General features: G+C 68.7%; 49 protein-coding genes and 3 pseudogenes (2 of these 52 only partly in view). 26 read left to right on the plus strand and 26 right to left on the minus strand.

Translation table 11 applies throughout. The features are described 5' to 3' along the window. Positions 1–929, plus strand: the 3' portion of a protein-coding gene (locus DPV79_RS02485; protein WP_021158321.1) for a LysR family transcriptional regulator. 4 nt of this gene lie to the left of the window's left edge; the window shows 929 of its 933 coding nt (coding positions 5–933); its start codon lies beyond the left edge, outside the window; it ends in the stop codon at positions 927–929. Between the two features lie 184 nt (positions 930–1113). Here DPV79_RS02485 and DPV79_RS02490 read toward each other — a convergent pair. The 3 genes and pseudogenes from DPV79_RS02490 to DPV79_RS42480 all read right to left on the minus strand — a co-directional run. Beyond that, positions 1114–1255, minus strand: a pseudogene (locus tag DPV79_RS02490) (IS6 family transposase); the annotation flags it as partial. Positions 1256–1309: 54 nt separating this feature from the next. Further along, positions 1310–2230, minus strand: a pseudogene (locus DPV79_RS02495) (carboxylesterase family protein); the annotation flags it as partial. Between the two features lie 178 nt (positions 2231–2408). Continuing rightward, entirely contained in the window at positions 2409–2564 is a 156-nt protein-coding gene (locus DPV79_RS42480) for a hypothetical protein (RefSeq protein ID WP_165843465.1), read from the minus strand. Between DPV79_RS42480 and DPV79_RS02500 the strand changes: the two are divergent. Beyond that, positions 2530–2676 (plus strand): annotated as a pseudogene (locus tag DPV79_RS02500) (universal stress protein); the annotation flags it as partial. The gene DPV79_RS42480 and the pseudogene DPV79_RS02500 overlap by 35 nt on opposite strands. Before the next feature lie 12 nt (positions 2677–2688). Here the strand turns inward: DPV79_RS02500 and DPV79_RS02505 are convergent. Further along, positions 2689–4980, minus strand: coding sequence for a heavy metal translocating P-type ATPase (locus DPV79_RS02505; RefSeq protein WP_113044670.1), 2292 nt, complete (start codon positions 4978–4980; stop codon positions 2689–2691). Between the two features lie 228 nt (positions 4981–5208). On the opposite strand from DPV79_RS02505, the gene DPV79_RS02515 reads away from it, so the two are divergent. Beyond that, positions 5209–5826: a hypothetical protein gene (locus tag DPV79_RS02515; RefSeq protein WP_113044672.1), complete on the plus strand. Its 618-nt coding sequence runs from the start codon at positions 5209–5211 to the stop codon at positions 5824–5826. Between the two features lie 250 nt (positions 5827–6076). On the opposite strand, the gene hutC is transcribed toward DPV79_RS02515, so the two are convergent. The 10 genes from hutC to DPV79_RS02570 form a co-directional block, all read right to left on the minus strand. After that, positions 6077–6832: a histidine utilization repressor gene (gene hutC / locus DPV79_RS02525; RefSeq protein WP_059587559.1), complete on the minus strand. Its 756-nt coding sequence runs from the start codon at positions 6830–6832 to the stop codon at positions 6077–6079. 64 nt (positions 6833–6896) lie between these two features. After that, complete coding sequence (locus DPV79_RS02530; RefSeq protein WP_059485757.1) at positions 6897–8390, minus strand: HAL/PAL/TAL family ammonia-lyase; 1494 nt, start codon at positions 8388–8390, stop codon at positions 6897–6899. 7 nt (positions 8391–8397) lie between these two features. After that, entirely contained in the window at positions 8398–9189 is a 792-nt protein-coding gene (locus tag DPV79_RS02535; RefSeq protein ID WP_021158296.1) for an ABC transporter ATP-binding protein, read from the minus strand. Positions 9190–9216: 27 nt separating this feature from the next. After that, positions 9217–9963, minus strand: coding sequence for an ABC transporter permease (locus DPV79_RS02540; RefSeq protein ID WP_113044673.1), 747 nt, complete (start codon positions 9961–9963; stop codon positions 9217–9219). A 12-nt stretch (positions 9964–9975) separates the two neighbouring features. Beyond that, on the minus strand, positions 9976–10698 hold the full coding sequence (locus DPV79_RS02545) for an ABC transporter permease (protein WP_021158294.1): 723 nt from the start codon (positions 10696–10698) through the stop codon (positions 9976–9978). 92 nt (positions 10699–10790) lie between these two features. After that, a complete protein-coding gene (locus DPV79_RS02550) occupies positions 10791–11681 on the minus strand; it encodes a transporter substrate-binding domain-containing protein (RefSeq protein WP_205713620.1) in 891 nt (296 codons plus the stop codon). A gap of 863 nt (positions 11682–12544) precedes the next feature. Continuing rightward, positions 12545–12991, minus strand: a complete 447-nt coding sequence (locus DPV79_RS02555; RefSeq protein WP_113044674.1) for a DoxX family protein — start codon at positions 12989–12991, stop codon at positions 12545–12547. Position 12992: 1 nt separating this feature from the next. Beyond that, positions 12993–14885, minus strand: coding sequence for an amidohydrolase (locus tag DPV79_RS02560; RefSeq protein WP_048027062.1), 1893 nt, complete (start codon positions 14883–14885; stop codon positions 12993–12995). A gap of 19 nt (positions 14886–14904) precedes the next feature. Further along, positions 14905–15072: a DUF1427 family protein gene (locus tag DPV79_RS02565; RefSeq protein WP_009692709.1), complete on the minus strand. Its 168-nt coding sequence runs from the start codon at positions 15070–15072 to the stop codon at positions 14905–14907. Between the two features lie 169 nt (positions 15073–15241). Further along, complete coding sequence (locus tag DPV79_RS02570) at positions 15242–15928, minus strand: hydrolase (protein WP_021158289.1); 687 nt, start codon at positions 15926–15928, stop codon at positions 15242–15244. 310 nt (positions 15929–16238) lie between these two features. Here DPV79_RS02570 and DPV79_RS02575 point away from each other — a divergent pair, with 310 nt between their 5' ends. Together DPV79_RS02575 and DPV79_RS02580 are read left to right on the plus strand one after the other, a co-directional pair. Further along, the gene (locus tag DPV79_RS02575) at positions 16239–16520 is read left to right on the plus strand and encodes a XapX domain-containing protein (RefSeq protein ID WP_021158288.1); all 282 of its coding nucleotides are present in this window, start codon (positions 16239–16241) and stop codon (positions 16518–16520) included. Between the two features lie 115 nt (positions 16521–16635). After that, entirely contained in the window at positions 16636–17544 is a 909-nt protein-coding gene (locus DPV79_RS02580) for a LysR family transcriptional regulator (RefSeq protein WP_048027060.1), read from the plus strand. Positions 17545–17596: 52 nt separating this feature from the next. Here DPV79_RS02580 and DPV79_RS02585 read toward each other — a convergent pair whose 3' ends face one another. Together DPV79_RS02585 and DPV79_RS02590 are read right to left on the minus strand one after the other, a co-directional pair. After that, entirely contained in the window at positions 17597–19060 is a 1464-nt protein-coding gene (locus DPV79_RS02585; RefSeq protein WP_113044726.1) for a mechanosensitive ion channel family protein, read from the minus strand. A 360-nt stretch (positions 19061–19420) separates the two neighbouring features. Continuing rightward, a complete protein-coding gene (locus DPV79_RS02590) occupies positions 19421–21214 on the minus strand; it encodes an ATP-binding protein (RefSeq protein WP_113044675.1) in 1794 nt (597 codons plus the stop codon). 513 nt (positions 21215–21727) lie between these two features. Here DPV79_RS02590 and DPV79_RS02595 point away from each other — a divergent pair. Further along, positions 21728–22369, plus strand: a complete 642-nt coding sequence (locus DPV79_RS02595) for an HD domain-containing protein (protein ID WP_113044676.1) — start codon at positions 21728–21730, stop codon at positions 22367–22369. A gap of 52 nt (positions 22370–22421) precedes the next feature. Here DPV79_RS02595 and DPV79_RS02600 read toward each other — a convergent pair whose 3' ends face one another. After that, positions 22422–23243, minus strand: a complete 822-nt coding sequence (locus DPV79_RS02600; RefSeq protein ID WP_021158282.1) for an alpha/beta fold hydrolase — start codon at positions 23241–23243, stop codon at positions 22422–22424. Positions 23244–23313: 70 nt separating this feature from the next. Further along, positions 23314–23739, minus strand: coding sequence for a DUF3331 domain-containing protein (locus tag DPV79_RS02605; RefSeq protein ID WP_021158281.1), 426 nt, complete (start codon positions 23737–23739; stop codon positions 23314–23316). A gap of 558 nt (positions 23740–24297) precedes the next feature. On the opposite strand from DPV79_RS02605, the gene DPV79_RS02610 reads away from it, so the two are divergent. Continuing rightward, on the plus strand, positions 24298–25119 hold the full coding sequence (locus DPV79_RS02610) for an alpha/beta fold hydrolase (protein WP_042973930.1): 822 nt from the start codon (positions 24298–24300) through the stop codon (positions 25117–25119). Between the two features lie 144 nt (positions 25120–25263). Here DPV79_RS02610 and DPV79_RS02615 read toward each other — a convergent pair whose 3' ends face one another. Further along, positions 25264–26841: an MFS transporter gene (locus DPV79_RS02615; protein WP_021158278.1), complete on the minus strand. Its 1578-nt coding sequence runs from the start codon at positions 26839–26841 to the stop codon at positions 25264–25266. Positions 26842–26924: 83 nt separating this feature from the next. Here DPV79_RS02615 and DPV79_RS02620 point away from each other — a divergent pair, with 83 nt between their 5' ends. Both DPV79_RS02620 and DPV79_RS02625 read left to right on the plus strand, forming a co-directional pair. Continuing rightward, positions 26925–27971 carry an HlyD family secretion protein gene (locus tag DPV79_RS02620; RefSeq protein WP_021158277.1) on the plus strand — a complete coding sequence of 349 codons (1047 nt, stop codon included), beginning with the start codon at positions 26925–26927 and terminating at the stop codon, positions 27969–27971. Beyond that, entirely contained in the window at positions 27968–29392 is a 1425-nt protein-coding gene (locus tag DPV79_RS02625) for an efflux transporter outer membrane subunit (protein ID WP_113044677.1), read from the plus strand. Before DPV79_RS02620 ends, DPV79_RS02625 begins: the two co-directional genes overlap by 4 nt. Before the next feature lie 175 nt (positions 29393–29567). Here the strand turns inward: DPV79_RS02625 and DPV79_RS02630 are convergent, their stop codons facing one another. Beyond that, positions 29568–30839: an NAD(P)/FAD-dependent oxidoreductase gene (locus tag DPV79_RS02630; RefSeq protein ID WP_113044678.1), complete on the minus strand. Its 1272-nt coding sequence runs from the start codon at positions 30837–30839 to the stop codon at positions 29568–29570. Between the two features lie 214 nt (positions 30840–31053). On the opposite strand from DPV79_RS02630, the gene DPV79_RS02635 reads away from it, so the two are divergent. The 15 genes from DPV79_RS02635 (at position 31054) to DPV79_RS02700 (ending at position 46372) form a co-directional block, all read left to right on the plus strand. Further along, complete coding sequence (locus tag DPV79_RS02635) at positions 31054–31326, plus strand: ubiquitin carboxyl-terminal hydrolase 14 (protein WP_027792630.1); 273 nt, start codon at positions 31054–31056, stop codon at positions 31324–31326. A 134-nt stretch (positions 31327–31460) separates the two neighbouring features. Beyond that, positions 31461–31946, plus strand: coding sequence for a VOC family protein (locus DPV79_RS02640; RefSeq protein ID WP_113044679.1), 486 nt, complete (start codon positions 31461–31463; stop codon positions 31944–31946). A 1-nt stretch (position 31947) separates the two neighbouring features. Beyond that, a complete protein-coding gene (locus tag DPV79_RS02645; protein ID WP_113044680.1) occupies positions 31948–33174 on the plus strand; it encodes an FAD binding domain-containing protein in 1227 nt (408 codons plus the stop codon). Positions 33175–33260: 86 nt separating this feature from the next. Beyond that, positions 33261–33620 (plus strand): DUF485 domain-containing protein, encoded by a 360-nt coding sequence (locus DPV79_RS02650; protein WP_113044681.1) that lies wholly within the window; start codon positions 33261–33263, stop codon positions 33618–33620. After that, positions 33617–35275, plus strand: a complete 1659-nt coding sequence (gene actP / locus DPV79_RS02655) for a cation/acetate symporter ActP (RefSeq protein WP_113044682.1) — start codon at positions 33617–33619, stop codon at positions 35273–35275. The genes DPV79_RS02650 and actP overlap by 4 nt, the downstream gene beginning before the upstream one ends. 40 nt (positions 35276–35315) lie before the next feature. Continuing rightward, positions 35316–36440 carry an amidohydrolase family protein gene (locus tag DPV79_RS02660; protein WP_048027037.1) on the plus strand — a complete coding sequence of 375 codons (1125 nt, stop codon included), beginning with the start codon at positions 35316–35318 and terminating at the stop codon, positions 36438–36440. A gap of 168 nt (positions 36441–36608) precedes the next feature. Continuing rightward, entirely contained in the window at positions 36609–37733 is a 1125-nt protein-coding gene (locus DPV79_RS02665; RefSeq protein ID WP_113044683.1) for an FAD binding domain-containing protein, read from the plus strand. Between the two features lie 169 nt (positions 37734–37902). Next, entirely contained in the window at positions 37903–38148 is a 246-nt protein-coding gene (locus tag DPV79_RS41920) for a hypothetical protein (protein WP_021158266.1), read from the plus strand. Next, positions 38145–39425 (plus strand): c-type cytochrome, encoded by a 1281-nt coding sequence (locus DPV79_RS02670; RefSeq protein WP_113044684.1) that lies wholly within the window; start codon positions 38145–38147, stop codon positions 39423–39425. The genes DPV79_RS41920 and DPV79_RS02670 overlap by 4 nt, the downstream gene beginning before the upstream one ends. Beyond that, on the plus strand, positions 39422–39922 hold the full coding sequence (locus DPV79_RS02675; RefSeq protein ID WP_021158264.1) for a (2Fe-2S)-binding protein: 501 nt from the start codon (positions 39422–39424) through the stop codon (positions 39920–39922). The genes DPV79_RS02670 and DPV79_RS02675 overlap by 4 nt, the downstream gene beginning before the upstream one ends. Then, complete coding sequence (locus DPV79_RS02680) at positions 39922–42183, plus strand: xanthine dehydrogenase family protein molybdopterin-binding subunit (RefSeq protein WP_060088742.1); 2262 nt, start codon at positions 39922–39924, stop codon at positions 42181–42183. Before DPV79_RS02675 ends, DPV79_RS02680 begins: the two co-directional genes overlap by 1 nt. A 75-nt stretch (positions 42184–42258) precedes the next feature. Then, positions 42259–43176, plus strand: coding sequence for a LysR family transcriptional regulator (locus DPV79_RS02685; protein ID WP_021158262.1), 918 nt, complete (start codon positions 42259–42261; stop codon positions 43174–43176). A gap of 175 nt (positions 43177–43351) precedes the next feature. After that, a complete protein-coding gene (locus tag DPV79_RS02690) occupies positions 43352–43747 on the plus strand; it encodes a hypothetical protein (RefSeq protein ID WP_113044685.1) in 396 nt (131 codons plus the stop codon). Positions 43748–43869: 122 nt separating this feature from the next. Next, entirely contained in the window at positions 43870–45087 is a 1218-nt protein-coding gene (locus tag DPV79_RS02695) for an MFS transporter (protein WP_113044686.1), read from the plus strand. A 172-nt stretch (positions 45088–45259) separates the two neighbouring features. After that, positions 45260–46372, plus strand: a complete 1113-nt coding sequence (locus DPV79_RS02700) for an alkene reductase (protein ID WP_113044687.1) — start codon at positions 45260–45262, stop codon at positions 46370–46372. Between the two features lie 79 nt (positions 46373–46451). Here the strand turns inward: DPV79_RS02700 and DPV79_RS02705 are convergent, their stop codons facing one another. The 3 genes from DPV79_RS02705 to DPV79_RS02715 form a co-directional block, all read right to left on the minus strand. After that, positions 46452–47123 carry an HD domain-containing protein gene (locus DPV79_RS02705; RefSeq protein WP_021158258.1) on the minus strand — a complete coding sequence of 224 codons (672 nt, stop codon included), beginning with the start codon at positions 47121–47123 and terminating at the stop codon, positions 46452–46454. 106 nt (positions 47124–47229) lie between these two features. Then, complete coding sequence (locus tag DPV79_RS02710; RefSeq protein WP_113044727.1) at positions 47230–49113, minus strand: amidohydrolase; 1884 nt, start codon at positions 49111–49113, stop codon at positions 47230–47232. Positions 49114–49277: 164 nt separating this feature from the next. Continuing rightward, complete coding sequence (locus tag DPV79_RS02715) at positions 49278–52184, minus strand: ATP-binding protein (protein WP_113044728.1); 2907 nt, start codon at positions 52182–52184, stop codon at positions 49278–49280. Positions 52185–52595: 411 nt separating this feature from the next. Here DPV79_RS02715 and DPV79_RS02720 point away from each other — a divergent pair, with 411 nt between their 5' ends. After that, the gene (locus tag DPV79_RS02720; RefSeq protein WP_060062823.1) at positions 52596–53510 is read left to right on the plus strand and encodes a helix-turn-helix domain-containing protein; all 915 of its coding nucleotides are present in this window, start codon (positions 52596–52598) and stop codon (positions 53508–53510) included. Positions 53511–53591: 81 nt separating this feature from the next. Here the strand turns inward: DPV79_RS02720 and DPV79_RS02725 are convergent, their stop codons facing one another. Then, positions 53592–54563 (minus strand): MBL fold metallo-hydrolase, encoded by a 972-nt coding sequence (locus DPV79_RS02725; protein ID WP_425127400.1) that lies wholly within the window; start codon positions 54561–54563, stop codon positions 53592–53594. A 151-nt stretch (positions 54564–54714) separates the two neighbouring features. Further along, positions 54715–55365, minus strand: a complete 651-nt coding sequence (locus DPV79_RS02730) for a DsbA family oxidoreductase (RefSeq protein ID WP_113044730.1) — start codon at positions 55363–55365, stop codon at positions 54715–54717. Between the two features lie 120 nt (positions 55366–55485). On the opposite strand from DPV79_RS02730, the gene DPV79_RS02735 reads away from it, so the two are divergent. Beyond that, on the plus strand, positions 55486–56391 hold the full coding sequence (locus tag DPV79_RS02735) for a LysR family transcriptional regulator (RefSeq protein ID WP_048027025.1): 906 nt from the start codon (positions 55486–55488) through the stop codon (positions 56389–56391). 38 nt (positions 56392–56429) lie between these two features. On the opposite strand, the gene DPV79_RS02740 is transcribed toward DPV79_RS02735, so the two are convergent. Beyond that, positions 56430–57051: the 3' end of an alginate export family protein gene (locus tag DPV79_RS02740; RefSeq protein ID WP_113044731.1), read on the minus strand. 830 nt of this gene lie beyond the right edge of the window; only the last 622 of its 1452 coding nucleotides appear in the window; its start codon lies beyond the right edge, outside the window; its stop codon occupies positions 56430–56432.

Raw genomic sequence — 57051 nt, forward strand, 5'->3', positions numbered from 1 at the left:
GGTTCAACAAGCTCGACCTCAATTTGCTCGTTGCGCTCGACGCGCTCCTGAGCGAACAGAACATCAGCCGGGCGGCCGAGAAGATCCATCTGAGCCAGTCGGCGATGAGCAACGCGCTTTCGCGGTTGCGCGACTACTTCAACGACGAACTGCTGGTGCAGGTCGGCCGCAAGATGGAACCGACGCCCCGCGCCGAGGCGCTCAAAGACGCCGTGCGCGACATTCTCGTGCGCGTCGACGCGACGGTGGCTGCCCATCCCGAATTCGTGCCAGCGCAAGCGAATCGGTTGTTCCGCCTGTTCGTCTCGGACTACACGATGACGACGCTCATGCCGCACCTGTTCGCGCTCGCTTACAAGGAAGCACCCGGCATCCGATTCGAGCTACGTCCGCAAGTCGCTTATCCCCACCGCGTGCTTGAACGCGGCGAAGCGGATCTGCTGATCATCCCCAAGGAGTATTGCTCGACCGAGCATCCGGCCGAGGTGCTGCTGGAGGAAACCTACTGCTGTGTGGTGTGGAACCACAGCCCCCTCTCGCAGGGCGAGATGACGAACGAGCGCTACATGGCGGCCGGGCACGTCATCGTGCAGGTCGGCGACGCACAGACGACGCTCGAAGACTGGTTCATGCAGCGGCTCGGCGTCGTGAGGCGCGTCGAGGCGAGCACGTACAGCTTCGTGTCGCCGGCCCATCTGCTGGTCGGCACGAACCGGATCGCCACCATGCACCGACGGCTCGCCGAAGAAGCCGCACGCAGCCTGCCCATCGTGCTGCGCGAGGCGCCGGTGCCGGTTCCGACGCTGGAGCAGGCGATGCAATGGCACAAGCATCGGACCTCGGACCCCGGACTCACCTGGTTGCGCGGGCTGCTGAAAGAGGCGGTCGCGAAGATGGACGAAGGGCGCCATGATGCTCGCAAGACATAATGCTTCAAGAGGTACTTTCTCGGCACCACTACGCGCGCATGGCGCTATGAGGCCGATGCCCGTTCCGTGAAGTCGCCCACTCGCTGCGACTTCGTTCCAATGGGTCAAAACCAGGGATGTCCACACAAAGACGACTTGCGTATTGCCGAGCGAGTCAACCATTTTCTCCGTGGGTACGATACGGGTAGCTGACCACGACGCCGCGCTCGAACAGCAGTTCTTCGATGTCGCGCAGGCGAAGCGGGAAGCAAAAATGCCAGCGGCACGGCCAGGCTGATGATGGCCGCCGGAAATCGATGTCCACGATAGAGCGATGTCGTCTTCATTCCGTCATACCTTGCTAACGTGACAGTGCCTGTGCCCCTCGTGAACCTACTCCGCTAACGTGACAGCGTCTCCGGTGCTGAGAACCCCGGACGTTCCGTATAGCACGATACCCATTCGGCAAAGTGCATCGCATCGATACGATCGGGTCCGCAACGGGTCAATGCGGGCAGATCGTCACCATTCGGGTCTCCCGTCTCGATGAAATTCATCAGATAGGACCGCATCATGCCGGAGAGATCGTTCGCGAAAGCACGGCTTGTCCCGGCCAGCATGGGTGCGTCGGTCCAGTCGTCGAAATTGCCGAAAGCGAAGGGCAACTCGAAACAATGGCCAGCGCCCACATGCGGCTGGCGAGACGCGATGTCGAATTGGTAGCCGTAGACATCGCTGCCGGCTTTCGCCAGCGAACCTGCTGCCTCGATTGCGGGTCGCTTGAAGATTGCATACGACGTCAGTTCGATCAATGCCGCGTAGGGCGTGCTTCCCGGACGCTGCTGCATGACACGCTCGTAATGGCGCGTCCCAGCCTCGCCCAGTTCAGCGTGGAATACGCGCTCGACCATGCTTCGCGTCGCATCCACGGCTGCCGGGTTGCTCGCGAAGAAGCTGCCGGTTTCGTGGCGCGTCCAACCGATCATCACGGGCTTTGGCGCAAACCGCAACGACTGCTTCACGGGATCCGCCGCGACGCGATTGACCGCGACGGGCATGAAGCCCACCGGTACTGTGCCGAAGCCCGCGCGCGACGCGAGCAGCCTCGCTTGCAAATCCAGCAGCACCTGTACCGGCGCATTTCGCAGATCGACAGCGGGGTCGTGAAATTCGGCGAGTGCGCAAAAGTCCGATGCGATCCGATGCGCCTCCTCGGGCAGGAGAGGCGGGAGGCCGGGCAAGCTGAGTACAGCAGCGGAGCGCGCGAGACCGGCCGTTTCCTTCATCCCCATGAGCATCCTCGTGTACCACGCACCGGCCGATTGGCCCGCAAGTCAAGACCCGTGAGCGTCGCTAGAACAGAACAGCTAGGCCACACTGGTAGTTACCCGAAGAATCACGATCCGGCGCAGACATTTCCCGGCGACGAAATGGCCGCAGACCGAGGCCGTGCTGAGTCGGCGCGTGCGGCTGCTGCCGTCCGGCCGTCCCCCGTCTGACTCATGTCGACGCGGCAGCGGCCATGCGCGCGAGCGGCATGCGAGCGATCGTCTCCGGTTGGTCGACGAACTGGAACTGGCATATCGCGATCGAGCCGCCTTCTTGCCCGGCACCCGGCATCGACGCGCTCGAATGGAATGCGGACAGGGTCGTCATGGGCACTCACGGGCGGCGAGGCGTGACGGGCTGGCTCGTCGGCAGCGTGGCCGGGCGCGTGGCGCGCATCACGAAGACGCCGGTCCTGCTCGTCCATGCGTCGCGTGCGTGACGCGCTTCGTCGTCACGCATCCGCACCCACGGCGTGGAACAGCTCCTCCTCCTGGGCGCAATGCAGGCGCACGATCGCTTCGAGCCCGTACAGCAAGCGCTGTATCGCCTGCACCTGCATGGCGTTCGTTCCGTCGCGCGGCAGGTCGGCGACCGTTTGCCGGAGCGATCGGATCATCCTGAAGATCTCCCGGTGTGCGCCGCTCATGGCCGCCAGTGGATCCTCGCCGCCGAGCAGCGGTGCAAGACGCGCGTAGACCTCCAGATCGTCGGCGCGTTCGTGCGGCAGCAGCCGTTGGTCGAGCGCATCGATGATGCCAGCCAGTTCGCCAGCGATGGCGCCCCCGGACAGTGTCGGCAAGCGATCCGCGAAATCCCTGATCTGGTCCAGCAACGGCAACAATGCCGTGTGCTCGCGCCCGAGTTGCTCGACGTCGATATCGGCCAGCCCAGCTCCCGTAGGCCTCGTGCGCACCAGCAACACGCGTAGCGCATTGACGATGACGACGACGTCGACGACTTCCTGAATCACCGCACCGGCAATCGGCGGCAGGAATCCCGCCGCCGCGATCGTCATCGCGACGACCGACAACGACATGCCGATCACCACGCTCTCGAGCGCGATCCGGCGCGATCGACGTGCGATACGCATCGCATCCACGAGTCGATCCAGCCGATCGACCAGCAAGACCACGTCGGCTGCTTCGGATGACGCGGCCGCTCCCCGCGCACCCATCGCGATGCCGACGTCGGCCGCGGCCAGCGCCGGTGCGTCGTTCACACCGTCGCCGACCATAATCGTCACGCCCTCCTGCCGGGCAGCCTGGATGGCGGCAAGCTTGTCCGCCGGCGTCTGCTCCGCGCGCACATCGGTGACGCCCAGCAGTTCGCCGACGGCCTCGGCAATGTCGTGCCGGTCGCCGGTCAGCATGACGAGACGCTCGACGCCTTCACGTTTGAGCAACCGCAATGCCCGTGGTGTTTCCAGCCGCACCTGGTCGGCCATTTGAATCGCGCCGATCATGACGCCATCCACGCCGACGAATACGGCAGCCCCGCCCTCGCTGACGACTCGCGCCAGGAATGCGTCGCTCCACGGCGCATTCGTCGCGCACGCAGACACGTATTCGAACTTGCCGATTGCAACGGTCCGTTCGTCGACCCGACCCGTCACGCCTTCGCCGGCTGTTTCGATGACGGCCGACGGCAGCGACAGATCGATGCGACGTTCACGCGCCGCGACCGTCAGCGCGTCCGAGATGATATGGCCCGATGCTTGGGCCAATGACGCTGCAAAACGCAGCACATCGCCCGCTGCGACGTCCGCGCCGCATTCGATCGCAACGATGCGCGCCCGTCCTCCCGTCAGCGTCCCGGTCTTGTCGAAAAACAGAATTGTCGCTTGCGCAAGACGCTCCAGTGCACCTCCGCCCTTGACCAGAATGCCGCGTTTCGAACAACGCGACATGCCGGATACGATGGCGACCGGCACGGCGAGGATCAACGGACACGGCGAGGCCACGACGAGCACGGCAAGCGCACGTGCGACGTCGCCGGTCAACAGCCACGCGATACCCGCGACGAGCAGCGATGCGAGCACGAAGAACGCTGCGTAGCGATCCGCGAGACGCACGGACGGACTGCGCTCGCGTTGCGCACGCTCGACCATGCGAACGATGCCGGCAAACGTGCTGTCGCCCGCCGTCGCGCGGGCAACCATTTCGAACGGCGCGCCGGCGTTGACCACGCCGCTGCATGCGTTTTCCCCGGAACAGCGTCGCAGGGTGGACGATTCGCCCGTCAGCATGGACTCGTCCAGTTCCGCGTCGCCGGTCAATGTGCCGTCGACGGGCACGAACTCGCCGCTCCGCACCAGCAGCCTGTCACCGGGGACAAGGGTGGCCGGCGCAACCGAGCGCCATTCCCCGTTCTCGAAACGGGTCGCCTGCCGGGGAGCGCGGCCGAGCAGTGCGCTCATCTCGCGTTGCGCGCGGTCCTGCGCATACCGCTCCAGCGTCCGCCCGCTCGCCAGCATCAACGCAATCACGGCCGCCGCAAGCGTTTCGTCGAGCACGACCGCCAGCGCGATCGCGAGCCACGCGAGCACGTCGATGCCGGCCTGCCGCCTCATCACGGCCTTGACCAGCGAGACCGTCAATGCGAGCAGGACCGGCAACGTCCCCAGCAGCCAGGCGAATCGCGCGAGCGACGGCTGGCCGAACGCCACGCATACGCCGCCGCCGGCGAGCGTGGCGGCCGCCAGAATCAGCAACACGAGATCGATCGACCAGGGGACTCGGGACATGACCATTGCTCCGATCGTCGTGCATGGTGGTGTTCGCCGCATCCGGCTCCGGTTGCGGACGGCGTGGCATCAGTCTAGGAAGCGCCGTGCTTCGAACATTGACATGGGTCAGGACGGCGTGCGTCCCGTGAACGACCGGCACGCCGCGTTGCTTGACGTGAGTCAAGCCATCGGCCCCTTTCCTCAGCAAAATCGAGCCGTGACACCGGATGGCCTGGAGTCGATATCGTGCTGACGCTGGCTGTACTCTTCGTACTGATTCTTCTGCTGAATCTCATGCCGGCGTTCGCCCCGCCCACGTGGATGGCGATGTCATGGGTCGGGTTCAACCTGCCCGACGGCAATCCGTTCGTCTTTGCCGTCGTGGCGGCCGGCGCGGCGACGACGGGCCGTGTCATCCTGGCGACCTTCGCGAGATCGCTCGTCCGCTCCCGCTGGGTGCGGGAATCCGACCGCGAGAATATCGACGTCGCCACGCGCTGGCTGCGACAGCACCGGACGCTCACCGCCGGCGCGTTCTTCTTTTACGCCTTGAGCCCGCTGCCGTCGAACTACCTCTTCATCGCATACGGGCTTTCCGGGTTGCCGCTCAGAATCATCGCGACGGCGTTTTTCATCGGCCGCGCAACGACCTATGCGATCTGGGCGCATCTCGGCCGCTTTGCGTCGACCCGGCTGGACGTGGAATCGGAACTCGAAGGCACGTATCTCGGCGGCTACTTCGTCGTCACGCAACTGGTCCTGCTCGGCCTCGTGTTCGCGCTGATGAAGCTCGATTGGCGTGCGCTCGTCAACGAACGCCGGCTGACGTTCAGACGCGGCCATCGTCCGCGCGGCTCCGATTGACACACGGCGCACGCGATCTTTCGATCGGGGGCATCGGCCAGCCGCTCCAAGAGCGCTACCCAGAGCGCCGTGACGTGGACGCGCGCGATCGCTGCCGGATGGCGGACCACAGCATCCCGCCTCTCACCAGCAGCAGGATCGCCGCGAGTGCAGTGCGAGCGGCGCCAGTTTCCAAGCGCTGATCACCCTCTTTGGTACCGGCTGTGCCCGACACGCTGAAGGCGGACAGGCGCTCTGGCTGCGACTGCCCCTACACCCTCCCCGCCAAATGAAACCGCGAAGCCGGATGCCACAACCGCACCGACGTCGCGACCTGGTCACCGACCCAGGTCCGCCGCCGGAGCAACAAGCACGGCTCGCCGATTTCCATCACCAGATGCCGGCGCACCTGCGCATCGGGCTTCTGCGCATAGATCCGGAACTCCGCGCGCTGGATCGGCGCGAGCCGCACCATATAGTGATTCGGCGTCTCGACAGTGAAGTCCTGTTCCAGATACGCGGGAAACAGCGCCGGGTTCACGTAGCGATCCTCGAACTGGATCGGCTCGTCGTCCTCGTAATGCACGATACGCGAATGAAACACCGGCCCCGAGCGCAGCCCGAGCGCTTCGATCGCCTCCGTATCGTCGCTGCTTTCGAGCAGCAGCACGCGCCCGCTGTGCCGATGGCCGCGCTCCGCGATCTCGTCCGCGATGTTGCGGATTTCCAGCACCGTCGATTCGTAATGCCGCCGTTCGACGAACGTGCCCGCGCCCTGGATACGGGTCAGCACGCGCTCGGCGGTCAGCTCGCGCAGCGCGCGCGACACCGTCATCCGCGCGACGCCGAACTCCTTGACCAGTTCGGCTTCGGTCGGAATCGCCCCGCCGGGTTTCCAGTCGCCTTTCGCGATCCGCTCGACGACGTAACGCTTGATCTGCTGGTAGGCCGGCAGCGCGCGCGCCGGCACGTCGTCGCCCGACGCGACCGCCAGCCCGGCGGAAAGGTGTCGTTCCGTATGGTTCATGCGCCCTCGCCCGAGTGATTGTTAGATATCCAGACAACCTGCCACCGCCCGCCGTCACCCGACGTCACAGCACCGGCGGCGGCATCCCTGCGACGATGCCGGTCGCGATCGCGATGTCGTCCGCGAGCGGCCGGTCGTCCTGGTACGCGGGAACGCGTTCGCGCACGTGCCGCCATAACGTATCGGTGGGCGCGGCCCGCGCCGCGCCGTTCGCCTGCAGATCGTATGCCTGCGCGGCCGCCAGCATCTCGATAGCGAGCACGCGCGTCGTGTTCTCGATGATGTCGAGCGCCTTCAGCGCCGCCGGCGTCGCATGGCACAGGTGATCTTCCTGCAGCCCCGACGTGATGCCGCCGTCGAGGCTCGCGGGCGCCGCGAGCCGCTGGTTCTGCGCGACGAGGGCGACCGCCGTGTACTGCGCGATCATGAAGCCGGAGCACGTGCCGCCCGGCGTCGCGAGAAACGCCGGCAGCCCGCTGACGAGCGGATTGACGAGACGGTCGAGACGCCGTTCGGCGATCGCCGCGACCTGGGCCATCGCGGCCGCGAGGCTGTCCATCGCGAGCGCAATGCCGGCGCCGACCGCATGCGCCTGCGAATGGACGGCCGGTTCGTCGCGCGTGCCGGCGACGATCGGGTTGTCGGTGACGGACGCCAGTTCGCGATCCACCACTTCCGCCGTCACGGCGAACACGTCGCGTGCCGCGCCGTGCACATGCGGAATCGTGCGCAGGCTGAGCGGGTCCTGCGTATGCCGGCCGCTCGCCGCGCCGAGCATCCCGCTGTCGGCGAGCAGCGCGCGCAGCCGTGCGCCGACCTGCCCGATGCCGGGCGAAACGCGTAGCGCGAGCGACGCCGGATCGAAGGAGGCCAGCTGTCCGCCGAGGTTCTCGAAGCTCATCGCCGCGACCCAGTCGGCCCAGTCGAGCAGCCGCTCCGCGCGGGCGAGCGCGAGCGCGGCCAGCCCCGTCACGCACGGCGTGCCGTTGACGAGGCTCAGCCCCTCCTTCGCACCGAGCACCAGCGGCTCGCGGCCGATGCGGCGCAACGCTTCGTCGCCGCGCATCCGCTCGCCGCGATGGCGCGCATGGCCGTGACCGATGCAGACGAGCGCGACGTGCGCCATATGCGTCAGATACCCGACCGACCCGTGCGCCGGCACCTCCGGCAGGCAATCGTGTTCGAGCAGCGCGACGAGCTGGTCGACGACATCGGCGCGCACGCCGGAATGCCCGTGCGCGTAATTGTTGATCGCCGCCGCGATGATCGCGCGCGTTTCCGCGGCGCCGAGCGGTGCGCCGACGCCGACCGCGTGGCTCATCAGGATGTTGCGCGACAGCGTGCTCTGCTGCGCCGGCGACACGATCACGTTGCACAGCGCGCCGACGCCGGTGTTGACACCGTACGCGCGGATGCCGCGCGCGACGATTTCATCGACGAGCTCGCGTGCCGCGGCGACGCGCACGCGCGCTTCGTCCGTGAGCGCCAGCGGTTCGCCGGCGGCCACCTCCGCGATCTGCCGCCAGTCGAGCGGCCTTGCCGAACGGAATACGGTCATGACGGCCTCAGTTCGCGGCGCGGTCGTGATGGCTCGACACGAACTGCCGGAAGCGCTCCGAGCACTGGCCGCCGAACAGGTCGCCGGGCGTGCCGTCCGAGTCGACCTCGCCCTGGTGCAGGAACATCACGCGATTCGACACGTGGCGTGCGAAACCCATTTCATGCGTGACGACCAGCATCGTGCGCCCTTCCTCGGCGAGCGAACGCATCACGCGCAGCACCTCGCCGACCAGTTCCGGATCGAGCGCCGACGTCGGTTCGTCGAACAGCATCACCTTCGGATGCATCGCGAGCGCACGGGCGATCGCGACGCGCTGCTGCTGGCCGCCCGACAGGTGTGCCGGATAGTAGCCGCGCTTGTCCGCGAGGCCGACGCGCGCGAGGAGCGCCTCGGCTTCCTCGACCGCTTCGGCGCGACTGCGCTTCTGCACGCGCAGCGGGCCTTCGACGAGGTTGTCGAGCACCGTCATGTGCGACCACAGGTTGAAGTTCTGGAACACCATCCCGAGCTGCGAGCGGATCCGGTCGACCTGGCGCCGGTCGCCCGGCTGCAGCTTGCCGTCGCGCGCGCGCTTCATCTTCAGTTCCTCGCCGGCGAGCGCGACAGTGCCGTCGTCGGGCGTTTCGAGCAGGTTCAGGCAGCGCAGGAACGTGCTCTTGCCCGAGCCGCTCGCGCCGAGGATCGAGATCACGTCGCCTTCGTGCGCGTCGAGCGAAATGCCCTTCAGCACATGGTGATCGCCGAACGACTTGTGGATGTTCCTGACCGACAGGGCAACGGGAGCAGCGGTGTTCATCGGATTCTCCTGGAAGGATGGATGCGCTCAGGACGCGACGCGCCGGGCGTCGCGCGCGGCCGTGGCCGGTGCGCCGGTCTGCTTCGGCGCGCGCAGGTGGCCCGACAGCCGCCATTCGAGCGCGCCGAGCACGCGCACGACAATGAAGTTCAGGCCCAGGTAGATGAGGGCCGCGCACACGAACACCTCGGTCGTCCGGTAGGTCTGTTGAATGATCTGCTGCGCGACGCCCGTCACTTCCCACACGGTGACGAGGCTCGCCAGCGCGGTCGACTTGACGAGCAGCACGGCTTCGGTCGAATACGCGGGCAGGCACTGGCGCAGCGCGATCGGGCCGATCACGCGACGCAGCAGCGCGAAGCCCGACAGGCCGATCGAATAACCGGCCTCGATCTGCCCGACCGGCACGGCCATCAGGCCGCCGCGCAGGATTTCGGCCGTATAGCCGGCCGTGCACAGCGCGAGGGACAGCACCGCGCACACATACGGTTCGCGCAGCAGCGGCCATATGAAGCTCTCGCGGATCACGCCGAACTGGCCGAGCCCGTAGTACACGAGGAACATCTGGATCAGCAGCGGCGAGCCGCGAAATACGAGGATGTATGCACGCGCGAAGCGGTTCGGCAGCCAGTGCGGCGACACGCGCATCGTGACGATCACGAGCGACAGCAGGCCGCCGAGCACGAGCGATGCGAAGAACAGGCCTAGCGTGGTCGGCACGGCCGCGAGCAGCTGGCGCAGCGTGTCGAGGAGAAAGGCGAAATCGATGGACATGCGATCGCTCCGTCAGTTGCGTGCGAAATTGCGGCGGAACGAGCGGCCGACAATCGCTTCCGCGCGGTTGAACACGCGGTTCGACAGGCCCGTCATCACGAGATAGAGCGCTCCGCCCGCGACGAAGAACACGAAATACTGGTGCGTCGAGTTCGCGGCGATCTGGCTGGTGCGCAGCAGCTCGGCGAGCCCGGTGACCGAGATCAGCGCGGAGTCCTTGAGGCTCAGTTGCCACACGTTCCCGATGCCGGGCAGCGCGAAACGCAGCACCTGCGGAATCAGGATGCGGCGCAGCACCATGCTTCGCGGCATGCCGATCGAGCGCGCCGCTTCGAGCTCGCCCTTCGACACGGCCAGCACGGCCGCGCGATACACCTCGGCCTGGTACGCGCCCGAGATCATCCCGACCGCCAGCGCGCCGATCACGAACGGCGGCACGCCGATGAAGCCCTCCGCGCCGAACCACTGGCCGACGGTCGTGACGAGCGTCGAGCCGCCGAAATAGAACAGGTAGATCACGAGCAGTTCGGGCACGCCGCGAAACACGGTCGTGTAGAGGTCGCCGAGCACGCGCGCGCTCCGGTGGCGTGACAGTTTCGCGGCTGCGATGCCGGCGCCGATCACGGCACCGACCGCGAGCGCCGCGAGCGTCAGCGCGATCGTCATCAGCGCCGCGAGCAGCAGGACGCCGCCCCAGCCTTCGGTTCCGAAGCCCAGCATTTCAAGGATGGCCATGCGTGCCTCCCGGCAAGCGTTGAGTGGATCGGCGGGATGCGCGCCGCTGCGCGACCGTCGGGTCGCTCATGCAGCGGCGGCCGCGCTTGTGCTTACGGCGTGACGTCGGTCTTGAACCACTTGTCGGCGAGTTTCTTCACGGTGCCGTCCGCGAGTGCCGCGCCGATCGCCGCGTCGAACTTCGTCTTCAGGTCGGCATCCTGCTTGCGGAACGCGAGGCCCTCGCCCGGCCCCCAGATCGGGCCGCCGAGCTTCGGGCCCGCGAGCACGATCGACGCGTTCTCCTTCTTCCCGGTGTTCGCCGCGTAATACGTGACGTCGTCGAACGATGCGTCGATACGGCCGGCGACGAGGTCGAGATCGCGCTCGGGCGACGTCTTGTATACGCGGATCGACGCGATGTCCTTGAAGCCGTCATTGATGAACTTCGTGTAGACGGTGCCCGACTGGATGCCGATCGTCTTGCCCTTCAACTGCTTGCGCAGCGCATCGACGGTTGCCTTGTCCGCATTCGCGTCGCCGGTCAGCTTGACGATCGGCGCGCCGGGCGCGGCCTTCGGCAGGATCTTCGTATCGGTGACGGCGAACGTCGCGGGCGTGGCCGCGTACGGGCGCGAGAACAGCAGGATCTTCTCGCGCTCCGGCGTGATCGAAATCGCATCCATCAGGATGTCGAACTTACCGGCCTGCAGGCCCGGAATCATCCCGTCCCAGTCCTGCGCGACCATGTTGCACTGGACCTTGATCCGCTCGCACACGTTGGCGAGCAGCTCCGGTTCGAAGCCGCCGAGCTTGCCGCCCGGCAGCGTGAGGTTCCACGGCGCGTAGCCGCCTTCGAGCGCCACCGTCACCGTCTTCCATTCCTTTGCCTGCACAGGCGCGGAGAGAGTTGCCGCAGCCGCCGCGATCGCGCCGATCGTCCTGATTGCCCACTTGATGCGCTTGCCGTTCACGAGATTTCTCCTTGCGTTGAAGTTCGTCATCCCTTCGGTCTGCAAGACGCCTCAGGAATTTGTCTATACAAGCATGCAAGAAGAAAAACGGCCGGACAAGCGTTGATCAAAAAAAAACCGCGTAAACGCGGGAAATCCCCTAAATACGGGGCTCTGGCGCGCCTCTTCGCGGGGAATTCAGGCACGGATTTGGTGCAGGATGGATGGACAAATCGCAAGGATGACTAGACAAATTTTGAATTCGATCACTCGACGCGTGCCGCGCGACATGCGGCGGCGGGCAACTCGACCTCGCGCAAATCGGGGCGCTGACCGGAGCGCCGGTTCATGCTCGATCGATTGTTTCGGGCGCGGGTTTGGCCGGGATCGATGGGCCGTGGCGCCGCTTGCGCTGCCGGTCATCAGGAAGGCAGGCCTGGATCGTGGCCGCGTGCGCAGCCTGCAACGGGATCGGTGCGGCCGATGGGCCGGTGTTTGGATGGGGGGCGTGCCCGGTTGCTGACGTCAGTGCCGGATGCACGACGTTTCCCACATATTGGCAAGGACCGAAATCGCGCGGCACGGCGTGAAGACGAGCCGGGAAATAGTCTGACCATACGTCGGGCGTCACCGGGAACACGCCCCTGCTTCGACTTGCTGCCACGGTACGCGGCGACGAAGCTGTCGGTGAAACGGTCGAATTCCCCGGGCGGGTGGGCGACGCGTACACATGCGCCGCGTCGTCGTGCGGCCCGACCGCTAGCGGCGGCGCCGGCATGGCGACGGGTTTCGGCCATGCCGCGAACGCCGTGCGTGCGGCGCAGAGGCCCGCCACCATCCGCGCCGGGCATGTCGCGCGAACGTGCTTCGTGACCGCCGCTCCTTCCCGTTGCAATCGTCTGGAGAACAGACGATCAGCCTCGACCGCCCCCTTCCCCGCTTCGCACGTCGCCGAGCATCGTGACGAGGACGAGCGCGGCGATCAGCCCGAGATGCTCGAAGAAGCTGTTGAGCGCCATGAAATGCGCGGCGCCCGTCTGGTTCCAGAAGTCGTTCGCCACCGCCATCGCGACGAGCGTCAGCATGCCGAGGCCGCCGGCGCCGAGCCACGTGAAGCGGCGAAACACGATGCACTGCGAACCGCCGATCTCGACGACGACCGCCAGTGCAGCCCACAACGCGGGCGGGTGCAAACCGAAATGCGCCTGCTCCGCGATTGCTGCGTCGAAGTGCATCGCCTTGTTGATCCCGCCGATCAGAAAGGCGGACACGAGTGCAAGTCGAACCAGCGCGCCGATCCACGGCTGCGCGAGCAGCGCACGGATCCACGCGGGGCTGTACCGGCCGGTTGTCGTCGACATGTCAGACCGCCCAGCAGGAACAGCCGAACGCGCCCCAGAAGCCCTTCGCGTCCGACGTCGGCAATGCGCTGCCCCACGCGCTCGCGTGCGCATGCTGGTGCACGTTGCACGCATTCGCGCAGCCGCACATCGCGGCGGCCGCCGCCGCGCGTTGCAGCGGTGCGCCGCTGCGCTGCGTCGCGCCCCAGCCGCCGTAACCGCCGTACTCGCGCACCGGCGACCAGTCCGGCATCGCGGGCGGAATCGGCGCGTCATGCGACGCGAACGGGCCCGCGCCCCACACGATCCGGCCGCCGACCACCGTCAGCAATGCGGTCGTGCCCGCGATGTCGTCCTCCGCGCACGCGAAGAAGTCGCGATCCGGCACGACCACGTCGGCCAGCTGCCCGACCGCGATCCGCCCTTTCTTGCCGACCTCGTTCGAGAACCACGTCACGTATTCGGTCCACATGCGCAGCGCGGTCTCGCGATCGAGCAGGTTGCGCTGCGGATACATGCGCAGCCCGCCGATCGTCTTGCCCGTCACGAGCCACGACAGCGACACCCACGGGTTGTACGACGCCACGCGCGTCGCGTCGGTGCCGGCCGACACCTTGAGGCCCTTCGACAGCATCTTCGCGACCGGCGGCGTCGCTTCGGCCGCCTGCGCGCCGTAACGCTCGACGAAGTATTCGCCCTGGTACGCCATCCGGTGCTGCACCGCGATGCCGCCGCCGAGCGCCGCGATACGATCCATCGATTTTTCGGTGATGGTTTCCGCGTGATCGAAGAACCAGTTCAGCCCTTCGAGCGGGATGTCCTTGTTCACCTTCTCGAACACGTCGAGCGCACGGCTGATCGTTTCGTCGTACGTCGCATGCATGCGCCACGGCCAGCGGTTCTGCGCGAGCACGCGCACGACGCCCTCGAGATCGTCTTCCATCTGCGCCGGCAGGTCCGGACGCGCGACGCGGAAGTCCTCGAAGTCGGCCGCCGAAAATACCAGCATTTCGCCCGCGCCGTTATTGCGGAAGTAGTCGGTGCCGTCGTGATACTTCGTGCTCTTGGTCCAGTTCACGAAGTCTTCCTTCTCGGCGTTCGGCTTCTGCGTGAACAGGTTGTACGCGATCCGGATCGTCATCTCGCCCGCGTCGTGCAGCTTGCGGATCACCTCGTAGTCGTCCGGATAGTTCTGCGATCCGCCGCCCGCGTCGATCACGCCGGTCACGCCGAGACGGTTCAGTTCGCGCATGAAGTGGCGCGTCGAGTTGTACTGGTATTCGAACGGCAGCTTCGGCCCCTTCGCGAGCGTCGCGTACAGGATCGTCGCGTTCGGGTTCGCGAGCAGCAGCCCGGTCGGGTTGCCCGCGGCATCGCGCAGGATCGTGCCGCCCGGCGGCTCCGGCGTGTCCTTCGTGTAGCCGACCACGCGCAGCGCGGCCGCGTTCAGCAGCGCGCGATCGTACAGGTGCAGGATGAACACCGGCGTATCGGGCGCGGCCGCGTTGAGTTCGTCGATCGTCGGCAGGCGCTTCTCGGCGAACTGGTGCTCGGTGAAGCCGCCGACCACGCGCACCCATTGCGGCGCGGGCGTGATCGCCACCTGCCGCTTGAGCATGTCCATTGCAAGCGCGAGCGACGGCACGCCGTCCCAGCGCAGTTCCATGTTGTAGTTCAGGCCGCCGCGAATCACGTGGCAGTGGTTGTCGATCAGGCCCGGCAGCGCGGCGCGGCCCCCGAGATCGACGACCTTCGTCGCGCGGCCCGCGAGCGGCATCACGTCCGCGTCGTGGCCGACCGCGGCGAAGCGGCCGTCCTTGATTGCGACGGCGGTCGCGACGGGGTTCGCGCGGTCGAGGGTCGTGAACCTTCCGTTGTGAAGGATCAGATCCGGTTGGGACTCGGTTGCGGTCATGTGCGTCACCTCGTATCGATCAGAAGCCAAAAAGCTGTTTGACGGCGGGAATGGCCTGCACGCCGATCACCATGCCGAGCAACCCGACAAGGGCAATCAGCGGCGGCGCCGGAGAACGGACCTTGATCGCGCTGTAGATCACGCCGATCAGCAAACCCGCGCCAAGGGAAACCAGATAAGGTTCCATACGATCAATGTCCCGGTCAGGTTGAAATGCAGGCTCTACGTCCTGGAAAACAGGCGCGGGCGACGTCCGTGAAGCAGTCACGGCAGCCGCCCGCGTTTTTCATGGAGCCGATGGCGCGCATTCGTGCAGGACACGCGGCATCGGCACGGGCAGTCGCAACTGCCCGCGATTACTTCGCCGGAACCGGCGGAATCGACTCGTGCGGCGTCGCCGTGCGCGGTGCGGCCTTGTGGACCATCGTGTACGCGTAGTCGACACCCATCCCGTACGCGCCCGAGTGTTCCTTCGCGATCGCCATCACCGCGTCATAGGTCTCGCGGTGCGCCCAGTCGCGCTGCCATTCGAGCAGCACCTGCTGCCAGGTCACCGGCACGACGCCGGCCTGCACCATCCGCTGCATCGCGAAGTCGTGCGCGTCCTTCGACGTGCCGCCCGACGCATCGGCGACCATGTAGATCTCGTAGTCGCCTTCGAGCATCGCGCAGAGCGCGAACGTCGTATTGCAGACTTCCGTCCACAGGCCCGACACGACCACCTTCTTGCGGCCGTTCGCGGCCAGCGCGTCGCGCACCTTCTGGTCGTCCCACGAGTTCATCGACGTACGTTCGAGCGTTTTCTGGTTCGGGAACACGTCGAGCAGTTCGGGATAGGTATGGCCCGAGAAGCTGTCGCTCTCGACCGTCGTGATCGTGGTCGGGATGTTGAACACCTTCGCGGCCTTCGCGAGCCCGACGACGTTGTTCTTCAGTACCTGGCGATCGATCGATTGCACGCCGAACGCCATCTGCGGCTGCTGGTCGATGAAGATGATCTGGCTGTTGTGGGGAGTGAGTACTTCAAGCTTCGGATTGCTCATGGCGGTCATATCCTTTGACGCGGGAAAAGAGAGAGCCAGCCTCACCGGCCAACCGGGAGGCGCCCACTGCGCTGTGACGGGAGGTTCGCGTACCAGCCGGTGTCATTCAACACGCGAATTCATCGTAGCGCCAATTAATCGACCTGATTAATAAAAACCCTAAATTCAGGCCTTAAAAGATCTTAAAAGCCCCGAATTAAATACGCGCCTCCGGAGCAGACCTGCTACGCTCCGAATTGATTTTCCGATCATCGACCGGTCGGTATTTATCCGTATTTTTCACACGGTTGTCATTTCCCTTATCCGAATCATGACGTCCTATATCGCATCGTTATTGGCCGGCATTCTCGCGGGTGCCGTCTACGCGTTGATCGGTGTTGCATCGCCGGCGCCGCCCACCGTCGCATTGGCCGGCCTGCTGGGCATCCTCGCCGGCGAACAGATCCTTCCGGTCGCCCGCCGCATGCTGTCCGGGATCCAGCTGAAAACCGCGTGGAGCGACGCGAAGTGCGGCCAGCACATGTTCGGCACGCTGCCCGGTGCGCAGGCCACCCGGGCCGCCGCGAAGAAAGGGCCGTCGACACCGGCCTGACGCGCGCCGATCGAGGGCGCCTGGATCGCGTACGCGGCGGAATTGTCGTGAACCGTGTTGGAGCCGGGCGTGCTTGGCGATAACATGACAGCCCGATGCCCCCGTGGAATTCATCATGAAGCTGTCATTCGAAGCGCTCGAGGCACTGGACGCGATCGACCGCACCGGCACGTTCGCCGAAGCCGCCGAGCTGCTGCACCGCGTACCGTCCGCGCTGACCTATCTCGTGCAGAAGCTCGAAAGCGATCTCGGCGTCGCGCTGTTCGACCGCAGCGGACGCCGCGCAAAGCTCACGCACGCAGGACGTGTGGTCGTCGAGGAAGGCCGCCGGCTCCTGCATGCGGCCGAGCAGCTCGAACTGAAAGCGCAGCGCGCGCAACAAGGCTGGGAAACCGAGGTGCGCATCTGCATCGACGAGATCCTGCCCTTCGAGGCATTGTGGCCGTACGTGCATGCGTTCTACGGGCTCGAGATGGACACGCGGCTGCGCCTGTCCACCGAAGTCCTCGGCGGCACGTGGGATGCGCTGATTTCGCGGCGCGCGGATCTCGTCGTCGGCGCAGCGGGCGAGCCGCCTGAACTGCCGGACATCGTCGCGCGACCGATCGGCTCGCTCCGGCACGTGTTCGCCATCGCACCCACCCATCCGCTCGCGGCATTGCCCGAACCGCTGTCGATGGCGTCTGTCGTCGAGTATCGCGGCGCCGTGATCAGCGATACGTCGCGCGAGCTGCAGCCGCGCTCGGTCGCGATCGATGCCGGGCAACCGTATCTCGCGGTCCCCACCCTCGCCGCGAAACTGGCCGCGCAGTGCGAAGGGCTCGCGGTGGGCACGCTCCCGGATTGCATCGCGGCACGCGCGATCGCGCAGGGCAAGCTCGTCGCGCGCGAGGTGACCGGCATGCGCGACACGACGCAGTGCTATATCGCATGGCGCGGCGACGAAGCCGGACGCGCGCTGCACTGGTGGGTCGACCAGCTCGCTCAACCCGATCTCGTCGACCGGTTTACCGCGCTCGTGTAATTCCGCCGCCCGCGGCTTGCGTTGGCCCCCGGCCGCAGGCAACCGCCCCGCATCAGCCGAACGAATCGTGCAGGCGCTTCATCTCCTTCTCGAGCCACTCGATCAGGTTGAACGACGCGTGCGCACTCGCGGCCGGCGGGATCATCATCTTCTCCTCGGTCGCGATGTGTTCGGACAGCGATTCGCACATCAGCCGCCCGAGTTCGGGCTTGCGCGCAATCAGCGGCGACAGGTCGCCGCTGCTCAGTTGAAACGCCGTCACCGTCGTCATCGCATGGACGCTCGCGTGCAGTTGCGTGCCGGCCAGCACGACGGACTGGCCGATCGCGTCGCCCGGCGCCATCCGCCTGACCTCGATGTCCCCCGCCGCGCCCGGCACGAACACCGACGCGACACCGGCCCCGACGATCGTCAGCAGGCGCGTATCGGCATTCGATGCATAGATCACGTCCCCTTTGTGGAACACGCGTGACGCGAGCGCATCGGCGAGCACCGCCAGATCGTCGTCGCCGAGCTGCCGGAAGAGTTCGACCGCGCGCAGCAGCCGTTGCCCGCGCGACACCGGCCGGTGCGCAGCGGCCGTCCCGCCCAGCGGGCGCAACGCGATGTCCGCGGCGGCCAGATGCCGGTGGGCCAGGTCGTAGAGCTGGTTGCGCACGGCGATCTTCTTCTGCAGCGCATCGACGTAGCAGACGAGTTCGTATTCGACGGAATTGGTACGGAACGCCTTGACCACCGCAACCGGTGCGGGACGGGGCAGCACGTCCAGCGAGCTGGCGGCGGCGCGGTCGAGCGCATCGACGACGATGGCCGGCCGCACTTCCGGATCGATCTCGATCGTCAACGTCACGCCGTGCACGTTCTCGGGCTCGCTCAGGTTGACGATCGTCGTCTTCGCCGCCGTGCTGTTCGGCACGACGACCAGGTTGCCGAGGCCGTCGATCAGCTTGGTCGCGCGCCAGTTGCTTTCGACGATCCGCCCTTCCAGCTCGCCGATGGCCACCGTGTCGCCGAGCCGGAACGGCTGGGTGGTATTCAGCACGAGGCCGGAGAACACGTCGTTCAGCGTGTTCTGGACGGCCAGCCCGAGGATCACGGCCACCGCGCCCGACGTCGCGACCAGCCCGCTCAGCGGCAGGCCCAGCACGTAGCCGAGCGCGGCCACCGCGGCCGCGCCGAACACGGCGCCGGCGGCGATGTCGTGAAACAGCCGCTGGGTGCGCCACGCGCGCGGCAGCAGCAGGTGGTCGAGCATCAGGCTGAACACGAGCGCGCACTGCAGCCACCACGCGACCCCGATCACCTGGATCGCCAGCCGGTCGAGCCGGTCGGGCGACGGCGGCACCGCGAGCGGGCTCACGCCGGTCGCGAACAGCACATAGGTCAGCGCGGCGAACGACACGCAGCGCCCTATCGCCTTCGCCGTCGAACGGCCGGGCCCGAGCAACCGCCATGCGACGAGATCGACAATGACGATCGGTGCGCCGTAAGCGACCGTGGCGGAAAGGTTCAGCATGATGGAGCGGGCGGCAAGCGTGACACACGACGCGCGCGGAAGCCGCGCACGCACATCGCCCACGGCCCGATCCGGGGTGTAGCCGCGGGCGGCGAATCGTGGCGCGAAAGGTCGGGCTGGACAGGTTTCATGCGGTAGTCGTTCGATGACGCGCGAAGCCGCCGCGGCGGCACGTGTGGCGGCCGCCGCGCCACACCGGCATGCAGCGGCGCCGTGACCGCGCGACGCTGCAGCGCGAGCCGGCGGCCCGCCCGCCTGCCCGCGCATCGTCGACGGTCCGTGCGTCCAATGTAGACGCACCGGCCGGCCCGGTCATGTGTTCAACCTGAAACGTTCTGAAGCCGCGACGGCCGCGCGCCGCTACGATTCGCGCGGCGGCAGCTCGGTCTCGCCCGTGTCGAGCCCGAGCGCGTGCACGACCGACCACGCGTCGTCCGCGACCTGCGTCGACCCGGCGGTATGGGCAAGCGCGGCCGCATACGCGGCCAGCAGACGCACGCGCGCGTCGTCGCGCGTGCGCGTCTCGTCCATGTCGCGCATCGAATCGAGCGCCGCGCGCGCGCGTTCGCGACATTCGTCGACCAGCGACAGGTCGAACAGGCACGGCACCGCCACGGCCGCCAGCGCGATGCCGATCTCCGCATCGCCGTTCGGCGAAAACGCCCAGTCGAGCGCCGCGCGCAGGTTGCCGAGCTCGCGCCGGATCACGTCGAGCCGCGATTCGCCGAGCGTCCCGCCGTCGTCTACCGGCGCGAGCCGGAACAGCGCATGGAAGTAGTTCGCGTGGGCGCGGGCGGCAGCCGCGCACTCGCCGTTGTTCTCGAGCTGCTGCAGCGCGTACGCACGCGTCGTCGTCAGCAGACGGTAACGCGGTGCGCCGTGCGCGCTTTCGAGACTCAGCAGCGACTTCGACACGAGGCCGGCGATCGTGTCGAGCAGGTCCGCATCGGCCAGCCGCGTGGCGCCGACGATCTCCCGCACCGCGTCGATCGAGAAGGTGCCGCGGAATACGCCGAGCCATCGCAACAGCAAGCGCTCGGCATCGCCGAGCAGACGGTAGCTCCAGTCGTACATCGCCTGCAGCGTCTGATGACGCGGCAACGCCGTGCGAAACCCGCCGGTCAGCAACCGGAAATGGTCGTCGAGATGCGCGGCCAGCACGTCGATGCCGAGCACGGCCGCGCGGGCCGCGGCCAGTTCGATCGCGAGCGGCAGGCCGTCGAGGCGCCGGCACACCGATGCCATCAGCGACACGCTGCGTTCGTCGAGCGGGAAACGCGGATCGGCGGCCTGCACACGCGCCGAGAACAGCTGCACCGCGCTCGCACCCAGCGTTTCCGCATCGTCGGCACCTTCGCGCGGCACCTCGAGCGGCGGGATCGGACACAGCCGCTCGCCCTGGATACGCAACGCCTCGCGGCTGGTCGCGAGGACGCGCAAGCCGGCGTCGGATTCGGTCAGCGCGCTCGCGATCCGCGCGGCCGCGTCGAGCAGATGCTCGCAATTGTCCAGCACCAGCAACATCCGGCGGTTCGCGACACTGGCCAGCACCGCCTCGAGCGTCAGCGATCCGGCGGGCTGCGCGATGCCGAACGCCGCCGCCAGCGCGTCGGGCACGAATTGCGGAGCGGCGACCGTGGCCAGCGACACGAACGCGGCGCCGTCCGGAAAACGGGCTTCGGCGCGCATGGCCGCCTCGAGCGCAAGCCGCGTCTTGCCGATGCCGCCCGCCCCGACCAGCGTCACGACGCGCGCGGTGTCGAGCGCCGCCAGCACCTCGGCGACGGTCTGCTCGCGGCCGACGAGCGCGGTCGGCGCGGCCGTCAACCGCGACGGCACGGCGCGCACGGGGGGCGCGACGTCGGTCCGGCCGCCGACCAGCCGATAACCGCGCCCCGGCACCGTCACGATCAGGTTGCGATCGTCGGCGAGCGCCTTGCGCAACGCGGCAATGTGCACCTGCAGGTTGTTTTCCTCCACGACGGTGTGCGGCCACACGCGCTGCATGATCTCGTCTTTCGAGACCAGGGCGCCGTTCGCCCGAATCAGGAGTTCGAGAATTTCGAATGCGCGACTGCCGATACGCAGCAGTTTGCCGTTCGAGCGAATTTCACGCCTGTCAAGAAATACGTGTAGCGTTCCAATTCGGATCATGAGAATTTTCAATCGATAGCGTGCATCGATGCCCTGTCAAAAATGACATCGACTGGATGCTCATGCTACGGCATTTGCCCCTTGCAATGATTCAAATTATCAGAAGCTACTGAGCAAATTTTTTGAATCGATGAAAGCCGCGATTTTCCCGGCGCCTCCGCGTGGGGCGACGCTGCCCCTGTGCGGTGCGGCATTTCGCGCCCACTGCATGCGAAACAGTGATTCACCCATGAACCTGTTTCGTAGGATAAAAGCTGCGATTTGCCGGAGTTAATTTCTTCGACTCATCAATTAAAAATAGCCGCGCGCCGGATTGGCGGATCGGACCGGGTAAAAAAGACATGCTGGATGTGGCGTAACCGTGGTGTAACCGATTTCCCGGGCGGCGGTCGGTCGGATTTTCCGTTCATAACGATTCAGGCGCCGCTCAGGACATTCAGCGGCGCGGCGCGCAACGATGGATCGATGGCGCCAGCGTCGAGCGACTTTCACCACGCCGTGAGGAACACGACCATGGGCAACCGTATCGCCGGCATCAGGATTCCCGACGCCCCGCTCGCACGGGACGCCGCCGACACCGTACGCGCGTGCGAACCGGAACTGCTGTTCCGGCACGCGATGCGCGTGTTCGCGTTTGCATCGATCATCGGGCGGCGTCGCGGCATCGTGTTCAACGCCGAGCTGCTGTATGTCGCCGCGCTGTTCCATCACTTCGGCCTGACGGAGCGCTACCGGCATTCGCGCCGGCGCTTCGAGATCGACGGCGCGAATGCGGCGCACGCATTCCTCGGAGGATACGGCGTCGCCGCCGACGACGCAGCGGAGGTCTGGCGCGCGATCGCGCTGCATGCGGCGTTCGGGATCCACCCGTACATGACGCCGTTGACGGCGCTGCTCGGCGCCGGCGTCGAGACCGACCTCTTCGCGCATCACTTCGACGAGGTGAGCCGGTCCGAACGCGACGCGATCGTGCATGCATGGCCGCGCGGCCCTTGCTTCAAGGATTTGTTTCTCGAGGCGCTCGCCGCGGGCACCGCGCACCGCCCCGCTACCGCGTTCGGCAACGTGTCCGCCGACGTGCTCGAGCGTTGCGACCCGGACTATCGCCGGACGAATTTCTGCGGGCTGGTGCTCGGGTCGAAATGGGCGGAGTGAGCCGGCCGTCCGGCCGGGCCCGTGCGGCCGCGTCACCGCCGCCACCGCCGGATCATGCGCGCGCGAACGCCAGCAGTTCGTCGTTCAGGCGTTGCGCATGCGTCAGGTACAACGCGTGCGGGCCGCCCTCGTAGATGCTCAGCGTCGCGTGCGGCACGCGCCGCGCCGTGACGGCGCCCGTGAGCGCGAGCGGTGCCGTCTGGTCGTCGTCGCCGTGAATCACGAGCGTCGGCACGTCGAACTTGTCGAGATCCGCGCGGAAATCGGTTTCGGAAAACGCGCCGACGCAGTCGAGCGTCCCTTTCAACCCGGCCTGCAGCGCCATGAACGACGTCCAGTCGAGCGCGGCGCGCGAGATCGTCGAAGCGGCCCGGTTCGACCCGGTGAACAGCGGCCAGAATTGCTCGAGGAACGCCGCGCGATCGGCCACGATACCCGCGCGAATCCCGTCGAACACGGCGACGTCGACACCGTCCGGATGATCGTCGCGCCGCGCGACCAGCGGCGTCACCGAGCCGACCAGTACGGCTTTCGCGATGTGCCGCGTGCCGTGCCGGCCGATGTAGCGGGCCACCTCGCCGCCGCCCATCGAGAAGCCGACGAGCGTCACGTCGCGCAGCCCGAGCGTATCGATCAGCGTCGCGAGATCGTCCGCCAGCGTGTCGTAGTCGTATCCGGTCCACGGCTGGCCGGAGCGGCCGAAGCCGCGCCGGTCGTAGGCGATGCAGCGCAGGCCGTTCGACGCAAGGTGATGCATCTGGACGTCCCACATATCCGCGTTCAGCGGCCAGCCGTGAATGAACACGACCGGGCGCCCGGCGCCCCAGTCCTTGTAGTGAATCGACACGCCGTCGCGGGTCGTGAACGTGCTCATACGGATTCCTCAGTGGTGAAAAAGCGGCGCGCACCGGCGTCGGCCGGCGGACGGGGTGCCGCGTCAGTCGTCACGACCGGGACAGCCGGCCGATGAACCGGTCCATCTCGGTCGCGAGGATCACTTCCCGGTAGTTCGCGGGACGCTTGGCCCCGCGCCATTGCGGCTTGTAGATCGCGTCGCCCGGACGAATCGTCGTGCCGGTCAGCGCGCAGCGCGCGAGTGCGCGCGACTTCGCGCTGATCCAGCGCTGCTCGTCGTAGCGGCAGCGCGTCGGGTCGCTCCACGACACCAGGACCGACGAATCGGTCTGTCGCTCGGCGGCGATGATCGCGCAACGACGGCGCACGCCGCCGCTCGATGCGGCCGATGCATCATTGCAATGACGGCGGCGCGCGGTGTCCGGGTCGCGCACAAGCGACGGCGCGCAATGGCGTGCGGCCGGCGACGGGTCGAGCAGCGTCATCACGTGCTCCCAGCGATCGAATGCGTCCATGGCAGATCCAGGCAGGTGAGGCGGGCCGGATGCCTCGCACCCGCCCGCTACGCGATCGTCATCCGCCGCGCGAGCCGGCACCGGCCCGCAACGGGATGACCTGACGCTGACGATAGCGGGCCGCCGCTGAAGAGTCTTGATGCGAGACTTAATTTTTCTGGCCGGCGCGCGCGCAGGCGTCGCGCGGCGTGCACCACATACGGGCTTCACGAAAATTCAGCGCGATTTCAGTACAGCCCGCATGGCCGCGGGATAGGCTCCTGTCGGCTTTCGTTCACGGCGTTCGCGCGCCGGCCTGCGCGCGACCTCTCGAACACATGCCGGCTGCCCGCCGGATTGCCGCCTGCGGGCAGATCCGAACCCACCATCCAACGCGGCATCGTTGTACCGCACGTTCAAGGAGACTTCATGCGTCCCGCAGATACCGACGCCCTTCCCTCGGCACGCCGCCGAGACATGCTGCTCGCCGGCGCGACCGCCGTTGCAGCCGCCGCGCTGCCGGCAGCCGCCGCGGCTGCCCCCAAACACGCCGCTTCCACCCATCCAGGAACCCACACGATGAACACGATCACCACGAAAGACGGTACGCAGATTTACTTCAAGGACTGGGGCAGCGGCCGCCCGGTCGTGTTCTCGCACGGCTGGCCGCTGTGCGCCGACGCGTGGGATTCGCAGATGCTGTTCCTGGTGCAGCACGGCTTCCGTGTGATTGCGCACGACCGCCGCGGTCACGGCCGCTCGAGCCAGCCGTCGCAGGGCAACGACATGGACACGTATGCCGACGATCTCGCCGCGCTGATGAACGCGCTCGACCTGCACGAAGCCACGCTCGTCGGCCACTCCACCGGCGGCGGTGAAGTCGCGCACTACATCGGCCGGCACGGCACGAAGCGCGTCGCGAAGGCCGTGCTGATCGGCGCCGTACCGCCGCAGATGGTGAAGTCGGCGACCAATCCCGGCGGCCTGCCGATGGACGTGTTCGACGGGATCCGCAAGAACGTCGCGGAAAACCGCTCGCAGTTCTACAAGGATCTCGCGGTGCCGTTCTTCGGCTTCAACCGGCCGCAGGCAAAGGTGTCGCAAGGCACGATCGATGCGTTCTGGGCCCAGGGCATGATGGGTGGCGTGCACGGCCAGTACCTGTGCGTGAAGGAATTCTCCGAGGTCGACTACACGGAAGACCTGAAGAAGATCGACGTGCCGACGCTGATCCTGCACGGCGACGACGACCAGATCGTGCCGATCGACGATTCGGCCCGGCTGTCCGCGAAGATCGTGAAGCACGCGGAACTCAAGGTGATCCCGGGCGGCTCGCACGGCATGTGCGTCGTCGATGCCGCACGGATCAATGCCGAACTGCTCGCATTCCTGAAGGCGTAAGCCGCGCGACACGGCGCGCCGGACGTCATGCCGTCATGCCGTCACGCCGGCGCGCCCTTCAGCATTTTTCAGGAATTTTCAGGCCGTCGCGATTCCGCATGCCGCATGCACCGTCGCCGGGATCGCCGCTGCTGCGGCGGGCGCTCACGGCGTACGCGCCGGCCTGAGCAGCAAGCCGATCAGCGCGCCCGCGATCGCGAACGCCATTGCCACCCGGAAGTTGTCGGCCAGCGCGAGCGTGGTCGCCTGGACGCGAACCGCGCGGTCGAGCAGCGCGTAAGTCGCCTGGTCGCCTGCCGCGAAGGTCGCGCCGTGTGCGACCAGCGACGCCGCGCCGGCTCGCAGCCGCTCAAGCGTTTGCGGATCCGACAGCGTGACATGCAGACCGACGAGATTCGAATGGGTAGCCTCCATGATCCGCTGGATCACCGCGATCGACGTCGTGCCGAGCTGCCCGCTCAGCAGGCGCGTCGTCTGCACGACCGCGCCGAACGTCAGCGCGTGCTCGGCCGTCACGTGCTTGCCGAAAAAGAAGATCACCGACGTGAGCGCCATCGTCTGGCCCAGTGCCTGCAGCAGCTGCGACGGGATGAAATCGGGTTCGGCCCATACGGGCGTGAGGCGCGCGCCGAGTGCGAACGCGAACGCCACCATCACGAAGCCGGTGACGATCAGCCGGCGCGGATCGACGCGTTGCAGCAGCCATGCGACGCATGGCGCGAACAGCAGCTGCGGGATCGCGATCCAGCGCAGCGTGTCGCCGATCTGCAGCGGGCGCAGCCCGTAGGTGCTCGCGAGAAACGCCGATGGAATGAAGCTCGTGTTGAGCACGGTGAAGCGCACGAGGCCGACCAGCACGATCAGCCATGCGACGTTGGGCAGCGCGAGGTAGCCGAGATCGAGCCCGGCGCTGCGCGACGCCAGCTCGTGGATCAGGAACGCGGCCACCATCACGATGCCGACACACAGCAACGTGACGATCAGCGGCGACTGGAACCAGAACAGCCGTTCGCCCTGGTCGAGCGCGACGCACAGGCACGCGAACCCGCCGGCGCCGAGCACCATGCCGCGCGTGTCGATCCCGGACGCGAAGCGCTTGATTGGTTCGTTGGACAGCGACAGCATCAGGCACACGATGAACGGCACGGTCAGCAGCGCGTTCTGCCAGAACAGCCAGCGCCAGCTCAGGTGTTCGCTGTACCACCCTTCGAGCGTCGCCGACAGGTTCAGCGACATCTCGAGGTTCATCGCATACGCGGCGATGCCGAACGGAATGAGCCGCGGCGGCAGCGTGCGGACGACGAACCCGACGGTCAACGGCACGAACACGCCGGATGCGAAACCGGCTACGCTCTGGAGTGCGATGAACGTGCCGAAGTCCGTGCACAGTGGCAGCATGCTTTCGACGGCCAGGAATGCCGCGGCGCCCGCCAGCAGCACGCGGCGCGTGCCGAACACGAAGGCCGCCGCGATCGCGAGCGGCCCGACGAACATCTGCGACGCGGTGAACGCAGTGTTGATCCATGCGCCCTCGTCGAAGCCGACGCCGAGCGCGCCGCGTACGTCGGCGAGCCCGAGCGACGTGATGCGCGAGGTCAGCGTCGAGATGATCGCGCCGAGCAGCACGGCCGCGATCGCGGCGATGGAACGAAACGTCGGTATGTCGGTGGCCGGCGCGGCCGGCCCCGGTGTCGCGCCACCGGGGGCGAACGTGGTATTCATCGTCGTGCGGCTCCCGTATTTGAGGCTCGCGCAAGCATAGCGCGATGTGAAGAAACCTGTCCGTTCGATGGAGTTACCCGATCGTGAGCACGAACCCGACGAACCCGACCGACGCGTCGAGCCCGCCGCCCGCCTCCCCCGCGCGCTCGCGCAGATGGCCGATCGTGCTGATCGCCGGCGCCGCGCTGTTGCTCGTCGCGCTGCTGGTCTACGAATACGACGCGCATGAACGCGGCACCGACGACGCATACGTGACGGGCCACCTGCACGTGATCTCGCCGCGCGTGGCCGGCACCGTCGAGCGCGTGCTGGTGGACGACAACCAGTTCGTGCATGCGGGCGACCCGCTCGTGCGGCTCGACCCGCGCGATTTCGACGTGCGCGTCGCGCTGCAGCGTGCGCGCGTTGCGCAGGCGCGCGCCGATGCGATGCGCGCGAAGGCGCTGGTCGAGCAGGCCGACGCGACGCTCGTGTCCGCGCACGCCGACGCCGAGAAGGCCGAACTCGACTACGCACGGGCGCGCGAGCTGACCCGCGAAACACCGCGCGGGTTGTCTCAACAGGAATTCGATGCGGCCAACGCGGCGCGCAAGTCCGCGCGTGCCCGCATCGACGCGGCACAAGCGCAGCAGCGCAGCGCGCAGGCCGCATGGCAGGCGGCCGACGCGGTGTCGCACCAGGGCGACGCCGACTTGCGCGATGCGGAGTTGCAACTGCAGTACACGACGGTCGTCGCGCCGTCGGACGGCCGCGTCGGGAAGAAGACCGTCGAGACCGGCGAGCACGTCGCGCCGGGCCAGGCGCTGCTCACGCTGGTCGAACCGCACCCGTGGGTCGTCGCGAACTTCCGCGAAACGCAGCTCAAGCACGTGCGCGCCGGCGATGCCGTGCGGCTGCGTTTCGACGCGCTGCCGGACCTGACCTTCAACGGGCACGTCGACAGCCTGTCGCCCGCGACCGGCGGGCAGTTCGCGCTGCTGCCGCCCGACAACGCGACCGGCAACTTCACGAAGGTCACGCAGCGGGTGCCGGTCAAGATCCTGCTCGACGGGCAGGCGTCGACCGAGCCGCGCATCCGGCCCGGCCTGTCGGTCGTCGTCACGCTGCAAGCCGGCCGGGAACAGCCATGAGCCGCCTCGCCGCGCTGCTCGCCGCCGGCCTGCTGGGCGCCTGCACGATCGCGCCGCAGCCGCTCGCGCCCGTCCCGGTCGGCACCGACCGGTTCCGCCACGCGGATGCGCCCGGCGAACCGGCCCCGTCGCTCGCCGGATGGCCCGCGTCGTTCGGCGATGCGCCGCTCGTCGCGCTCGTCGATGCGGCGCTCGCCGGCAACTTCGACATCCGTGCCGCCGCCGCGCGCGTCGACCAGGCGCAGGCGCTGCTCGGCGTGCGCGAAGCCGCGCTTTCCCCCACCGTCGGCGTCGATCCGTCATTCAACCGTTCGCGTGTGTCCGGCACGGTCGACAATGCGTTGCCGAAGCGGCTGATGCACAACTGGTCGGTGCCGTTCAACGCGAGCTATGAAGTCGATCTGTGGGGCCGCCTGCGCGGCGACGCGGAGATCGGCAGGCAGAACGTGCTGCAGGCCGACGCCGATCGCGCGGCCGTGCGGCTGCGCGTCGCGACCGAGGTCGCGAGCGACTACCTGACGCTGCATTTCGTCGAGGAGGATCTGGCGACGCTCGCCCGCGCGATCGAACTGCGCCGCACCGCACTCGACGTGATCGCCGCGCGCGTGCGGGCCGGCGCGGCGAGCGATCTCGACGCGCTGCGCGCGGCGGCCGATCTCGATACCGCGCGCGCCGATCTCGCGGACAGCCGGCGGCTGCGCGAGAACCTCGTCGATGCACTCGCGGTGTTGACCGGCGTGTCGCCAACCAACTTCACGGTCGCGCCGACCGCCGCCGCGATTCGCGTGCCGGCGGTGCCGCCCGGCCTGCCGTCCCTGCTGCTCGCGCAACGGCCGGACGTCTATGCGGCGGCGCGCCGTGTCGATGCGGCATCGCTCGAAACCGGCGTTGCCCGCACCGCATGGCTGCCGACGCTGACGCTGACGGCCCAGGGCGGGTTCGCGAGCCGCGACCTCGGCTCGTTTCTCGAGCGCAACAGCTCGCTGTGGGGCCTCGGGGCGAGCGTGGCCGAAACGCTGTTCGACGGCGGCAAGCGCGACGCCGCGGTAGCCGCCGCGAAGGCCGGCACGGCGCTCGCCGACGCGAACTATCGAGCGACCGCGCTGGGCGCGCTGCGCGAGGTGCAGGACGCGCTCAACGACATCGCCGCGCAGAACGAGCGGATCGTGCGCTACGACAGCGCGGCGCGCTCGACCGAAGCGGCCGCACGGCTGTCGCTGAGCCGCTATGCACATGGCTACGTCAGCTATCTCGAGGTCATCGATGCGGACCGCGACGCATTGAACGCGCAACGCCAACTGATCCACAGCCGCCAGGCGCTCGCGATTGCGACGGTCGACCTGGTGCGCGCGCTGGGCGGCGGGTGGACGCCGCCCTCCGTCGCACCGCAAAACGTCGCGCAACGCGACGACCGGCTCTGAAAGATACCCGCCGCGCGGCCGGCGATGCAACACGACGTGCGTGCGGTCACGCAAGCCACGGACGCTGGCAACACGGTGGCCGCATGAGCGCCGTTGCCGTCGCCGTCGTCATCGTCGCGGCGCGGCCCGCCACGTCGGAGCCCGCACCGCTGCGCCGCCCGGCCCGCCCCGCGCTTCAGGTTCCGCTCGGCCGGTGTGCGTCCTCGCTGAGGAACCGGTGCACGAACGTCACGGCCATCGCCCCTTCGCCGACCGCCGACGCCACCCGCTTGACCGACCCCGAACGGACGTCGCCCGCCGCGAACGAGCCGGGCACGCTGGTTTCCAGGTAGTACGGCCGGCGCTCGAGCGGCCACACGCGCGCGAAGTCCGGGCAGTCGTACAGGTCGCTGCCCGTCACCAGGTAACCGCCCGGATTGCGGATGATGTTGGTGTCGCGCGCCCATTCGGTGTTCGGCGCGCCGCCGATGCAGACGAACAGGTGCGTGGCCGGCAGCACGTCGCGCGCGCCGTCTTCCGTGCGCAGCACGATCGCCTCGAGCCGGCCGTCGCCCTGCAGCGCGTCGACGGTCGTGCCGTAGCGCACCGTCACGTTCGGCATGCGCTCGATCCGGTCGATCAGGTAGCGCGACAGCGTTGCCGCGAGCGACGCGCCCCGGACGATCATCGTGACTTCGCGCGCGTGCCGCGCGAAGTTCATCACGGCCTGCCCGGCCGAATTGCCGCCGCCGACGATGAACACGTGCTTGCCCTCGCACATCGGCGCTTCGCTCGATCCCGCGCCGTAATACAGGCCCGCGTTGAGAAACTTCGATTCGTCGGGCAGGCCGAGACTGCGGTATTCGATCCCCGTCGCGCAGATGTTCGCGCGCGCGGTCAGGATCGAGCCGTCGGCCATGTCGACGCGGATCTTGCCGTCGACGAACGTCGCATGCACGCCCTCGCGCATCATCAGCAACTCGACGCCGAACTTCACCGCCTGCTGGCGCGCGCGCTCGGCCAGCTCGGCACCCGGGATGCCGTCCGGAAAGCCCATGTAGTTCTCGATCAGCGAACTCGTGCCTGCCTGCCCGCCGATCGCGTCGCGTTCGATCACGACGGCCCGCAGGCCCTCGGACGCCGCGTAGACGGCCGCCGACAGGCCGGCCGGGCCGGCGCCGTAAATCGAGACGTCGTACTCGATGAAGCGTGGCCGGGAGACCCAGCCGAGCTTCGCGGCGATCTCCGGCAGCGTCGGCTGGTAGATGCACGTGCCGTCCGGAAACACGACCACCGGCAGCCGGACGTCGCGCAGCGGCGCGATGCCCAGCTCGCGCACGCAATCGGTGTCGGACGTCAGCTCGCACCATTCGTACTCGACCACGCCGCGTTTCAGGAAGTCGCGGATCGCGTAGGCCTCCTTGCTGTGAGGCAGGCCGATGACCTTGACATGCTGCGACTGCGCCATGAGCGTCTCCCGTTGACCGCGTGTCGAATCCCGGCCGGTTCCCGCGCCGGCCGCACGTGTGACTGTAGTCGTCATCGTCGCCACGGCCGCCATGTTTCATAAGAATTAAGGTCCGCGCGCGATGCGCGCCGTCCACAATGAATCGTGTTCCCCCGCTCGCAGCTTCGCGCCGGCCGCGCTGCGAGCGCCCCCTGCGCCGGCATCGGAGCGGCAGATGGCCACGACCTGCACCCACCTCGGCGAAGCGCGCATCCTGAACACCGACAAGGACTACTGCGAGGAATGCGTGAAGTCCGGCAGCCGATGGGTGCATTTGCGCCTGTGCCTGAGCTGCGGGCATGTCGGCTGTTGCGACTCGTCGCCGAACCGTCACGCCAGCCGGCATTTTCATGAAACGACGCACCCGCTCGCCCGTTCGATCGAGCCCGGCGAGCGCTGGGTCTGGTGCTACGCGGACGACGTGATGGCCGGCGAAATCACGCCGTAACCCGCCGCGCACCGGCATCCGGCACCGTTTTCGACCGAGGGTATACACGGTTCGATCGCGGCTTCTTCTCGCCGCATTTTTCGACTAGTATTTATCGAACGATAACTTATCTATCGATAAACAAGAGGTTCGTCATGACGGTATCCAGACTCGCGCACTACTCGATCCGCACGCTCGATCTCGAGCGATCGTGCCGGTTCTACGAACGTGTGCTCGGCTTCAAGCGCGGCTACCGGCCGCCGTTCGACTTTCCCGGCGCATGGCTCTACAAGGGCGGCGACGAAAGCGATTACGGCACGGTCCACATCATCGGCGTCGACCCGGCCAACCCGGACGGGCTCGCGGCCTACCTCGGCGACAAGACGCTGCCGGCGTCGGGCACCGGCACCGTCGACCACATCGCCTTCCTCGCGACCGGCGTCCAGGCGATGTGGGACACGCTGCGCGCCGAACACGTCGTGTGGCGCGATCGCACCGTGCCGAGCCTCGGGCTGCACCAGGTGTTCATCGAGGACCCGTCCGGCGTGACGATCGAACTCAACTTCCCCGCCGCCGAAGTCGCGGGGCTGGCACTGCCCGCCGCCGTACCGGCCGGCGACTCGCAAGCACACGGAGACTGACATGAACCACCGCACTTCGACCAAACGCAAGGCCGCGATCGTCGGCGGCTCGCTGGGCGGCCTGTTTGCCGCGAATCTCCTGCTGCGCAACGGCTGGGACGTGGACGTGTTCGAACGGGTGCCCGACGCGCTGTCGGGCCGCGGCGCCGGGATCGTCACGCACCCCGAACTGTTCGACGTGATGCGCGCCGCGGGCGTGCGGATCGACGCATCGATCGGCGTGGAGGTCGAGTCGCGGATCACGCTGGGCCGCGACGGCACCGTCGTATCGGAACGCCGGATGCCGCAGACGCTCACCGCGTGGAGCAAGATGTACCACGTGCTGCGCGCGGCGCTGCCCGACCAGCATTACCGCGCGGGCGCGGTCGTCACCGACGTCGCGGACGGCCCCGGGCACGCGTCGGTCACGCTCGCCGACGGCTCGGTCGTGCATGCCGACCTCGTCATCGCGGCCGACGGCTTCCGCTCGGCGATCCGCGAGAAATTCCTGCCGGACGCGCGGCTGCAGTATGCGGGCTACGTTGCGTGGCGCGGGCTGGTCGACGAACCCGGGCTGTCGGAGGCGACCCACGCGACGCTGTTCGGGAATTTCGCGTTCGGCCTGCCGCCGCACGAACAGATCCTCGGTTATCCGGTCGCCGGCCAGGGCAACAGCACGAAGCTGGGCGAGCGCCGCTACAACTTCGTGTGGTATCGCGCGACCCGCGAGGACACCGACCTGCCGAACCTGCTCACCGACGCGACCGGCAAGCTGTGGGCGGGCGGCATTCCGCCGACGCTGATCCGGCGCGAGGTGCTCGACGACATGGAAGACGCCGCCCACGCGCTGCTGGCGCCGCAGTTCGCCGAGGTCGTCGCACGCGCTACGCAGCCGCTGTTCCAGCCGATCTACGACCTCGAAGTGCCGAACATGGCGTTCGGCCGGATCGCGCTGCTCGGCGACGCCGCGTTCGTCGCACGGCCGCATTGCGGGATGGGTGTCACGAAGGCCGCCGGCGATGCCCTCGCGCTCGTCACCGCACTCGCCACGCGCGCCGACACGCTCGACGCGCTGGGCGAATACAGCGAGACGCGCACGGCGTTCGGCGCGGCGATCGTGGAGCATGCGCGCCACCTCGGCGCCTACATGCAGGCGCAACTGAAGAACGACACCGAGCGCGAAATGGCCGAGCGCTATCGCACGCCGGAAGTCGTGATGCGGGAAACCGCCGTCCCGCCGCATTTCTGAGCATGCACGGGCGCCGTGCGCGACCCGCGCGGCGCCCATCGCCAAGCCAAGCCATGCCAGGCCATTCCAGACGAGAAGGAGACACCGTGAACCACCCGCTTCCGGCCACCGCCGGCACCGCGCCCGAACCGGCCGCACCGTCATACGCCACGCATCCGCTGCTGCGCGATGCCCGCTTTCGCGAACACGTCCGGCGCAGAAGGCTGTTCGCCTGGTCGCTGACGTTCGTCATGCTCGCCCTCTATTTCGCGTTCATCCTGACGCTGGCGTTTTCGCCGACGCTGCTCGGCGCGCCGATCGTGCCGGGCCGGCCGACTCCGTGGGGCATCCCGGTCGGGTTCGGCATGTTCGTCGCAACGTTCGCGCTGGTCGCGCTTTACGTGTTCCGCGCCAACGCGGGGCACGACACGGTCGTCGCGGCCCTTCGCCACGGAGACGCATCATGAAACGCCTGCTCCCCGCACTGCTCGCCGCCTGCGGCTGTGCACCGGCGTTCGCGGCCGGCCCGGCCGCGCTCGCGCACGGGCACAATCCGGTCGCGATCGGCATGTTCGTCGTGTTCGTCGCATCGACGCTGTTCATCACGCGCTGGGCCGCGCGCAAGAACCACAGCGTGGCCGACCACTACGCGGCGGGCGGCAAGATCACCGCGTTCCAGAACGGCTGGGCGATCGCCGGCGACTACATGTCGGCCGCGTCGCTGCTCGGCATCTCCGCGCTGGTGTTCACGAGCGGCTACGACGGGCTGATCTATTCGGTCGGGTTTCTCGCGAGCTGGCCGATCATCCTGTTCCTGATCGCCGAGCCGCTGCGCAACCTCGGCAAGTACACGCTCGCCGACGTCGTGTCGTATCGCCTGCGGCAACGGCCGATCCGTGCATTCGCGGCGTCGAGCTCGATCGTCATCGTACTGCTGTATCTCGTGTCGCAGATGGTCGGCGCGGGCAAGCTGGTCGAGCTGCTGTTCGGCCTGAACTACACGGTCGCGGTGCTGGTCGTCGGCGTGCTGATGGTCGTCTACGTGTTCTTCGGCGGGATGCTGGCCACCACCTGGATCCAGATCATCAAGGCCGTGCTGCTGCTCGCCGGCGCGGCGTTCATGGCGATCATGGTGCTGAGCCGTTTCGGCTTCAGCCTCGACGCGCTGTTCGCGCAGGCGATTCTCGTCCACCCGAAACACGCGGCGATCATGCGCCCCGGCGGGCTGGTGTCCGATCCGGTCTCGGCCGTGTCGCTCGGCCTCGCGCTGATCTTCGGCACCGCGGGCCTGCCGCACATCCTGATGCGCTTCTTCACGGTCGGCGACGTCAAGGCGGCCCGCAAGAGCATCCTCTACGCAACCGGCATCGTCGGCATCGGGTATGCGCTGATCATCGTCATCGGCTTCGGCACCATCGCGCTCGTCGCGTCGGACCCGCAGTACCACGACGCGTCCGGCGCGATCGCCGGCGGCGCGAACATGGTGGCGATCCACCTCGCGCATGCGGTGGGCGGCAACGTGTTCCTCGGCTTCATCTGTGCGGTCGCGTTCTCGACCATCCTGGCCGTGGTCGCCGGGCTCACGCTCGCGGGTTCGTCGGCGATCTCGCACGACCTCTACGCAAACGTGCTGCGGCGGGGGCAGGCGTCCGACCGGGACGAAATGCGCGTGGCGCGCGCCACGACCGTCGTGCTCGGCGTGCTCGCGATCCTGCTCGGCATCGCGTTCGAGAAGCAGAACATCGCGTTCATCGTCAGCCTCACGTTTTCGATCGCGGCCAGCTCGAATTTTCCGGTGCTGCTGCTCTCGATCTACTGGCGCGGGCTGACGACGCGCGGCGCGGTGCTGGGCGGCCTGCTCGGGCTCGCCACGGCCGTCACGCTCACCGTGCTGAGCCCGACCGTGTGGGTCCAGGTGCTCGGCCATGCGCACGCGGTCTATCCGTACGAATACCCGGCGCTGTTCTCGATGGCGGCGGCCTTCGCCGGCGTCGTCCTGTTCTCCGTCACCGATCGGTCGGCACGCGCGCACCGCGAGCGCGCGCAGTTCGACACGCAGCTCGTCGCGTGCGAGATGGGCCTCACGGCGGGCATCTCGACGACCATCACGCAACGCGGCTGAACCGCACGTCACGCACCCTCGATACTCCATGAGAGACACCATGCTGAATTGCACCTGCTGCCCGTCGCCGGGACGCCGCCGCCTGCTAGGCGCGCTTGCCGCGTTCGCGGGCACCGCCGTCGCCGGACAGTCCGCGTCGGCCGCCGGCAGCGCCGGCACCCCGGCCGCGCTGCCGCCGCACCGGCCGCGCTCGATCGACATCCACGCGCATTACTACCCCGAGAGCTTCTGCGACCTGGTCGGCGGCGAAGGCAAGCGCTTCGGCGGCTCGTTCGTGTGCGACGACACCTCGTTCACGTTCCGCACGCCCGCCGGCGGCCTCGGCCCGCTGCCGATGAAGTTCATCGACATCGATGCGCGGCTCAAGGACATGGATGCGTCCGGCGTCGACGTCCAGGCGCTGTCGCTCAGCGTGCCGATGGCGTACTGGGGCGACCGGCCGTTCAACGCGAAGCTCGCGCGCGACTGGAATGCGTCGGCGTCGCGCGTCTACCAGCGGCACCCGACGCGTTTCGTCGTGCTCGCGACGCTGCCGATGCTGAACGCGGCCGACGCGATCGACGAACTCGAACGCGCCGCGCAATTGCCGGGCGTGCGCGGCGTGTACATGGGCACCAACATCGACAACCGCGATCTCGACGATCCGCTGTTCGCACCCGTGTTCGCCCGCATCGAGCAACTGGGCCTGCCGGTGTTCCTGCATCCGCAACAGACGGTCGGCGGCGCGCGGCTCGGCGATTTCTACCTCAGCAACCTGCTCGGCAACCCGTTCGATACCGCGATCGCGGGCTCGCACCTGATCCTCGGCGGCGTGCTCGACCGCTACCCGACGCTGGAGATCACGTTGCCGCACGCGGGCGGCGCGTTGCCGATCCTCGTCGGGCGCCTCGACGCGGGCTGGACCGTGCGGCCCGAAACGCGCCGGCTCGCGCAGAAGCCCAGCAGCTACCTGCGGCGCTTCAGCTACGACACGGTGTCGCATTCGGGCCCCGTGCTGAACTTCCTGATCGAGAACGTCGGCGTCGACCGGCTCGTGCTCGGCAGCGACTACTGTTTCGACATGGGCTACGAGCAGCCGGTGCGCTTTCTCGACCGTGTCGACCTGAGCGCGCAGCAGCGCGCGATGATCCTCGGCGGCAATGCGGGCAAGCTGCTGCGGATCTAGCAGTCGGGCCGGCGCACGGCGGCCTGCCCGGCGCGCTTGCACCGTCGGCGCAGCCCGCGGCCGGACATGGCAAGATCCGCAGCAGCCGTGGCCGCAGGCGCGCGGCGCCGTGCATCACGACGCCTGGCCGGGACGCACGCCACCGGCCGCACACCGGAGTCACCCACGATGAAGATAGTCATTGCAGGCGGATCGATCGCCGGTCTCGCGGCCGCGCTGACGCTCGACTGCGTCGGACACGACGTGACGGTCTGCGAACGCTCGCCGTCGCCGCTGCGCGGCCAGGGCGGCGGCGTGGCCGTATTGCGCCGGATGATGGCGTTTCTCGAACAGCATGGCCGGCATTGCCGCCACGCGATCAGCGTGCCCACGCACCGGCGGCGCTGGATCGATCGCAACGGCATCGTCACGCGCGACGAGCCCGAGATACTGCCGTTTTCGTCGTGGGACGCCGTCTACCGTTCGCTGTGCGAAACGCTGCCGCACGGGCGCATCCGGTACGGCTGCACGGTCACCGGCTTCGACCAGGACGCGGACGGCGTCGACGTCCACCTCGGCGACGAGCGCCTGCGCGCCGACGTGCTGATCGCCGCCGACGGGGCCGGCTCGACCCTGCGCGCGCAGCTCTTTCCCGGTTATGCGCCGTCGTTCGCCGGTTACCTCGCGTGGCGCGGGATCGTCGACGAAGCGGATTTCGATGCCGCGTCGATCGCGCCGCTGGTCGAGAACATGACGCTGCACAAGGCGCCGGGCGAGCTGTTCATGGCGTTCCTGATTCCCGCGCTCGACGGCTCGCTCGTGCCCGGCACGCGCCGCTTCAACTGGCTCTGGTATCGCAACGAAGCCGATCGCGACGCGCTGCGCCACCACCTGACCGATCGGGCCGGCCACGTCCATCACGCGTCCGTGCATCCGGGGCAGCTCGCCGACGACGTCGTCGCGACGCTGCGGCAACTCGCCGGCGAACGCCTGCCGGCCCTGCTCGCGCAACTGGTGCACGCGACGCGCATGCCGTTCAACCAGGCGATTTTCGATGCGTTGAGCCCCGCATTCGTCGATGGTCGAGTCGCGCTGATCGGCGATGCGGCGTGCACCGTGCGCCCGCATACCGCATCGGGCACGTCGAAGGCCGCGAGCGATGCGGTGTCGCTCGCCGAAGCGTTGCCGGCGGACGCGACCGACGTCGTCGCGCGCCTCGCGCAATGGTCGGCGCGACGGCGCGACGAAGTGACGTCGCTGCTCGAGAAGGGCCCGCAGCTGGCCGCGGCGTTCGGTCTCGGCACGCCGTGCTGACGCAGCGGCGCCCGCGCCGGGCCGGGCCGCAGCGGGGTTCAGAACGTTTCAGCGCAGTTTCAGGAAATGCCGCCGACGCCCGCGTAGACTGCCCTCCATCATCCGCCTCGCGCACGATGACGCGATTGCGTCATTGTCCGCACGGCCTCCCCACACCTGGAGCAACGACATGATCTCCGCCGCGAACCGCTGCCACCTGGCCGCCTCGCCATGGCCGGATCGCCCGGCGATGCGCCGCCGTCATCCGGCCGCACCGACCGGAACGACCGCCGCCGGCACGCGCGAGCCCGACCTTCCATCCAGCCCCGCGTGCCGCGGCAGCCGAACCCGCGCCGTCGCGCGCGGCCGGCATCCGCGCCATTGCCCCGCCGCTCGAACGATCGCGGGCGAACCGGTTCGCGTGGAGCGCGCATGAAGCACAAACGACTCTGGTTCGGCGCGGCCGGCATCGCGGTCGTCGGCCTGGCGGTCGCGATCGGCATCATGTTCAAGCCGTCGATCGCGCCGATCGACCCGCCCGCCCGCGCGTCGTTCGATCCGCAACTCGTTCGCGCCGGCGCGCGCGTGGTCGCGCTCGGCGATTGCGTCGTGTGCCACACCGCGAACGACGGCCAGCCGTTCGCCGGCGGGCTGCCGCTCGCGACGCCGTTCGGCACGATCTACGCGACCAACATCACGCCGGATGCCGACACCGGCATCGGCCGCTGGTCGCGCGACGCGTTCGCCCGCGCGCTGCGCAGCGGGATCGCCCGCGACGGCCATCCGCTCTACCCGGCATTTCCGTACATCCACTTCACGCGGATGTCCGACGACGACATCACGGCCGCCTACGCGTACCTGATGACCCGCGAGCCGGTTCGGACGAAGACGCCGCCTAACGACCTGATCTTTCCGCTGAACTTCCGGCCGCTGGTCGCGTTCTGGAACGTACTGTTCCTGCGCGAAGGCGCGTACCGGCCCGACCCGTCGCAATCCGCGCAATGGAATCGCGGCAAGCTGCTCGTCGACGGCCTCGGGCACTGCGCGTCGTGCCATTCGCCGCTCAATGCGATCGGCGGCGAACAGGCCGGCAAGGCGTTCGACGGCGGCATCGTCGACGGCTGGGAGGCACCGCCGCTCAATGCGCTCGGCAGCGCGGTCAAGCCATGGACGCAGGCGCAGCTCGTCACCTACCTGCGCACCGGCCGCGCGAGCGAGCACGGCGCGGCGGCCGGCCCGATGCTGCCCGTCACGCGCGATCTCGCGACCGTGCCGCAGGAGGACGTCGAGGCGATCGCCACGTACATCCTGTCGATCCAGAAGCCGGCGGCCGCCCGGCCCGCGACGGCCGGTGCCGGACACGGCCCGACGACGCCCGCCGGCCAGCGCGGCGCGGTGCTGTTCCAGGCGTCGTGCGCGCAGTGCCACGGGCCGGCAGCGCCGATGCAGTCGATCGGCGAGCGGCCGACGCTCGCGTTCAGCACGGCCGTCGCCGCCGATACGCCGCGCAACGCGATCCAGATGATGTTCAACGGGATCGGCTGGCACGGCGAAGACACGCTGAACTACATGCCGTCGTTCATCGACCAGTACGACGACGCGCAGATCGCGGATCTCGCCGCGTACCTGCGGGAAGCATATTCCGATCGTCCCGCGTGGAGCGGCGTCGACACCCTGGCCGCGAAGCTCAGAAAGGAGGACAGCGCGCGATGATCACCCTCACCGTCAACGGCGTGCGGCACACGCTCGACATCGATCCGTCCACGCCGCTGCTGTACGCGCTGCGCAACGACCTGCACCTGCACGGCGCGAAATTCGGCTGCGGCCTCGGGCAATGCGGCGCATGCACCGTGATCGTCGACGACAAGCCGATGTTCTCGTGCCTGATTCCGGTGTCCGCGCTCGGCGAGCGCCGCGTGCGGACCGTCGAAAGCCTCGGCAGCGCCGCGCATCCGGGCAAGCTTCAGCAGGCGTTCATCGATCACCAGGCCGCGCAGTGCGGGTATTGCATCGCGGGCATGATCATGCGCGCGCAGGCGCTGCTCGAGCGCAACCCGAAACCCACCGAACGCGAACTGCGCACCCAGATGGAACCGAACCTGTGCCGCTGCGGCACGCACATGCGGATCCTGGCGGCGATCCGCCAGGTCGCCGGCCTGCCGGACCCGGAACCGGCCGCCGCGCCCGTCATGATCAGCAAGGGACTCTGATGAACCCAACCGACGACATCGACGAAGGCCGCCGGCACTTCATGGTTTCCGGCGCGCTCTTCGTCGCGTTCAGCCTCGCGCCGGTCACGCGTGCCGCCGCGCAGCTCGTGATCGCGGACGAAGGCGCCGCCGTCCACGTCGCCAAGGCGACCGAAACGCTGGCCGGCAGCCTGAAGACCAACCCGCTGCTGGACGCGTGGATCAAGATCACGCCCGACGGCAAGGTCACCGTGTTCACCGGCAAGGTCGAGCTCGGCACCGGCGTGCGGACCGCGCTGCTGCAGGTGGCGGCCGAGGAGCTGAACATGAAGCCCTCGCTGATCACGTTCCTGACCGCCGACACCGGCGCGTCGCCGGACGAGGGCCTGACGGCCGGCAGCCACACGATGGCCGACAGCGGCTCCGCGTTGCTGAACGCGGCCGCGCAGGTGCGCGGGCTGCTGGTCGACGGCGCGGCGAAGCAGTTCGGCGTCGACCCGCGCACGCTCACCGTCGCCGACGCGGTGATCAAGGCGCCGGACGGCCGCACGATGCGCTACGGCGACGCGGTGCGCACGGTCGACCTGCACCGCAGCGCGACACCGACGTCGCCGCTGAAGCCGCCGGCCACGTTCTCGGTGATCGGCACGTCGCTGCCGCGCGTGGACATTCCGAACAAGGTCACGGGCGGCGTCAGCTACGTGCAGGACATGGAACTGCCCGGCATGCTGCACGCGCGTGTCGTGATGCCGCCCGTGTACGACGCGAAGCTGCTGTCGTTCGACGAAGCCGCGATCCTGAAAATGCCGGGCGTGGTGCGGATCGTGCGCAACGGCAGCATGCTCGCGGTCGTCGCGCAGGGCGAATGGCAGGCGGTCGTCGCGCAGCGCGCGCTGGCCGCCGGCAGCCGCTGGTCGCCCGGCCGCGCGCTGCCCGAGCGCGGCACCGTGCATCAGGACCTGAAGCGGATCGCTACGCAGCGCATCGAGATCGCGAACACGAAGGGCGACACAGCGCCGGCCACGAAAACACTGTCCGCGACGTTCCTGAAGAACTACCTGCTGCACGGCTCGATCGGGCCGTCGTGCTCGGTCGCGCATCTCGAGAACGGCATGCTGACCGTGTGGACCCACTCGCAGGGCGTGTATCCGCTGCGCGACGCGCTCGCCGAGATGCTGTCGATGCCGAAGGCGAGCGTGCGCTGCATCCACACCGAGGGTTCCGGCTGCTACGGGCACAACGGCGCGGACGACGTGGCCGCGCATGCGGCACTGATCGCGGCGGCGCTGCCCGGCAAGCCGATCCGCGTGCAATGGATGCGCGAGCAGGAACACACGTGGGACCACTTCACGCCCGCGATGGTCACCGAGCTCAGCGCGTCGCTCGACGCGAGCGGCCATATCGTCGACTGGAACTACGCGCTGTGGAGCAGCTCGCACAACGAACGGATCGTCAATGCCGGCCGGCTGCTGCCCGCGCGGATGCTCGAGCCGCCGTTCGTGCCCGCGCCGTCGACGCCGATGCTGCAGCCCGAGGGCGGCGGCGATCGCAACGCGATCCCGCTGTACGCACTGCCGACCATGCACATCGTCAACAACTTCTCGCCGACGATGCCGCTGCAGACCTCCGCAATGCGCTCGCTCGGCGCGCACACCAACGTGTGGGCGATCGAGAGCTTCATGGACGAGCTCGCGCACGCCGCAGGCGTCGACCCGGTCGAATTCCGGCTGCGGCACATGCAGGATCACCGCGCGAGCCAGGTGATCAAGCTCGCCGCGACGAAATTCGGCTGGCCCCGGCCGCCGCGCGAACGCAACCGCGGCGTCGGTTTCTCGTTCGGCAAATACAAGAACCTGATGGCCTACGTCGCGATGGCGGTCGAGATCACGGTCGTGCCGGAAACGGGCCAGGTGACGCTCGACCGCGCGGAAGTGGCCGTCGACGCGGGCCAGGTCGTGTCGCCGGACGGCATCCGCAACCAGATCGAAGGCGGCATCGTGCAGGCCGCAAGCTGGACACTGTACGAGGCGCTGAAATACGATACGCAGCGCATCCGCAGCTTCGACTGGAGCAGCTACCCGATCCTGCGTTTCCGCGCGGCACCGCAAAGCATCAAGGTGCACCTGATCAACCGCCCGGGCGCGCCGTTCCTCGGCGCGGCCGAGGCGTCGATGGGGCCGACCGCGGGCGCGCTGGCCAACGCGATTTTCGATGCGACCGGCCAGCGGATGCGCGAAATGCCGTTCGCGGGCGACGGGCTCAGGAAGCGCATCGACGCGTAGCGGCGGCACCCCGACATACAAGCCGCGCCGGCATGCACCGGCGCAGGCAACGAACAGGCTGGAGATTTCCGAACGATGGATACCTTGCTTTCGATGCGCGTGTTCACGCGCATCGTCGAGACGGGCAGCTTCACGCGCGCGTCCGACACGACCGGGCTGACGACGCCGCGCGTCTCCGCGCTGCTTAGCACGCTCGAACAGCATCTCGGCTGCCGGCTGCTGAACCGCACCACCCGCCGGATCTCGCTGACCGAGGACGGGCAGGCTTACTACGAACGCTGCGTCGGCGTGCTGCGCGAGATCGACGACATGGAGGCGGCCGTCTCGCAGGCGCGCAACGTGCCGCGCGGCCGCCTGAAGGTGAACCTGCCGCCGGCGATGGCCAAGCAGATCATGGTGCCCGCGCTGCCCGAGTTTCTCGCCGCGCATCCAGGCATCTCGGTCGAACTCGGCGTGACCGACCGGCAGATCGACCTCGTCGGTGAAGGCGTCGATTGCGTCGTGCGCATCGGCGCGCTCGACGACTCGGGGCTGGTCGCGAAACGGATCGGCAGCCTGACCACCTGCACGTGCGCGGCGCCCGCGTATCTCGAACGCTGCGGCGCGCCCGAGACGGTCGACGATCTCGCGCAGCACATCGCGGTCAGCCACATGTCGGCCGATACGGGCCGGCCGCGGCCGTGGGACTACGTCGTCGACGGCGAAACGCGCATCGTGCAGATGTGCGGCACCGTCGCGGTCAACGATGCCGACACCTATATCGCATGCGGCGTCGCCGGCATCGGCCTGATCAAGACCTCGCTGTACCTGGTCGAGCCGTACCTGCAATCGGGGCGCCTGCGCGAGGTGCTGACCGATTTCAACACGCCGCCGCGGCCGATCTCGATCCTGTATCCGCCCAACCGGCATACGCCCGTCAAGCTCAAGGTGTTCGTCGACTGGCTCGCCGGGCTGTTCGCGCAGATTCCGACACTGCAGGGGCAGCGCCGCTGACGCCCGCCGTCGATGCCCGTCGCTGAAACCGCGCGGCCGCGCCCGCGCGCACACCGCATCGATCAAGTGAATTAAGACGCGGTTTAGGACTATTCAGTCCGCCCGATCCAGACTGCTCTCAGGGGCCTTGCGATCCGCGATATCCGCGCCGGAGGCCCGTTTCGAGAGGCCCAACATGACGATCGCGAACGCCGGCCCGTCCGTCCAGGACGTCCACGCCGTCTTCGATGTCCTCGGCCCCGCGTTCGCGCACGGGCGCATCGCGCGCGTCGGCGACGCGGCCCGCACGCCGCGCCCGCATCCGGCATCCGGCAAGTCGAAGGCGCTCGCCGCCCCGGCCACGCTCGCGCAGGCGTTGCCGGCCAACGTGCGCGAAGTCGCGCCGCGCAACGCGTCGTGGGCGGCCACGCGCCGCATCGCAGCGGCCCCCTCGCCCTTGCCTGCATGCGGCTCGCGACCGGTCTCGGCCGCGCCCCCTCACATGAACCCGCACGCGCTCCGACCCCTTTGCGTCGCACGCAAAGCTCGATTGCGCGCCGGCCGTATTCCCTTGTTATCGATCGATCAATAACCTTGTCAGCAATGCGGCGGCTTGCGTTTCGCCGCGGCGAACACCGGAACACCCGAACACCCGTATCCCATCACGCCCGCCCGACAGCCGGGCCCCCGACATCTCTTTCGAAGGAGTCGACCATGTCAGCAGAATCCACCCCGCTCGCGGCCCACGGGCACGCAGCCAAGCTCACGCAGGGCCTCATCCTGCTGTTCGCGTTCAGTTGCGGCGCGATCGTCGCGAACCTGTACTACGCGCAGCCGATCACCGAACTCATCGCGCCCAGCCTGCACATGTCCGGCGCAACCGCGAGCCTGATCGTGTCGCTGACGCAGATCGGCTATGCGTTCAGCCTGTTCTTCATCGTGCCGCTCGGCGACCTGCTCGAGAACCGCAAGCTGATGATCGTCACCGCCGTCGTGTCGATCGCGAGCCTCGCGGCGGCGGCCGTCGTGCAGACGCCCGGACTGTTCCTCGCGGTTTCGCTGCTGATCGGCTTCAGCTCGGTCGCGGTGCAGATCCTGGTGCCGCTCGCCGCGCACCTCGCGCCCGATCATTCGCGCGGCCGCGTGGTCGGCACGATCATGGGCGGCCTGCTGCTCGGCATCCTGCTCGCGCGCCCGCTGTCGAGCGTGGTGGCCGACGCGTTCGGCTGGCGCTTCGTGTTCGCGGCCGCCGCGGTGCTGATGACGCTCGTGACCGCCGTGCTCGCGCTGACGATCCCGTCGCGCCAGCCCGATCACCGCGCGACCTATTTCGAGCTGATCGGCTCGCTGCTGCACCTGGTCCGCACGATGCCGGTGCTGCGCCATCGCGCGTTCTACCAGGGCCTGATGTTCGCGTCGTTCAGCCTGTTCTGGACCGCCGTGCCGGTCGAGCTCACGCGCCACTACGGGCTGTCGCAATCGGCCATCGGCCTGTTCGCGCTGGTCGGGGCGATCGGCGCGACGTCGGCCCCGGTTGCCGGCCGCCTCGCCGATGCCGGCCACGGCGTGCGGGCGACGCTGATCGCGCTGGTCGCCGGCGCGCTGTCGTACGCGGTCGCGCTGATCCACGGCGCCGGCCTGTATGGCCTCGTCGTCACCGGCATCGTGCTCGACTTCGCGGTGCAGATGAACATGGTGCTCGGCCAGCGCGAGATCTATGCGCTGCACGCGGCAAGCCGCAACCGGCTGAACGCGCTGTACATGACGAGCATCTTCGTCGGCGGCGCGATCGGCTCCGCGCTCGCGAGCCCGCTGTACGAACACGGCGGCTGGCCGCTCGTCGCTGCAGTCGCCGGCGCGTTCCCGGTCGTCGCGCTCGCCCACTACCTCGTGATCGGGCGTCCGCACGCACAACGCCACGCCCAGTCCTGAACCGGCGCCGGCACCGGTTCACGCGCGACGCCCCCGGGGCCGTTCGCGCACCGGAACGCTGCCGGCACGTCACTTCCGTCTTGTTTCGAACTTTCCGCAGGGCCCGCCGCCTGACCGGTCGCCACCACGCGACACGCGGCGCCGCCCTGCCTCACGCAAAAAGGAATCCATCATGTCTTCCCTGCTCAGCCACTACGACCTGCGCGGCCTGCCGCTTCCCAACCGTGTCGTGATGGGGCCGATGACGCGTTCGCGCGCGCCGTCGCGCGGCCAGCCGACCGAACTGATGGCCGAGTACTACGCGCAGCGCGCGTCCGCCGGCCTGATCGTGACCGAGGCGACCAACGTCAGCCCGGCGTCCGCTTCGTTCGAACTGACGCCGGGGCTCGTCACCGACGAGCAGGCGGCCGGCTGGAAGCAGGTCACGGACGCCGTGCATGCGAACGGCGGCCGGATCTTCGCGCAGCTGTGGCACGGCGGCCGCGTGAGCTCGCTGACGCTGCTCGGCGGCGCCGCGCCGCTGTCGCCGTCCGGCGTCAACGACGATCTCGAGCAGTTGCAGGTGTGGGCGCAGTTGCAGAACGGCTATTACACGAAGATTCACGCGACGCCGTCGCGCGCGATGACGACGGACGAGGTGGCCGACACCGTTGACGAATTCCGCGACGCGGCCGTTCGCGCGATGGCGGCCGGCTTCGACGGCGTCGAGATCCACGCGGCCAACGGCTACCTGCCGCACCAGTTCCTGTCGTCGACGCTGAACCGCCGCGACGACCGATACGGCGGCTCGGTCGCGAACCGCGCGCGCTTCCTCGAGGAGATCGTCGACGCGGTCGGCGCCGTGATGCCGCCCAGCCGCGTGGGCGTGCGCATCTCGCCGTACGCGAAATACAACAACGTGCGGGACGCGGATCCGGATACGACGTACGCGTACGTCGGCCGCATGCTCGACGAAGCCGGCGTCGCCTATGTGCACGCGGCGGACACCAACGGCTGGAGCGGCGAGCCCGACCTGCCGCGCATCGTCGCGAACGCGCGCAAGCATTTTGGCGGCACGCTGATCGTCAACGGCGGCATCGCGCCGGATGCCGCGAATGCGCTGATCGACGCGGGCGACGCCGATCTCGTCGCGTTCGCGCGGGCGTACATCGCGAACCCCGATCTGGTCGAACGCCTTGCGGCGAACGCACCGCTCGCCGCGCCGAAGGCGGTCGGCTGGTACGGCGGCGACCGCGCGGGCTATGTCGACTATGCGCGTCACGATGCGGCGGGCGTGAGTGCGTAAGCGCCCAGGTGCGCAGGCGCGCGAGCACCTGTGCACCCGGCTTACGCCGGCGGAACCAGCCGGAACCCGCGGGCCGCCGTCAGGCGTCCTGCCAGCGTGCGCCGAGCACGCGCCCGCAGAAATTCAGCCGGTGGAAATCCGGATCGGCGCGTTCGAGCACGTCGGCGCTCCACGTGCCGAACGTCGACGCCGGCCGGTGCGCGACGCCGCGCGCGACCGCATCGAGGAACGCGTCGCCGAAGCCTTCGCCGCGCGGGTAGGCGGCGAGCAGCGCGCGCCGCTCGTCGGCCGAATACGCGTCGAAATCGGTGGCCATCAGGTCGGTCGAGACGGCGGCCGCCAGCACGCGCGCGAGCGGCGACACGCGCGCGGCCACGCCGGGCGTCGTATGCAGCGCGATCGCGTGCCACACGTCGTCGCGCAGGCGCTGCGACGTCTGGTGGCGCAGCAGGAACGTATCGGCGGCATCGGCGCTGTCGAGCTCGTAGCGCGCAGCCGAGCGGCCATACGCAGTGCTCAGCCCCATGTTCGCGTACATCGCGGCCACATATAGCGCATCGGCATCGCAGGTCTCGCCGGCACGCTGCGCGGCCAGCGACGCGAGCACGAACACCCGGCTCGCATGCCCGGTGATCGCCCGCGGCAGCGACGCGCGGGCTGCTTCGGCCGCTTCGATCGCCATCGGCGTCCGCGGAATGCGGACACCGGCGACTTCGTCGTCGGCCGACGCGCACGTGTGCGCAGAACTCATCTCGTCTCCTTCTGCCCCTCGCCGGGGGCGGAAAATTGTCCATGCCTCGCGCGGCCCGCGCCGACGCAGCCGGCGCGGGCACGCTGGCGGCCGGTACGGCGTCGGCCTAGTACGCGAAACCGGGGTAACCCGATACTTCGCACTGCTCGGCGGTTTCCATCGCGGCCGCATGCAGGCGCTGCACGAACGCGCGCCCGAGCCCGCGCGCGGCACCGGCCGCTTGCGGGCTCGCGCCGGCCGCGGCGCGCAGCGAAGCCGACTCGGCCGAACGACGCCGGCCGGCACCGCCGAATTCGGCGACCGGCGACCACGCGGGGCTGACCGCCGGCGGCGGCGGTGCGAGCGACGCGAACTCGTCGTCCGCATGCACGATCCTGCCGCCGACGACCGTCAGCACCGACGACAGCGACGTGATCCGCGCTTCGTCGATCGTGAAGTAGTCGTCCGTCAGCACCGCGAAATCGGCGTAGTGGCCGGGCACCAGCGCGCCCTTGCAGTCGTCCTCGCCGGAAAACCACGCGCTGCCGACCGTATAGCAGCGCAGCGCTTCCATCCGGCCGAGCCGGTTGCGTTCCGGATACAGCGCCGTGCCGCCGACCGTGCGCCCCGACACCATCCAGTACAGCGACACGAACGGGTTGTAGCTCGCGATGCGCGTTGCGTCGGTGCCCGCGCCGACCGGCAGCCCGGCCGCCAGCATCGCGCGGATCGGCGGCGTGCGCATCGCGGCTTGCGCGCCGTAACGCGCGATGAAGTACTCGCCCTGGAACGCCATCCGGTGCTGGACCGTCACGCCGCCGCCGAGCGCGGCGATGCGCGCGATGTTCGCATCCGTGATCGTCTCGCAGTGATCGAAGAACCAGCGCAGGCCGTCGAACGGCGTCTCGCGGTTCACGGCTTCGAGCACGTTCAGGAAGCGGCCGATCGATTCGTCGTAGGTCGCATGCAGCCGGAACGGCCAGCGGTGCCGCACCAGCAGCCGCACCACCGCGGCCAGCTCGGCCTCCAGCGCCGCCGGCAGATCGGGGCGCGGTTCGAGAAAATTGCCGAAATCGGCGGCCGAATACACCAGCAGCTCGCCGGCGCCGTTCATCCGCAGGAACGCGTCGCCGTCGCCGGGTTTCGCGAGCGTCACCCAGCGCGCGTAGTCGTCGAGCTCCCGCCCCGCATGCTGCACGAACAGGCTGTACGCGACGCGCACGGTCATTTCGCCGCGCCGCGCGAGTGCCAGGATCGCGCCGTAGTCGTCCGGGAAGGCCTGGAAATCGCCGCCCGCGTCGATCGCGCTCGTCACGCCGAGCCGGTTCAGCTCGCGCATGAAATGCCGCATCGAATTCATCTGGTCGTCGTGGCCGAGCTTCGGGGCCCGTTCGAGCGCCTCGTGCAGCACGGCCATGTCCGGGCGCGCGATCAGCAGGCCGGTCGGCCGGCCGAGGCGATCGCGCTGGATCTCGCCGCCGGGCGGGTTCGACGTATCGCGGCCGTAGCCGATCGCGCGCAGCGCGGCCGCGTTCAGCAGCGCGCTGTCGCCCAGGTGCATGATGAAGACCGGCGTGTCGGGCGCGATCGCGTTCAGTTCGGCCGCCGTCGGCCCGCGCTTTTCGGCGAACTGGAATTCGGTCCAGCCGCCGACCACGCGCACCCAGTGCGGCGCGGGCGTGCGCAGCACCTGGCGACGCAGCATCGCGAGCGCGTCGGCCAGCGTCGGCACGCCGTCCCAGCGCAGTTCCAGGTTGAAGTTCAGGCCGCCGCGGATCATGTGCAGGTGCGAATCGTTCAGCCCCGGGATCACGGTGCGGCCGTTCAGGTCGATGCACTGCGTGCCGGCATGCGCATGGCACATCACGTCGTGCCCGCTGCCCGTTGCGAGAATCCGGCCGTCCTTCACGGCGAGCGCGGTCACGAACGACTGCCGGTCGTCCTGCGTCGCGATCTTGCCATTGCATACGATGAGGTCCGCCGCCGCGGCGGATGCCGTCGCCCTAAGCACCGTCAGGCCCTCCGCTTGCGCCGTGAGCCGGCACGCGGCCGCATGCCGCCTGCCTCCGGTTCGACGATACACGGACCATCCACTCCCCCTTGAACATTGAACGATCGGACTGACGGGCCGCGGCGCGATGGCGCGGTGTCGTCCTGCGCGAACCGGGCATGCCGTTACGCCACCTGCTGCATCGCATCCGCCGCCTCGTGCCGCATGCGCGACCGGCCCGCCGGCAGTGCCGGCTCCGGGCGCACGAAGTTCTGCAGGCGCGCGAGCCGGCGCACGTCGAACGCGCGCGATTGCGGATCGAAATGCCCCGACAGGTTCGCCACCAGCGACGACGCCTGGCCGGTCCGCCCGCGCTCGATCAGGTGATCGGCGAGATCGAGCGTGCCGCGCAGCGCCCACATCGCGGCGCCCTGCCCGTTCGCGGTATGGATCCCGGTCAGCAGATGCCGGTGCCCTTCGACTTCGTACGCGAGCGCGGCATCCGGCTCCGCGGTGCGGGCCTGCTCGAGCATCGCGAGCCCCCGGACGCGCAGCAGTTCCGGCACGAACAGGTGCTCGCCGTGCGCGCGGCAGCGCGCGAGCGTCGCATCGAGTTTCGCGCATGCCTCGGCCGCGCGGCCGGTGCGCGTCAGCCCTTCCGCGTACGCGACGACCAGCGGCGCGAGCAGGCGCCGGAACCCGCTCGCCTCGATGCGCCGCAGCGCGGGTTCCAGCCGCGCGAGACCGGCGCCGGGATGCCCGGCCTGCATGTCGAACTGCCCGGCGAGGCCTTCCGCGTGGCTGAGCCAGATGTCGAACCCGTTCGCCTCCGCGGTCGAGCGCAGCGTGCCGAGATAGTCGGAAATCACGTCGTGATCGCCGTAGCGCAGCGCGATCGGCACGGCCGCGGCGCCGAGCACGACGCACAGCGCCAGCCCCGACCCGGTGCGGCGCGCGGATTCGACCGCCTGCGCGGCCAGCCGCATCGCGTATTCCGGATCGCCCTGCATCCAGACGAGCCGCATCAGCATCGTGCGGCCGAGCGTCGCGACGTCGACCCCGAGCGCGGCTTCCGCGCAGGACGGCTCGCCGGCCACGTCCAGCCCGGCGGTCGCGGCCTCCAGCCGCTCGCGGGCCTGCGCGTGTTCGCCGAAGTAATGCAGCGACGTCGCGACCATCGCGTTCGCCAGCAGCCGCTGCGGCCGGTCGCCGCGCCGTTCGGCCGCGCGCTCGAAACGCGTCGCGTAGCGCAGCGATTCGTGGATGTCGGAGCGCGTCAGCATCGTGTTCCACAGCCCGACCAGCGCGCACGCGTCGAACGCCTCGTCGCCGATCCGGCCCGCGAGCACGAGCGTCCGGTCCCACATCGCGGCCGCCGCGTGCGTATCGCCGTCGGTATGCAGCAGCGCCGTCGCGTAGGCCGCGCGCAAGCGCAGCTCGCGTGCCGCGTCGATGCTGCCGGCATCGCCGGTTCCGCCGGCCTCGATCGCGTCGAGCGCCCGCCGCGCCGGTTGCGCGCATTCGCGCATCCGCGCCGGTTCCAGCAACGCGAGCGCCAGTGCGTCCGCTTCGTGCCCTCGCGGCTCGACCGCGACGGGCTCGTGCGGCGCCGGCGCCGGCGCGCCCGCGGCGACACGCGGGCTCGCGAGATCGGCGGCCGGCGTCAGCGCCTGCATCCGCGCCTCCCCGTGCTCGCGTTCGTAGCACGCATGACGCTCGGCGACGAGGTCGAATTCGCCTTCGTTGCGCAGTTTTTCGAGCGCGTACGCGCGCGTCGATTCCGTCAACCGGTAACGCGCGTGCGCGCCGTGGAACTCGACGGTCACCAGCGACTTCGCGACCAGTTCGCCGAGCACCGCGATCGTCTCGGCGGCCGACATCCCGGGATCCATCGCGACCTCGCGCGCGGCATCGAACGTGAACGGGCCGATGAAGCACGCCATCCGGCGAAACAGCGCGCGCGCGGCCGCATCCAGCAGCACGTAGCTCCAGTCGAACGTCGCCCGCAACGTCTGGTGGCGCGGCAGCGCCGAGCGCAGCCCGCCGGTCAGCAGGTTCAGCCGGTCGTCCAGACGCGCGGCGACGGCCTCGAGCCCGAGCGTCGCGACGCGTGCGGCAGCCAGCTCGATCGCGAGCGGCAGCCCGTCCAGGCGCCGGCAGATGTCGCCGATCAGCCGGATGCCGGCCGCATCGACCGCGCAGTCGGGCGTGGCGGCGCGGATCCGCGCGAGGAACAGCTCGACGGCCGAATGGCGCACGATCTCGTCGAGCGGCGCGTCGCTGTCCGGCACCGCCAGCGGGCTCACGCGAAACACGGCTTCGGCCGAGATATGCAGGGGTTCGCGGCTGGTCGCGAGCACGCGCAGCGACGGCGCGCGCGACGTCAGCGTATCGACGAGATCGGCCACCAGATCGACGACGTGTTCCGCGTTGTCGAGCACGAGCAGGGCCGGCGACGCGGCGAACGCGCCGGCGATCGGGGCGATGCCCGGCACGCCGACGGTCTCGAGGCCGAGTTCCGCGGCGATCGCGAGCAGCACGTCGTCGCGCGTCGCGGCGCTCGCGAGCGCGACGAACAGCACGCGTTCGCCGGACCGCTCGCGCAGCTCGTGGGCGACGCGGCCGGCCAGGCTCGTCTTGCCGATGCCGCCCGCCCCGACGAGCGTGACGACCGGTGCGCGCTCGATCATGTCGACGATCTGCCCGATCTCCCCCTGACGCCCGACGAGCGAAACCGGGCGGGCCGCCGCGACGGGGTCGGCCGGCAACGCGGCCGCGCGCGGCGCGGGCTCGTGCGCGACGGCGGGCGGCGCGACCAGCAGGTAACCGCGGCCCGGCACCGTCTTGATCAGGTCGCGGTCCGCGCCCAGCGCCTTGCGAAGCGTCGCGACGTGAACCTGCAGCCGGTTTTCCTCGACGATCAGGCCCGGCCACACGGCATCCATGATGTCGTCCTTCGACACGACGGAACCGTTGGCACGATGCAGCACTTCAAGTATGTCAAGCGCGCGTGCGCCGATACGCAGCGACGCGCCGTGGTGGCGAATGTCCCGCTGCTCGAAATCCACCGACAACGTCCCGATCTGGATCATGGCCGCCTCCAGGTTCCCCACGATGACCGCCGTGTGAACACGGCCGTTCACCAGGGCGGGAATGCACACCCGTGCAGCGCTGCCGGCCGGGCGCAAAGTCTCAAAATGTGGACTGAGTGTAAACACCGAATTAACAAAAATCTTGAAGGAAAATGCGCTGGCCTCCCGCCCACCGGCGCGCCCGCGGGCGGGTGCCGCGCCGCATGAAAATGGGGCGCCATCGCCCCCGCGTTGGCCATGGCAGCGCGCTCGCGTGCGCGTCGAGGCCCGCGCGGTGCGGGTCGGGCCGCTGGCAAGCATTTCGTCAGCAAGTGGACATTTATTCAAGTTAACTTGGGCCGGGTGAGTGCACCGTTTAAACTTCGCGTAAATATGTTCGCGCGCCGCCCCCCAACGAAGGATTGTTCCGCCATGCCAGATTCCCTCGCCGCGCCCCCGGCCGCACGGCCGAAAGACACGCTCGGCTGCCTGTCGAGCCTGCTGTCCAAGGACATCGAACGCTCGGTCGGCGGGCTCACGCTCCATCGCAAATGCATGCGCGACGAGCACTTCGAGCGCATCGAGATGTCGGCCAGCGATCGCGGCTTCCTGATCGGCGTGTCGCTCAACGACGGGCACCGGCGCACGATCTACGGCGGCACCGGCCAATCCCGCTCCGAGCGGCGGTTCCAGCACAACTCGATCTACATTCGCGACTTCTCCCGGAATTTTCGTGCCGACCTGTACGGCAAGTTCGACTTCCTGCTGGTCGAGCTGTCGCACGCGTATCTCGACGGCCTCGGCCGCGAGCACGACGGCACCGAAATCGGCGGCCTGACCTGCGCGCCGGACGTACAGGACGAGGTGCTGGGCCATCTCGCGCACGCGGTGGCCGACAGCCTCGACGAGCCCGGCGTACTGAACGCGCTGTTCGTCGAGCAGATGGGGCTCGCGATCGGCACGCATCTCGCGCGCCAGTACGGCAACCCGGACGCGCGCGACCTGCAGCACAAGGGCCTGCTGTCGCCGGCGAAGGCGGCGCTCGCGAAAGAGCTGCTGATGGAGAAGGCCGATCTCGGCGTGTCGATCGAGGAAGTGGCGCGCGAATGCGATCTGTCGCGCGGCTATTTCATTCGTGCGTTCTCGCGCACGACGGGGCGCACGCCGCATCAATGGCTGCTCGAACAGCGCGTGATCCGCGCGCGGCAACTGATCGAGACGACCGACATGTCGCTCGCGGAAATCGCGGCCGCCTGCGGCTTCGCTGACCAGAGCCACCTGAACCGCGTGTTCGCGCGCATCGTCGGCCATCCGCCCGGCGCCTGGCGGCGCGAACTGACGCGCTGACGCGGCCGCGCGCCACCGCTACGCGCGCGCCCCGCGCGTCACGGCACCTCACGGCAAATCACGGCACGCATCGCCCGTCGCTCACCGCAGCGGCGTCGCGTCGTAATTGACCGGCACCCAGTCGTACTGCTCCCCGTCCCTGCGCAAATGCCCGAGCCCGGGAAACGCGATGTGCGCGGCGCCGACGAGGTAACGCTTGTTCGCGACGCGCTTCAGCGTATCGCGCCGGGTGCGGCGCGCCGCGTCCGCATCGCTGTCGTACTGGACCGTCGCGTCCGGGTCCTGCAGCTGGATCGCCGCGACGTGCACGATGTCGCCCCACGCGAGCAGCCCGGCGTCGCCGCTCTCGATCAGGTACGCGGTATGGCCCGGCGTATGGCCTGGCATCGGCACCGCGCGAATGCCGGGCGCGAGCGTCGCTTCGCCGCGAAACGTCTTGAAGCGGCCCGCCGCCACGTACGGCGCGACCGACGCGGCAGCCGCATCGAAGAACGACGCGAGGAACGCCGGCGCCTGTGCCTTGTTGTCCGGATCGAGCCAGTAGTTCGCTTCGATCTCGTTCACGCGCACCACCGCGTTCGGGAAGGTCATCCTGCCGTTCGTCACGATGCCGCCGACATGATCCTTGTGCAGGTGGGTGAGCAGCACCTCGTCGATCTGCTCCGGCGCATAACCGGCCGCACGCAGGTTCGCGAGCAGCTTGCCGCAGCAATCGCCGTACAGCACGCCGGCCCCCGAATCGACGAGGATCCGCTTCGTGCCGGTATCGACCAGGAACGCGTTGATCGAGCCCTGCACGGGCGGTTCGAGAAACGCGCGGTCGAGATCGCGCCGGATGTCGTCCTTCGAGATGTCGCGGAACACCGTATCGACCGGAAACGGATGCGTGCCGTCGGACAGCGCGACGATCCGCAGGCTGCCGAGCTGCTGCCGATAGAAGCCGGGCGCCTGATCCGCACCGCCCGGTTCGGCGGCACACGCGGCCGATGCGAGGATGCCGAAGCACCATGCGATGACCAGCATGCCGCCGGTACGCCAGTTCAGGTTCTTCATGTCCGCTCCCCGGTTGCGTATCGAGATATCGCGCGCGTTGCCGGCCCGGCCGGTCAGGCGCGCGACACCGAGCTTACCGGCCGGTTTCGCAATAATCCTGAGCACGACATGAATCGTTCTGAAAGCCGGCACCCGCCGGCGCCGGCCCGGCTTACGCGGCCCGATCCCGCGCGCGCTGCGCGTCGAGCAACGCGGCGCGAAACACGTCGGCCGGCTGCGCGCCGCTGACGACCGTCGTACCGATGCGCGTCGACGGCACCGACGCGATGCCGTCGCGCACCGCCGCCTCCTCGAGCGCGACCACCGCGTCGAGCCCTTCGCCGGATGCGAGGAATGCACGCACCGCATCGCCGGCCAAGCCGGCGCCGGCCGCGACCTCGACCAGCACGTCCGCATCGCCGATATCGCGGCCGTCGCGGAAATACGCGGCAAACAGCGCATCGACGAGCGCGACCGCGCTGCCGCGCTGCTGCGCGAACCAGACGAGCCGGTGCGCGAGCCGCGTGTTCGGCGTGCGCGCGATCCGTGCGTGGTCGAACACGAGGCCCGCTGCGCGGCCGGCGTCGGCCACGTGCGCATCGAGCGCCTGCGAACGCGCCCAGCTGCCGAACTTCGCGCTCCGGTACGCCTTGCGGTCGATGCCGCCGGCCGGCATCGTCGGGTTCAGCTCGAACGGCACGAACCGCACGTTCACGGTGCCGGCCAGGCCGGCTGCCTCGATCGCCTCCGCGAGCCGGTGCTCCGCGATCCAGCACCACGGGCAGATCAGGTCGTAGGTCACGGTTACTTCGACGGGTTTCATCGTCATCTCCTGTACATTGCAGTCCGGAAGATAACGCTTGCGCGGCGACGTTAGAATGCGAACGGCACGCAATGCATCGTTGCGGCCTGCACAAAGGCACGAAGACTCGAAGAGCACGACATGGACAAATTCTCCGCGCTGCGCGCGTTCGTCGAAGTAGCGGAAGCCGGCGGCTTCTCGAGCGCGGGGCGCCGCCTCGACCTCGCGGCATCGTCGGTGGTACGCGCGGTGGATGCGCTCGAGGCGTCGCTCGGCACCGTGCTGCTGAATCGCACGACGCGCCAGGTCACGCTCTCCGATGCGGGCGCCATGTACTACGCGCGCGCGAAGCAGCTGCTCGAGGAACTCGCGGAAGCCGACGCGCTGGTGTCCGATCGCGGCGACGAGCCGTCCGGGCCGCTGCGCGTGTCGGTGCCGGTCGCGTACGGCGTGCGCCGCATCGCGCCGCACGTCGCGGCGTTCCTCGCGCGCCATCCGAAACTCGACCTCGACCTGCAGCTCACCGACGAACGCGTCGATCTCGTCGCGAGCCGCATCGACGTCGCGATCCGGCTCGGCGAAGCGGCGCCGTCCGCCGAAGTCGTCGCGCGAACGCTCGGCACGTTCCAGCGCTACGTCGTCGCGAGCCACGACTACCTCGCCGCGCACGGCACACCGGCCGCGCCGGGCGAACTCGTCGATCACGCGTGCCTGCGCTTTCACTTCGGCGGCGACCAACAGGCGTGGTCGTTCGTCGACGCGCACGGCACGGCGCAGGTGCGCGTTGCCGGGCGCCTGAAATCGAACCACAGCGAAGTGCTTCGCGATGCGGCGCTCGACGGCGCCGGCATCGCGCTGCTGCCCGACTGGCTGGTCGAGGCCGACGTCCAGTCGGGCCGCCTGCGCCGCCTCTTCGAGCAATACGACGTGACGCCCGGCACGGCCCGCTCGGTCGTCACCGCGCTCTATCTGCCGACGCAGCGCGGCTCGAAACGCGTGACCGCGTTCATCGATTTCGTCGAAACGCTGGTGCGCGCGCCGCACTGAGCCGTCCGGCGGCGTGCCGCGCGACGCGCGGCGCCGCGCTACCAGCCGAACTTCGCTTCGACGCCTACGTAGTCGGCATTGCGCGCGCCGAGCGCGCGGATCGAATCGGCGATCTGGAAGTGCACGGCCTCGACGGCCAGCGCCATGTTCGGATTGACGAGCCAGTCCACGCGGGCCTGCGCATACATCCCCGTGTACGAACCGCCCTTGCCTGCGGTGCCGGGCACCGCCGACATCCCCTGCCCGTAGATCGCGTCGGCCGTCGTCTCGCGCCACTGGAAACCGACCGCGGTCAGCACCGTCACGCTGCTCGACGGCTTGAACGTCAGCGACGGCTTCACGTGAATCAGGTTGCTGTAGCCGGTGTAGCCCGCGAGCGTGAAGTAATAGCCGTTCGGGAACAGCGGGTTGAAGGTGCCCATGCGTCCGTCGCCGGGATGCTTGTCGCCCGATGCGCCGTCGACCTGGATGCCGACGCGCGGCGTGCCCGGCGTCTTCGCGAACGTGTAGCCGCCCAGCGCGCCGAATGCCCACGCGCCGATCGTGTCCTGGCCGATGTGCCCGGTCTGGAGCATCGCCTCGACGTCCCAGTCGAACCCGCTGGACTTGCCCGCGTAGCGCATGTCGAACACGTCGCGCCGCTCGGTGCCGGCCCCCGCG

This window comes from Burkholderia reimsis, assembly GCF_003294055.1.
GTDB lineage: Bacteria > Pseudomonadota > Gammaproteobacteria > Burkholderiales > Burkholderiaceae > Burkholderia > Burkholderia cepacia.

What these genes read in the sequence shown, in the direction of transcription:
- DPV79_RS42480 (WP_165843465.1), bottom strand. Translation starts at nt 2,564, where the DNA reads ATGACGACCCTGTCCGCATTCCATTCGAGCGCGTCGATGCCGGGTGCC.
- DPV79_RS02505 (WP_113044670.1), bottom strand. Translation starts at nt 4,980, where the DNA reads ATGTCCCGAGTCCCCTGGTCGATCGATCTCGTGTTGCTGATTCTGGCG.
- hutC (WP_059587559.1), bottom strand. Translation starts at nt 6,832, where the DNA reads ATGAACCATACGGAACGACACCTTTCCGCCGGGCTGGCGGTCGCGTCG.
- DPV79_RS02530 (WP_059485757.1), bottom strand. Translation starts at nt 8,390, where the DNA reads ATGACCGTATTCCGTTCGGCAAGGCCGCTCGACTGGCGGCAGATCGCG.
- DPV79_RS02535 (WP_021158296.1), bottom strand. Translation starts at nt 9,189, where the DNA reads ATGAACACCGCTGCTCCCGTTGCCCTGTCGGTCAGGAACATCCACAAG.
- DPV79_RS02540 (WP_113044673.1), bottom strand. Translation starts at nt 9,963, where the DNA reads ATGTCCATCGATTTCGCCTTTCTCCTCGACACGCTGCGCCAGCTGCTC.
- DPV79_RS02545 (WP_021158294.1), bottom strand. Translation starts at nt 10,698, where the DNA reads ATGGCCATCCTTGAAATGCTGGGCTTCGGAACCGAAGGCTGGGGCGGC.
- DPV79_RS02550 (WP_205713620.1), bottom strand. Translation starts at nt 11,681, where the DNA reads ATGACGAACTTCAACGCAAGGAGAAATCTCGTGAACGGCAAGCGCATC.
- DPV79_RS02555 (WP_113044674.1), bottom strand. Translation starts at nt 12,991, where the DNA reads ATGTCGACGACAACCGGCCGGTACAGCCCCGCGTGGATCCGTGCGCTG.
- DPV79_RS02560 (WP_048027062.1), bottom strand. Translation starts at nt 14,885, where the DNA reads ATGACCGCAACCGAGTCCCAACCGGATCTGATCCTTCACAACGGAAGG.
- DPV79_RS02565 (WP_009692709.1), bottom strand. Translation starts at nt 15,072, where the DNA reads ATGGAACCTTATCTGGTTTCCCTTGGCGCGGGTTTGCTGATCGGCGTG.
- DPV79_RS02570 (WP_021158289.1), bottom strand. Translation starts at nt 15,928, where the DNA reads ATGAGCAATCCGAAGCTTGAAGTACTCACTCCCCACAACAGCCAGATC.
- DPV79_RS02575 (WP_021158288.1), top strand. Translation starts at nt 16,239, where the DNA reads ATGACGTCCTATATCGCATCGTTATTGGCCGGCATTCTCGCGGGTGCC.
- DPV79_RS02580 (WP_048027060.1), top strand. Translation starts at nt 16,636, where the DNA reads ATGAAGCTGTCATTCGAAGCGCTCGAGGCACTGGACGCGATCGACCGC.
- DPV79_RS02585 (WP_113044726.1), bottom strand. Translation starts at nt 19,060, where the DNA reads ATGCTGAACCTTTCCGCCACGGTCGCTTACGGCGCACCGATCGTCATT.
- DPV79_RS02590 (WP_113044675.1), bottom strand. Translation starts at nt 21,214, where the DNA reads ATGATCCGAATTGGAACGCTACACGTATTTCTTGACAGGCGTGAAATT.
- DPV79_RS02595 (WP_113044676.1), top strand. Translation starts at nt 21,728, where the DNA reads ATGGGCAACCGTATCGCCGGCATCAGGATTCCCGACGCCCCGCTCGCA.
- DPV79_RS02600 (WP_021158282.1), bottom strand. Translation starts at nt 23,243, where the DNA reads ATGAGCACGTTCACGACCCGCGACGGCGTGTCGATTCACTACAAGGAC.
- DPV79_RS02605 (WP_021158281.1), bottom strand. Translation starts at nt 23,739, where the DNA reads ATGGACGCATTCGATCGCTGGGAGCACGTGATGACGCTGCTCGACCCG.
- DPV79_RS02610 (WP_042973930.1), top strand. Translation starts at nt 24,298, where the DNA reads ATGAACACGATCACCACGAAAGACGGTACGCAGATTTACTTCAAGGAC.
- DPV79_RS02615 (WP_021158278.1), bottom strand. Translation starts at nt 26,841, where the DNA reads ATGAATACCACGTTCGCCCCCGGTGGCGCGACACCGGGGCCGGCCGCG.
- DPV79_RS02625 (WP_113044677.1), top strand. Translation starts at nt 27,968, where the DNA reads ATGAGCCGCCTCGCCGCGCTGCTCGCCGCCGGCCTGCTGGGCGCCTGC.
- DPV79_RS02630 (WP_113044678.1), bottom strand. Translation starts at nt 30,839, where the DNA reads ATGGCGCAGTCGCAGCATGTCAAGGTCATCGGCCTGCCTCACAGCAAG.
- DPV79_RS02635 (WP_027792630.1), top strand. Translation starts at nt 31,054, where the DNA reads ATGGCCACGACCTGCACCCACCTCGGCGAAGCGCGCATCCTGAACACC.
- DPV79_RS02640 (WP_113044679.1), top strand. Translation starts at nt 31,461, where the DNA reads ATGACGGTATCCAGACTCGCGCACTACTCGATCCGCACGCTCGATCTC.
- DPV79_RS02645 (WP_113044680.1), top strand. Translation starts at nt 31,948, where the DNA reads ATGAACCACCGCACTTCGACCAAACGCAAGGCCGCGATCGTCGGCGGC.
- actP (WP_113044682.1), top strand. Translation starts at nt 33,617, where the DNA reads ATGAAACGCCTGCTCCCCGCACTGCTCGCCGCCTGCGGCTGTGCACCG.
- DPV79_RS02660 (WP_048027037.1), top strand. Translation starts at nt 35,316, where the DNA reads ATGCTGAATTGCACCTGCTGCCCGTCGCCGGGACGCCGCCGCCTGCTA.
- DPV79_RS02665 (WP_113044683.1), top strand. Translation starts at nt 36,609, where the DNA reads ATGAAGATAGTCATTGCAGGCGGATCGATCGCCGGTCTCGCGGCCGCG.
- DPV79_RS41920 (WP_021158266.1), top strand. Translation starts at nt 37,903, where the DNA reads ATGATCTCCGCCGCGAACCGCTGCCACCTGGCCGCCTCGCCATGGCCG.
- DPV79_RS02670 (WP_113044684.1), top strand. Translation starts at nt 38,145, where the DNA reads ATGAAGCACAAACGACTCTGGTTCGGCGCGGCCGGCATCGCGGTCGTC.
- DPV79_RS02675 (WP_021158264.1), top strand. Translation starts at nt 39,422, where the DNA reads ATGATCACCCTCACCGTCAACGGCGTGCGGCACACGCTCGACATCGAT.
- DPV79_RS02680 (WP_060088742.1), top strand. Translation starts at nt 39,922, where the DNA reads ATGAACCCAACCGACGACATCGACGAAGGCCGCCGGCACTTCATGGTT.
- DPV79_RS02685 (WP_021158262.1), top strand. Translation starts at nt 42,259, where the DNA reads ATGGATACCTTGCTTTCGATGCGCGTGTTCACGCGCATCGTCGAGACG.
- DPV79_RS02690 (WP_113044685.1), top strand. Translation starts at nt 43,352, where the DNA reads ATGACGATCGCGAACGCCGGCCCGTCCGTCCAGGACGTCCACGCCGTC.
- DPV79_RS02695 (WP_113044686.1), top strand. Translation starts at nt 43,870, where the DNA reads ATGTCAGCAGAATCCACCCCGCTCGCGGCCCACGGGCACGCAGCCAAG.
- DPV79_RS02700 (WP_113044687.1), top strand. Translation starts at nt 45,260, where the DNA reads ATGTCTTCCCTGCTCAGCCACTACGACCTGCGCGGCCTGCCGCTTCCC.
- DPV79_RS02705 (WP_021158258.1), bottom strand. Translation starts at nt 47,123, where the DNA reads ATGAGTTCTGCGCACACGTGCGCGTCGGCCGACGACGAAGTCGCCGGT.
- DPV79_RS02715 (WP_113044728.1), bottom strand. Translation starts at nt 52,184, where the DNA reads ATGATCCAGATCGGGACGTTGTCGGTGGATTTCGAGCAGCGGGACATT.
- DPV79_RS02720 (WP_060062823.1), top strand. Translation starts at nt 52,596, where the DNA reads ATGCCAGATTCCCTCGCCGCGCCCCCGGCCGCACGGCCGAAAGACACG.
- DPV79_RS02725 (WP_425127400.1), bottom strand. Translation starts at nt 54,563, where the DNA reads ATGAAGAACCTGAACTGGCGTACCGGCGGCATGCTGGTCATCGCATGG.
- DPV79_RS02730 (WP_113044730.1), bottom strand. Translation starts at nt 55,365, where the DNA reads ATGAAACCCGTCGAAGTAACCGTGACCTACGACCTGATCTGCCCGTGG.
- DPV79_RS02735 (WP_048027025.1), top strand. Translation starts at nt 55,486, where the DNA reads ATGGACAAATTCTCCGCGCTGCGCGCGTTCGTCGAAGTAGCGGAAGCC.